Genomic DNA, 57,671 nt, shown 5'->3' with positions numbered 1-57,671 from the left:
CTGCTCAAACATTAACCGATAAAGAATACCAAATCATGCGTAATGCGTCGATTGCGGTACTGCGTGAAATCGGTGTCGAAACCGGCGGCTCAAATGTACAATTTTCGGTCGATCCTAAAACAGGGCGACTTATTGTTATCGAAATGAACCCACGTGTATCACGCTCATCTGCACTAGCATCGAAAGCAACTGGCTTTCCTATTGCCAAAATCGCCGCTAAATTAGCGGTTGGTTATACGCTTGATGAACTTTCCAATGATATTACTGGCGGTAAAACACCTGCGTCATTTGAGCCGTCTATCGATTATGTTGTGACAAAAATACCTCGCTTTAACTTCGAAAAATTTGCCGGATGTAATGACCGTTTAACGACCCAAATGAAATCAGTGGGCGAAGTGATGGCCATTGGTCGAACTTTTCAAGAATCATTACAAAAGGCACTACGAGGGCTTGAAGTCGGTGCGTGTGGTTTTGATCCGAAAATTGAAAATTATGATGATGAAAAAAATCTCAGCAAAATACGGTATGAACTGCAAGAAGCAGGAGCTGAACGCATTTGGTATATCGCAGATGCTTTTCGAGCAGGCTTTAGTTTAGATGAAATCTTCACACTAACAAATATCGATCGCTGGTTTTTAGTGCAGATTGAAGAACTTATTAGCCTTGAAAACCAACTAAAATCACAATCATTAGCTAGCCTTAATTCAGAATCATTATGGCAACTTAAGCGTAAAGGTTTTTCAGATTTACGTATCGCTAAACTGCTAAATGTCAAAGAGCAAGACGTTCGTGATCGACGAAACCAATACGATATTCATCCGGTTTATAAACGCGTTGATACTTGTGCCGCTGAGTTTGCAACCGACACCGCTTATCTTTACTCAACTTATGAGCAAGAGTGTGAAGCTAAGCCACAATTTAATCGTCCTAAAATCATGATATTAGGTGGTGGACCGAATCGAATTGGGCAAGGAATTGAGTTTGATTACTGTTGCGTGCATGCAGCGCTGGCGCTACGTGAAGATGGTTATGAAACCATTATGGTGAATTGCAATCCCGAAACGGTATCAACCGATTATGATACTTCAGATCGACTCTATTTTGAGCCTGTCACGCTTGAAGATGTATTAGAAATTGCTTATGTAGAAAAACCAAATGGGGTTATTGTGCAGTATGGTGGACAGACACCTTTAAAATTGGCTCGTGCGCTTGAAGCGGCTGGCATACCGATTATTGGTACCTCACCTGATTCGATCGATAAAGCGGAAGACCGAAAACGCTTTCAAGCTATTGTTGAAAAATTAAAATTAAAACAGCCCGTTAATGCTACTGTTACCGATATTGAAGATGCGGTGATTAAGGCCGAACAGATTGGTTATCCCTTAGTGGTTCGACCATCTTATGTTTTAGGTGGACGAGCAATGGAAATTGTTTATAACGAACAAGATCTACGGCGTTATTTTAAAACCGCAGTCAGTGAATCGAATAATGCACCGGTATTACTTGATCACTTTTTAGATGATGCCATTGAAGTTGATATTGATGTGATTGCCGACGGTGAACAAATTGTAATTGGTGGCATTATGGAACATATTGAACAAGCCGGCATTCACTCGGGAGATTCTGCTTGTTCATTACCAACGTATACTCTCAGTCCAGAAATTTTAGATAAATTACGCAAGCAAGCCAAACAATTAGCACAGGAACTTAATGTTAAAGGTTTGATGAACGGTCAATTTGCGATTAAAAATAATGATGTGTATCTGATCGAAATCAATCCTCGAGCCGCACGTACGGTACCATTTGTGTCAAAAGCTACCGGTTTGCCCTTAGCAAAAATTGCAGCTAGAGTAATGACAGGACAATCACTTGCTAAACAAAATATCACCAAGGAAGTCATTCCTCCTTACTTTTCGGTTAAAGAGGTGGTATTACCGTTTAATAAATTTAGCGGCGTTGACCCCATTTTAGGGCCTGAAATGCGATCCACAGGTGAAGTAATGGGAATTGGAAAAACCTTTGCCGAAGCCTTTGCTAAAGCACAGTTGGGTAGTTTATCGAATATGAAAAAATCGGGGAAAGCGCTCTTATCAGTTCGTGATCAAGATAAAACTCGCCTACTCCAAGTGGCTAAGCGACTTGTTGCACATGGCTTTACAATTGATGCCACTACCGGCACAGCTAAAATATTGCAACAAGCCGGTATTGCTTGTCAAATCGTTAAAAAAGAGAACGAAGGTCGACCCAATATTCATGACCATATTAAAAATGGTGAATATAGTTATATTCTTAATACCACTTCGGGACGCGCAGCCATTGAAGCATCAAAAATCCTGCGTCGAAGTGCAATACAATATAAAGTACACTACGATACAACGATGAATGCAGCCTATGCCACCACCGCTGCACTCGATTGCGATCCGGCAAAAACCGTTATACCATTACAAGCACTGTACCAATAAGTTTTGGGCAAAATCAGCCTGTAAAATGATAGGGGGAGTAATATGCGATTACTGCGTTATGGTTTGAAAGGAAATGAGAAACCAGCCATCTTAGATGACCAAGATCAACTGCGCGATCTAAGTGCAGTAATTGCCGATATTGATGCACAAACATTAGCCGATAATGTGCTAACAAAAATTAGCCAAATGGATATTGATACGCTACCAATAGTTAATCGTCCTGAGCGTATTGCCCCTTGTGTTGGTAAAGTCGGTAAATTTATCTGTATTGGTTTGAACTATATCGATCATGCAAAAGAAACTGGCGCGCCAATTCCTAACGAACCAGTTATTTTCAATAAATGGACCAGTGCCATTAGTGGTGCTAATGATAATATTGTATTACCCCGAGGCTCAACCCATACCGATTGGGAAGTAGAGCTAGGAATCATCATAGGCAAAGAAGGTAAATATATTCAAGAGCAAGATGCATTAACTTATGTTGCTGGTTATTGCGTGGTTAATGATGTTTCTGAACGTGATTATCAAAAAAATCGTGGTGGAACTTGGGACAAAGGTAAAGGTTGCGATAGTTTTGGCCCTATTGGACCTTGGCTAGTCACAGCCGACGAAATTAAAGATCCACAAAATCTTGAATTATGGTTAGAAGTCGATGGCAAACGCTATCAACACAGTCATACCAGTAATATGATTTTTGATGTTAAACAGATCATAAGTTATGTCAGCCAATTTATGAGTTTACAAGCGGGTGATATTATCGCAACAGGTACACCCGCTGGCGTTGGTCTTGGTATTAAACCTAAACCAATCTTTTTGAAAGCAGGACAAAAGGTTCGTTTAGGCATTGCCCAATTAGGTATTCAAGAGCATTTAGTTGTCAGTGAATAATTGTGTTTATTGCAATAACGAGCTTAATACCCAATAAAAAACATTAAAGCTTTGATGCTTTTAATGCTTCCCTAACTTGCATTAAAACTTCACCCAATAAGTTTTGACCTCGCCATTTAGTCATATTAAAGCGCATCTCATCATCCATACTTAAACCTATTCCCCAAATTTTATCGTATGGACTTGCCTCTGCTAATACTTTACCTTTGGTCGATAATAAATAGGTTTTGAGCTCAGCATTTTGCGAAAACTTAGCTAAATTCCCTTTAAAAACTATCTCTTTTTTATGAATATTCCAAATATTATCATCAAAATTAGTTACCTTTTTACCCAGATTTTTCTGCATTTTGGCAGAAGACGTCGCTAAAATAGCATTAGCACAATCCAAATCTTGAAATAACATTGCCTTAGCATACATCATCCATTGTTCGGTACTGGTAAACTCAATATCATCAATAACAAAACGACAAGGATACCATTGTGACAAGTAATGATCTGGGCTAAAAAAGAAAATCATTTTCTTTTTTCCAACTGGTTTCATGTATTAACATCACCTTTTAAAGATAAGTTTATCGTCAAATTAACCAATAAAACCACACCATAATAATGCATTTTATTGGCTAATTATTGATGATCGATAATTAAGTTAACAATTAACTTTTTATACTATTTATTAGCCGCAGCCATGGCTAAGATATCAGCCTCTGTCAATTTATGGGTAGGATTAGCAAACGCATAGCAAGTTGGTTTTTTGTCAATAAATACTTCAGTAGTAAATTGTAGATCGTTAATATCTTCAAAAATCCAAGTAGAAATATAATAGTGTTGTGTATCTTTCATATGATAATAAAGGTGAGTACCACATACTTGACAAAATGCTCTTTCTGCCCATTGAGATGAATTATAAACACTAATGTTTTCTTGCCCTTCAACCGCTATTTGTCCATCATACATTAATGTCATAAATGGCCCCGCACCCCATTTACGACAAGTATTACAATGACAAGCACTAAATTGGGTATTTTTAAAAGGTACCGTTAATTTAACCTTTCCACATAAACATGATCCATGATATTGATTAGACATAATTCATCCTATTATTTAATTAATTGTGTAAATATTCTAACAATAAAAACAGGAAATAAATTAAAAATACAACTTATGTTGTGAATAAATTTCAGATTACAGGTGTATTTATGTAAAGAGATAGCCTATATTTACTTAATAATGTTTAAATATAGGACAGTTAAACCAAAAAGGTATTGCTTTATTATTTTATTACTATATTATAGCTCACCTCTTTGACGCGGGGTGGAGCAGCTTGGTAGCTCGTCGGGCTCATAACCCGAAGGTCGTTGGTTCAAATCCAGCCCCCGCAACCAATTTTCTGTCTAATCTATCTTTTCTAAGCCGATTTTGGCACTGCTAATAACGTTGATACCGCTTCACTGATTCTTCTAGCGATATAACTATTGTTCATAGTATATAAATGAATACCGTCAACATTTTGTGAAACTAAATCCACAATCTGATCGATAGCATAAGCAATACCAGCATCACGGAATGCATCAGGATGATGTTCATATTTTTCCATCATCTGTTTGAACTTCTTCGGTAGATTCACACCACACATTGAAACCATACGTTCAATTTGATTTTTATTCGTTACCGGCATAATGCCTGCTTCAATTGGTACGTTAATCCCCATATCACGCGCTTTATCTAAAAACGCATAGAAATAATCATTATCAAAAAAGAGCTGTGAGATTAACTGATCGGTACCTGCATTCACCTTTTCTTTTAAATGAATCAGATCTTGTTTAAGGGTAGCTGCTTCAAGATGTCCCTCTGGATAGCATGCGCCAATAATATTAAAATCCCCATTTTCTTTAATGAACGATACTAATTCGCTGGCAAAACGAAAATCATTTTTGGGTTGTACATTCGGACTAATATCACCACGTAACGCTAAGACATTATCAATACCTGCACATTTTAGCTCATGTAAAATTTTACTCATCTCAGCTTTATCAAAATTAATACCCGGTAAATGGGCAACACTCTCAATACCATAAGTGTGTTTAACTGAATGTGCAATATCAATGGTGGTTTGACCATTTAAACTACCGCCTGCTCCATATGTAACACTGATAAAATCAGGCTTAAAATAGCCAAGTTCACGTAATGTGCTATAGATAGTCTCTAATGGTGATGTTTTTTTGGGTGGAAAAACTTCAAAAGAGAACACCGTTTTTTTATTAAAAAGTAAATTTGTTTTCATCTGTTTCATCCATTCGTGTGACAACGATTGTCCTTACTGACATTTCCGCCACCAAAAAAGGTGGCGGAATCTGAGGTATAACCAAGAGACCTTACTTGGCAAACAGAGTATTAATTAAGTGTTTTTCTAACTTCTAAGGTTGCTTGTACTAAATGCTCTAAGCTTTCAACCACTTCTTTTTCGCCTCGAGTTTTTAAGCCACAATCTGGATTGATCCAAAGTTTTTGCTTGTCAATTTTTGCTAGTAATTTCTCAATGGTTGCTTTAATTTCAGCAACAGGCGGAACACGTGGTGAATGGATATCATATACACCAGGCCCAACTTCTGTTTTAAAGTTATTAGCTTTAAGCACATCAATTAATTGTAGATTTGAGCGTGAAGCTTCAAACGAAATCACATCGGCATCCATTGCGTCGATATCTTTAATAATATCTGCAAATTCGCTATAACACATATGGGTATGAATTTGTGTATCAGCTTGTACTTTGCTGTGTACTAATCTAAATGATGGAATTGCCCAATCAAGGTATTCACTGTTCCAATCCGCTTTACGTAATGGTAATTTTTCTTTAAGTGCGGCCTCATCAATTTGAATGATTTTAATACCAGCAGCTTCAAGATCTAATACTTCATCACCTATGGCTAACGCAATTTGGAATACTGATTCTTTTTGTGAAATATCTTCACGTGGGAATGACCAGTTAAGAATTGTCACAGGTCCTGTCAACATACCTTTAACAGGTTTATCAGTAAGGCTTTGCGCATATTTTGAATATTCAACCGTAATCGGTTTAGAACGTGAAATATCACCCCATACAATTGGTGGCTTAACACAACGAGTACCATAAGATTGAACCCATGCTTTTTCGGTAAAGACAAAGCCATTTAAGCTTTCACCAAAATACTCCACCATGTCATTACGTTCAAATTCACCGTGAACTAATACATCAATACCAATTTTTTCTTGAAGCTTGATACATTCTGCAATTTTTTGCTTATTAAACTCAGTATATTCATTCAAACAAATTTCACCTTTTTTGAATTTTGCACGATTTACGCGCACATCTGGTGTTTGTGGGAAAGAACCAATAGTCGTGGTTGGCAATAGTGGTAAATTAAAGGCTTTCTTCTGTGTTGCCTCACGTACTGAAAATTCCGGTAAACGGGTAAAATCAGACGCTTTTAACGCAGCCACTTTTTCACGTACAGAATGATTTGCCCCTTCACGTTCACGGGTAAATAATGTTTGATTTGCTTTATAAGCTGCATTATTTTCAGGATTAGCTTCTTTAAATAATTGTCCCAACTCTGCAAGTTCTTGCAGTTTTTCTTGAGCAAAAGCAAAGTAAGCACGTTGTTGAATGGTTAGTTTGGTTTCATTCTGCAACGTATAAGGTACATGTAATAATGAGCATGAAGTATTAATAACGATGTTAGCCGCTTTTTGTTTAATCTTACCAAGTAAAGCTAACGTTTTTTGATAATTATTTTTCCAGATGTTTTTACCATTAACAACACCTGCAAATAACACTTTATTCGCTGGAAAACCATTAGCTTCAAGTAATGCTAATGATTGTTTTCCTTCAACAAAATCAAGACCAATACCATCGAATGGCAGAGCAACTAACTCTTTATAACAATCACGTACATCACCAAAATAGGTTTGTAGAACCACTTTAGTTGCACCTTTGACAGATAAGATTGCTTGATAAAGCTCAGTAAATAAAGCGATATCATTTTGATTAAGATCAGTGACTAAAATTGGCTCATCAATTTGAATCCACTCTGCACCTAATGCCGTAAATTTTTGAATAATATCTTGATAAGCTTTAATAATATCAGCTTTAAAGTCAGTGATTTTTTTATTACCTAAATATTGAGCCAATTTAAAAAAGGTTAATGGACCAACTAAAACAGGTTTAGTTTGAATACCGAGTGCTTTTGCTTCTTGATACTCATCAAATGGTTTGTTGCCAGCTAATTTAATTTGCACTGAATCTTCAATTTCAGGCACTAAATAATGATAATTGGTATTGAACCATTTTTTCATTGCTAAAGCTCGCACATCGCCTTTGTCACCTTGATAGCCACGCGCCATCGCAAAATAGCGATCAAGCTCAGGCAAACCTAAATCTTGATAACGCTTTGGAATCACATTAAGTAAACAAGCGGTATCTAAAACCGCATCATAAAATGAAAAGTCATTAGATGAGATATAAGCAATTTTTTGTGCACTTTGTTGTTTTAAGTGCTCTGCACGAAGCGCTTTTGCTTCGTTTAATAATTCAGCTTGGGTTTTATTGCCTTTAAAATAAGCTTCAGTTGCAAACTTAAGTTCACGAAGTTTACCAACACGAGGATAACCAATAACAGCAGTATTCATTTTTGTTTCCTTTTCATCTTAATCACATTTCTTTAGTGGTTAAAAAGATAACAAAAAAAATTGTTATTGAATAATTCTACTTTTTTATTGGTTAATATAGTTTTTAGCTATAACAAATATAATTATCAGCAAAAAAAATCCCGCTATTAGCACAATAGCGGGATTGGTTTTTATTTTATCGAATTACTTACGCCATTCACCACGAATTGGTCTTGAAAAATGAGCAAGTACAGCAATCATACAAATTTCAATTGATACGCCCCAATAGATGTGACCTAAAATTTCACTCCAAAGTTCATAACCATTTAAATTCCATAACCAACCCACTGTTCCTTCTGGATCATAAGCAGGATGACGAAAACCGAGTAATGGAATTAAAAATCCATGCATGGCAACGGTAATAATAATGCCGTAAAACGCACCATACCATAAACGAATATTATTCCAAAAATAAGCGATAAAAACATACACAAAGGCAAAAGCAAAACTAAATAACCAATGGTAAAGTGTCACCGCTCCTGATACTGTCGCCGTTTGATAGACATAATCAAGAGAGTGAGAGTTAATACCTAACCAGCCAAGCCATGCATCAATATGTGCTGCTGGTGGTGAAATTTCGCCAGGAACGCGAGGCGGCATATTGACTTCAGAGCCCCATTTTACTAATGCACTAATAAACCCACCAATAAGTGTGGTCCAAATAATAATTTGCCGATTTGTTTTATTTCCAAACATTTAGATTAATTCCTAATATTATTGTTAATATGTTTTTAAATTATATTACACATTAATCCACGAAAAAATAAAATTTAGTTAGTTGGCAAAAATTCTTTAACAAAAGAGAGGAACCTTATAAACCTGCATAAAATTAACCCACTAAAATTTAACGCAACCATTTGATAATTAATAAAATATAAATCAATCTTACAATAAGAGTTATAAGCATTTAAAAAGTATATTAAAGGGATTATATTAGTTATTAATAAAAATTATTCGAATATAAAAATATGCATTGTGAGCTAAATCGAGTATTTATATACTATAGATAACTGGCTTAATGAAATGAAAGGTTATTTTTATTTGATAATGATTCTCATTATCAATATAATAAAAACATACACTTTACTGTAGAGATCTTAGTTATGTTAAAAACATCGACAATAAGCCTTGAAGAAATCAATAATACAGTCCAAATTCCGGATCCTCAGTCTGGTTTTTTTCGAAAACTCTGGGCTTTTTCAGGACCTGGCGCATTAGTTGCTGTCGGTTATATGGATCCGGGTAACTGGATCACCTCTATACAAGGTGGCGCCCTTTATAGTTATCTGTTACTGTCAGTCATATTAATATCGAGTTTAATTGCTATGCTTTTGCAAGCGATGTGCGTCAAAATAGGCATAGTCACTGGTATGGATCTTGCTCAAGCAACAAAATCGATGGTAGGCAAAAAATTTTCTTTTTGTTTATGGATATCAACTGAATTGGCAATTATCGCTACAGAAATAGCAGAAGTGATTGGTAGCGCTGTCGCATTAAACCTTTTATTTGATATCCCGCTATTAATCGGTGTGTTATTAACAGTCTTCGATGTTTTCATTTTATTAATATTAATGAGATTTGGTTTTAGAAAAATAGAAGCTATCGTATTTTGCTTAATTGCAACGATATTTATTATTTTTTCTTACGAAGTTTTACGAGCCTCTCCTCAATTTAGTGACATAATTAATGGGTTTATTCCTAAAATAGATATTTTTACTCAATCAATTAAAGGTCATGACTCAGCATTAGTGATTGCACTAGGTATTGTTGGCGCAACGGTCATGCCTCATAATTTATATCTACATTCATCGATTGTCCAAACTCGAAAATATAATAGAACAAAAACATCTAGCCTAAAAAATGCTATCAAATATGCAACTATTGACTCTAATATACAATTATCTTTTTCATTTATTATCAATTGTCTGTTATTAATTCTTGGCGCTTCGCTTTTTTATGGTAATGATCCTGACAATCTTGGTCGCTTTACTCAGCTTTATGACGCTTTAAAAAATCCGCAAATGGTTGGACCTGTCGCCAGTTCAATAATGGCAACATTATTTGCTGTTGCTTTACTTGCATCGGGTCAAAACGCCACAATAACCGGCACACTTACTGGACAGATAGTAATGGAAGGTTTTATTAATCTATCTATTCCTCTTTGGGCTCGTAGAATGATAAGCCGAGGATTAGCAGTCGCCCCTGTTATTTTATGCATCTATATATGGGGTGAAAAAGAGAGCATTGTTGAAAATTTATTAATCTATACTCAAGTATTTCTCAGTATCGCCTTACCTATATCAATGGTTCCTTTATTGTTGGTCACTTCCAACAAAAAAATCATGGGCGAATTTGTTAATTGCAAATTAACTATCATATTAGGATGGTTAGCGGCTATTGCACTGGTTCTACTCAACCTACAGTTAATTTATGAAGTTATTAGTTCACTATTCTAAATAGATCACTTTAAAGCCATAAATAGACAACTATTCATGGCTTTTTATCTATTTTATCCCACTAATTAATGATCATTTACTTTTTACCAAAAAGCATTATCAATAACATAAACAGCCCAAAAGCAATTAAAATAAAGCTTAGCATGCATTGTTGACTAACTAATTAATTACACATCTTTATTTCACCAAAAAACTGTATTTATTTACAGTGTTTTTACTGTTATACTGCCTACATTATAACTAGTCTTATGTATTCATTATTATGATAACGCAATTAACTATTAATAATTTTGCTATTGTTGATCAGCTACTGGTTGACTTTACCTTAGGTATGACAGCAATAACGGGTGAAACAGGTGCCGGTAAATCTATTGCTATTGATGCATTAGGGTTGTGTTTAGGTAATCGTTCTGATGCTTCATCCATTCGCTATGGTGCAGAACGTGTTGATATTTCTGCTTGTTTTGTACTTGATGATACACCAGCCGCTTTTAATTGGCTTACTGAAAATCAACTTGATGAAGGTAATGAATGTATATTACGAAGAGTAATTAACCAAGATGGCCGTTCTAAAGCATTTATAAACGGGCGAACGGTTCCTATTTCACAATTAAAAGATTTAGGGCAAATGTTAATTCAAATTCATGGACAACATGAACATCAACGTTTGCTACGTAGTGACTATCAGCAACTTCTATTAAATCATTATATGAATGAGCCAATATTACTTGCACAAATGCAACAAGCTCACAAACAATGGAAAGTCGCTCGACAAGCTTATCAACAATATGAAACATCACGCCAAGAACGTGATGCTCATATGCAACTGTTACAATATCAACTTAAAGAGTTAAATGAGTTTTCGCCAATTGAAGGTGAATACCAACAAATAGACGAAGAATACAAACGATTATCTAATAGCGAACAACTGATTAATCTAAGTCAACAATCAGTTATGCTATTAGACGAAGCCGATGATTACAATGTGAGCAATTTGCTCAGTAGTGTCAAAAATAGCGTTCAGCAGTTAACTGAACTCGATCCAACGCTAAATAATATTTATACCATGTTAGAAGAGGCTTCCATTCAGATTAAAGAAGCAAGCTATGAGCTGCGTCATTACAGTGAAAATCTAGATCTTGATCCAGCTCGGGTTATGCAACTTGAACAACGCCTATCAAAACAAATAGCGTTGGCTCGTAAACATCATGTAGCGCCTGAAGCACTACCAGAATTACACCAACAGTTATTGGCCGAATTTAAACAAATTAACCAGCAAGATGAACAAAGTGAACAACTAAAAGCGGATATTAAAAAATATCATCAAATCGCCATTGAACTTGCAGAAAAGCTACATCAAAAACGATTAACTGTAAGTAAAACCCTAGCTAAAAAAGTAACAGCATTGATGCATGAGTTATCTATGCCAAATGGACAATTAAGCATTGAAATTGCTTATGATGAAAATCGTTTAACTGAAGATGGTGCGGACTTAGTCACTTTTTTAGTGACGACAAATGCAGGACAACAAGCACAACCTTTAGCTAAGGTAGCATCAGGCGGAGAGTTATCACGTATCGCACTTGCTATTCAGGTTTTAACTGCACAAAAAATGGAAACACCTGCGCTAATATTTGATGAAATTGACGTTGGGATTAGTGGACCGACTGCGGCTAAAGTGGGTCAATTATTAAGGCAACTTGGCGAGTCAACACAAGTGATAACTGTCACACATTTACCACAAGTCGCCGGGCAGGCTAATCAACACTATTTTGTTAGTAAGCAAACAAAGGGAAAACAGACTTCAACCGACATGCAAAAATTAGATAATAATGGCCGTTTAAATGAACTCGCTCGATTATTAGGCGGTGATAAAATCACTGATGCAACGTTAGCCAATGCGAAAGAGTTACTTATTATCTAACTGAATTGTGGTAATATAGCGATTTAGACTGAATTATGGGGAAAGCTTGAGCATGAATCTATCTGGTAAACATATTTTATTAGGGATTACAGGCGGTATTGCAGCTTATAAATGCCCTGATCTTGTTCGCCATTTAAAAAAAGCGGGAGCTGAAGTTCGAGTCATTCTTACTGAATCAGCAAGTCATTTTGTCACACCAATGACACTACAAGCAGTTAGTGCAAATCCTGTTTCAAGCGATCTGTTTGATCCTTCGGCTGAGCTTTCAATGAGCCATATCGAACTGGCAAAATGGGCAGATATTGTATTAATCGCACCGGCGACAGCCAATATCATTGCCAAAATCGCCAATGGCATTGCTGACGATTTATTATCAACAGTGTGTTTAGCCACGCCTGCTCAAATTGCTATAGCACCAGCAATGAACCAACAAATGTATAAAGCGATAGCCACACAGCATAATTTATCGGTATTGCATGATAGAAACACCTTAATTCTTGGTCCTGATGAAGGATTCCAAGCCTGTGGTGATATCGGCCCAGGTCGAATGCTTGAACCACAAGTGATTGTCGAAAACCTCAATAACTACTTCACCCAATCATCATTATTAAATGGGATATCAATTACTATTACTGCTGGACCAACGGTTGAAGAAATCGATCCTGTCCGTTATATCAGCAACTACAGTTCAGGAAAAATGGGCTTTGCTATTGCTAAAGCTGCAGCAGAAATGGGCGCAAATGTTACACTTATTAGCGGTCCAGTTAATTTAGATACGCCAAAACATGTCACACGAATCGATGTTAAAAGTGCAAATGAAATGTATAATCAAGCATTAATTGCGGCCAAAAAATCGTCTATTTTTATTGCTTGTGCAGCAGTTGCTGATTTTCGTGCGGCAACAATTGCCACTCAAAAAATAAAAAAAACGGACGATAATGAACTTGTGATTAAATTAGCCAAAAATCCAGACATTGTTGCGAGTGTTGCAGCATTAGAAAATTCAAGGCCTTTTGTTGTTGGTTTTGCCGCAGAAACCAATAATGTTGAAAAATATGCCTTAAAAAAATTAACCACCAAAAATTTAGATTTAATCTGTGCTAATGATGTTTCAGATAAAAAAATTGGCTTTAATTCCGATCAAAATGCATTAACCCTTTATTGGCAAAATGGTGAACAAAGGTTACCATTAAGTAGTAAACAACAATTAGCAAAACAATTACTTGAAGCTGTGATAACACGATACAAAGCGAGTGATAATGAAAAGAAAAATTGATATTAAAATATTAGATAAACGTTTAGGTAATGAGTTTCCACTCCCCACTTATGCAACCGAAGGATCAGCTGGTATTGATTTACGAGCCATGTTTGATAAAACAACCGAAATTAAACCCGGTGAAACAATCTTAACGCCTACCGGTTTATCCATGCATATTGCCGATCCAAACCTAGCGGCATTGGTCTTACCTCGTTCAGGTTTAGGATCTAAAAATGGGATTGTACTCGGTAATTTAGTCGGTTTAATTGATTCTGATTATCAAGGACAGCTTTTTGTTCCAGTATGGAACCGCAGCCAAACCCCTTTTATAATTGAAGCCGGTGATCGAATTGCACAATTGATTATCGTACCTGTGGTACAAGCCGAATTTAACATTGTTGATGAATTTACACTCTCAGCACGAGGGGAAGGTGGATTTGGGCATTCGGGTAAAAAATGATTGTGACCAGCAAAAATAAGAACCGTAAAGAAGATATCTTGCAAGCATTGGCAACAATGCTTGAGTCCAATGAAGGGACTCAACGCATTACCACGGCGAAATTAGCCGCCACTGTTGGTGTTTCTGAAGCAGCGCTTTACCGACATTTTCCAAGCAAAACCAAAATGTTTGAAAGCTTGATTGTTTATATTGAAGATATACTGCTTTCACGCATCAATACCATTATGCAAGATGAGCCTAAAACATTCACCCGCTTGCAACTTATTTTAGCACTAATATTAGGTTTTTCAGAAAAAAACCCTGGATTAACTAGGATTATGACTGGGCATGCGCTAATGTTTGAACAAGAACAATTACAAGAGCGAATCAGTCAATTATTTGAACGAATAGAAACTCAAATAAAGCAAGTTTTGCGTGAACGAAAAATTCGCGAAGGGGTTGCTTTTACCACTGATGAACGTATTTTATCTAGTCAATTATTAGCATTTTGTGAAGGGATGATGTCACGTTATTCTCGTTCAGGCTTTAAATATCTTCCTACCACCAATTTCGATACACGTTGGGCGTTACTAGCAAAACAGTTAGTTTAGATGCTATATATAACTTTTTAAACTAACTTTTTATCGCTCTAAAATAGGATTATGTGATGGATTTTGAAAAAATTTTAACTCAAACTACCGAATTTATTGATAAATATGATGGCATTGTGCTTAGCTATATAGCACATTTTTGTTTTGCCATTATTATTTTTATAATTGGTCGAACAATATCTAAGTTTATCAGTCGTCAATTAAAACGCATTTTAAGTAGCCGCCATGTTGATCCAACAGTGGTGAAATTTGTCAGCGCATTATCTTATTATGCCGTTATGGTCGTGACACTGGTTGCGGTTTTAGGACAGTTAGGTGTACAAACAGCCTCAATTGTCGCGGTCATTGGTGCCGCAGGTTTAGCTGTTGGTTTGGCACTGCAAGGTTCACTGTCTAACTTTGCCGCTGGCGTAATATTAATAATATTTCGTCCGTTTAAAGTGGGTGAAACAGTTGTTATCAACAGTCAAAAAGGCGTTATTGACTCTATACAGATTTTTTCAACAACGATTGTTACACCAACTAACGAACTTGTTGTTATTCCTAATAGTCAGGTAGTTAGTGCCAATATAATCAACTTTACCCGTTTACCTGAAAGACGTTTAGATTTGGTTATCAATGTGGGTTATGATTCAAATATTCAAAATGTTTACCAAGTGCTAAGACAGGCGGTAAACCAAACCAACAATATTTTGACAAATAAAGATTCAATTATTCGTTTAGATCTGTTAGATGCATCATCAATGAACTTTAATGTTTTGGTTTGGACATTAAACGAAAATTACCCGTCAGTAAGAGCCGAATTACTGGAAAATATTAAAAATCTACTAACTGAAAATGGTATTAATATTCCATATCCAACTATGGATGTGAATGTTAATTCTAACCACTAAATTTTGGTTTTGATCTGCCGTCGACCATTGTCGACGGAAATCTCTTCTTGCAATCAAATTTCTTGATCCATATTCAAAGCTGGTTTATCACAATCAGGGCAGCCGACCACTTTTGCTGGCACTCCAGCAACAGTTGTATGGGCCGGCACTGGCTCTAATACGACTGAACCGGCACCAATTTTTGCCCCTTTACCAATTTCGATATTACCTAAAATCGTTGAATGGGCACCAATCATGACGCCTTCTCGAATTTTTGGATGACGATCCCCATTCTCTTTACCTGTACCACCAAGTGTTACCGATTGTAAAATCGATACATCATTGTCAATGACAACAGTTTCACCAATCACAATACCTGTCGCATGATCGAACATCACACCACAGCCAATTTTTGCAGCAGGATGAATATCAACGCCAAACACAATAGCAATCTGACTTTGTAAAAATGTGGCGAGTGATTGACGATTTTGTTGCCAAAGCCAATGTCCAATACGATAAGCTTGTAGCGATAAAAAGCCTTTATAATAAAGTAAAGGAGTTGAATAATAATTGGTGGCAGGATCACGCACATAAACCGCAATAATATCAGTAATAGCGGATTGAATCAGATGCGGATCAGCCTTATAAGCCTGCCGTGCAATTTCACGAATTTCAATTGCTGGCATGACTTGTGTAGCAAGTTTATTGGCTAAAATATAGCTCAATGCATTACCTAAATTTTCGTGATTAAGCAAAGTGGCATGGAAATAACTGGCTAGCATCGGTTCACTTTCTACTAATTTAGATGCTTCTTGCCTGATTGTTTGCCATAGCATATCAGGCGTAACTACTGTTTTGGTAATGTTCACAACAACAACCTATAGACATTAATCATAGTGATTATCTATTGTTTCGCAAACTCATCATGGAAGCAAGCTTTGTATTCATTGATCATAAACTAAATAGCAAAATGGAAACTTCCGTTTCCATTTTATAGAGTAGATAGCAATGATTATTGTGCTTGAAGTCTATTTTTTCGATCACTGGTTAGGGTAAATGTAGCAACAATTAAAATAAATAGCACAATACTAGCAAGCACATAAAACGTTGTTGAATAGCCAGTATTATCAAATAATTTACCTACCACCCATGACAATGCAATCACACCAATATTAGATGAAATATTAAAGCCAACTAAATAGAGGGTTGATGATAATCTAGCATCAAAATTAGCTACTACATATTTAAATACCGCCAAAATAAACAGCGGCGTTTCAATGGCATGAAATAGTTTTATTAATGATATCAGATAAACATTATGTAGAGATGCAGATAAAGCAATTCGGCAAATCATAACTAATGCAGCAATTAATAGTGACTTTTTAGCACCCACTTTATTAATAAAATAGGGTGCTAAGATCATACAAGCCGCCTCTAAAAAAACTTGAAAAGAGTTTAAATAGCCGTAAACGCGGTAACCATCTTCATTTTTTTCAAAAAAACTGGTGTAAAAATTTGGAAACAGTTGTTGATCATAAATAGTATAAAAACTATTTGTACCAATAATAAAAAATACAAATAGCCAAAATTTTTTCATACCAAATAATGAGAAAATTTCACTTAATGTTGGTATGTTTGAGGTTTTTTCAATAATCCTATCCTTGTTCGCATCCACAGGATAACGTTTTGGCTTAAAGGTTAAATTAATAATAAAAAAGATAACAGCAACAGCAGAGGCCATCCAAAAATTAATATGAGGATCGATACCAAATAAAATACCGGCAACAAACGTGGCAGCAGCATAACCAAACGATCCCCAAAAACGAGCTGGACCAAACTCAAAACCGAATAAGCGACTAATGCGCTCAATAAACGAATCAATCAAAGCACATCCAGAAATAAATCCGGCACTCAACACTGGTGCACCAATACAGACACCGATGATAAAATCACTTTTTAATAACGGCTCATAAACATAAATTAAAAACGGACCAATTAATATCATCACGATACTTTGAAAGGTAATAACAGCTTTGCCGATTTGCAATTTATCTTGAATGATGCCGTAAAATATCATAAAAAACATGGCAGCAGCCGAGTTTGCCGCATAAACCGTTCCAAGCTGCTCACCCGATAAGCCAATTTTACTTTTTAACCATATTGCATAAAAAGACCACCAAAGAGACCAAGCTGCATAAAAGGTAATAAGATAACCAGATGAAAACCAATAATTTCTATTTGCTATTATATTCATATTTATTACTCTTATATTGTGAAGTTTAACGTTAACATGTTAATGTTAACATTATTGTCACAATTGACAGAAAATAGATACAACCGGTTATCATAAATGATAACTTCCTCACACTTTTTATCATTTTTATTTGTGGTATCATCATTTGAAGTAATTATTAGAAAAAGATTTTTTTAATGCTAAACAAAAGGATTTAATTATGGCTTCACTTAAGGATGTTGCAAAGTTGGCGTCGGTTTCGTTGATGACGGTATCTCGCGCAATTAATAATCCTGAAAAATTAAATAAACAGACTTATAATCGGGTTCAAAAAGCTATTGAGCAACTTGACTATGTGCCAGACTTGTCAGCACGTAAAATTCGTGGCGATAGCTCTGGCCCTCGTGCAATAGGTGTTTTAGCATTAGAAACAGCAATGACCCCTTTTTCTGTAGAATTATTACAAGCGATCGAAAAAACAGCACAACAACGCGGTTGGAATACTTTTATTGTTAATCTGTTTGATGATAAACAGGCCAATCATGCCATTAATACTCTGCTATCTTATCGACCTAATGGCATTATTTATACCACTATGGGACTAAGAAAAATTGAACTTCCGACAAAGTTACTTGGGAAAAACGTGGTATTAGCCAATTGCATCTGTGATAGTGAAGATCTAGCGTGTTATATTCCGGATGATTACACTGGTCAATACTACGCCATGCAACAAGTGATTAAAAAAGGCTATAAAAAACCATTATGTATATATTTGTCAAAAACCAGCTTAGCCGGTAAAACTCGCCGTAAAGGTGCCGAGCAAGCATGGTTAGACGCAGGTCGTAATTTAAATGACATTATCAGTTACCACACCACAACGGTAGAAAATAATCTTACCCAAGAATATATGATGACAGTTGATATATTAAAACAGCACTGTAACAAAAAACCAGACTTTGATGTGTTAATTTGTGGCAATGACCGTATTGCTTTTGTTGCTTATCAATTTTTGTTAAGTCAAGGTTTTCATATTCCAACAGATATCGCAATAGTAGGGTATGATAATATGGTCGGCACAGGGGAACTTTTTTATCCACCGCTAACCACCGTCCAATTACCTCATTATCAGATAGGCGAACAAGCTGCATTACACATCATAAACAACCAAACTAACAAAAACGTAACATACGTACCTGCACCATTTTTGCAACGAGATTCATTATAAGCAAAAACTGTTATCCCACTACATTAAAGTAGTGGGATGATTAGCAATTATTCATAAATTGATTTTAACTGCCAACTATCTAATTTTATGATTTTTGCTTGGCCATTTTCAGCAAATAAGTTAACGATTCGTTTAGCCGGTAATTTTGGATAAATACGACTTGATAGACTATATAAATCACCATTAACAAAAACCTCAACAGATGAAGCATCAACATAAATATGCAAATTTAACTTTTTAGTTTTAGGTAACCGAACACTGCGATATCCCTTTAATGCTAACCCTGAAAGACTACGATCAAGTACAATACGATTCGATTGCAGATCCACATACAATAGTGTGGCTTGCTTACCATCTGGCGTTGCCGCTAGCTGTAAACCAAAACGTTCAGCATTACTTTGGGTTAAATCAATATCGACATTAATCTCACAACTAATTGATTCAATATTGGTATTTTTCAATTCATTATTAAGTGTTATTTCACTCAAACTTTTAGGTTTTTCTCGTAATGCTTCAAGTTCTTTAATTGGACGATTACGGACGTTATTATTGCGATCTAAAACCAATTCACGCGGAAGCGTAAAGGCGCCCATCCATTTATCTTGTTTACTTGGCATCATTGATTCCCACATATCCATCCAAGCAAAAATTATGCGTCGACCATCTTTTGCAACGAACGATTGTGGTGCATAAAAATCATGACCAAAGTCCATTTCTTGAAATGGTTTAACTATCGAAAACTTTTTCCCTGGTTGCCAATCACCGACAATATAGCCTGATTGGAATCGGTTACGGTATTGATAACCTTTTGCTTTCATACCTTGCGGTGAAAACATCAAGATCCATTTATCACCAAGCGGGAAAAAATCAGGGCATTCAAGCATATAGACATTAGGATCGATATTGCTCACGACTACATGATCAAATTGCCACTTTTTAAAATCTTGAGAACGATACAGTAAAATTTGTCCAACATCATTGTTATCCCTTTGCCCTACCACCATCCACCATTGACCTGCTTGTTGCCAAACTTTGGGATCACGAAAATGCATAATGCCATCTTCTGGGGTTAAGATAGTGCCATGTTTTTCAAAATGAATACCATCTTTACTTGTAGCAAGACATTGGGTTTGACAAATGTGATCATCATTCCCTTGACCTTGTAACCAAATATGACCGGTATAAACTAAACAAAGCTCACCATTTTTATCTATCGCCGATCCAGAAAAACAACCACTCTTGTCAAACTCGTCACCCGGTGCTAGAGCAATAGGTAATCTTTTCCAAGTCACTAAATCATCACTCACTACATGCCCCCAATGCATCGGTCCCCAGTTTTCATCAAAAGGATGATGCTGATAAAAAGCATGGTACTGACCATTAAAATAGATAAGACCATTAGGATCGTTCATCCATCCAGACTGTGGCGCCAGATGAAAACGTGGATAATACTGTTTATTCATTACCTTTTCTAACTGTTTAACAGCTTGATTTGCTTTATCGATTGCAGTAGACATAAACTCCCCTTTATACATTCCGCATTAAATATAATTTTCATCAAAATGATGACTTTAATTTAGCCACCTTTCTTATCAAGCTATATTACCCTAACTTAATTGTTAACGTTAACTTTTGATCAATTAACAGGCAAAATATGTGATAATAATCACACATTTTTAACGTTAACAATGAATTTTTTTGTAAATGCTTTAGTCTATTGTTAATGACTAATTATAAAACTTCGTTTAAGCTGACTTAACGGTTTAATTAAACCAGCCATAAAGTCACAACACTTAAACCTATTAACTTTAAATTGAGTAATAAAATGAATAAAACTAAAGTCTGGTCGCTTGGCGATGCTGTTATCGATCTTTTACCTTTTGGTGATATGAATTACAAAGCCTGTGCAGGTGGTGCACCTGCAAATGTCGCTATTGGTGTAGCAAAATTGGGGCTTCCTTCCGCATTTATAGGTCGTGTTGGCAATGATCCTTTTGGTCACTTTATGGAAAAAACATTTAATCAATACCACGTTGATTGCCAAAGTTTAGAAAAAGATGATAATCACAGAACCAGTACGGTGGTAGTTGATCTCGGTAATAATGGTGAAAGGAGTTTTACTTTTTTAGTGTCGCCGTCTGCCGATCAGTTTTTATCTCAGCAGGCGATTCCTGATTTTAACCAAGATATTTTGCATTTTTGCTCGCTAGCTTTAGTTGGGCAGACTTGCCGTCAAACATTAAAAACAGCGATTGAAAGGTTGAATGGTAAAAAGGGTTTAATCAGCTTTGATGTCAATTTACGCGAACAAATGTGGCATGATAAAAACGAAATGCGCACAATTATTACACAATTTTGTCATGATGCCGACATACTAAAACTTTCTGATGAAGAGCTATTTTGGCTAACCGAATCTAACGATTGGAGTGCCGCTTTAAATAAGTTACAACAACATTATGATGCAACACTCAAATTAGTTACAAAAGGTAAAGATGGCAGTGTAGTTTTATGGCATGGTAAAACATTTTCGTTCGATTCATATCATGTTAACAGCATTGATACAACCGGTGCCGGCGATGCTTTCGTTGCAGGATTATTAAGTAGTATTGCAACGTCCGGTATGCCAGACGATAAACTTATGTTAGAAAGCATGATGACTATTGCCAGTGCTTGCGGCGCGTTAGCGACAACTCAAAAAGGGGCGTTAACTGCACTTCCTGATAGCGCTTTTTTACAATCGTTTATTAGTGATAACCCTGCATTAACAGCAAAACAAATGGCGTAGTATCATGAGAGAAAAAGAGAAAATGCTAGCAGGTTTGCTCTATAACCCAGAGATCGATTTACTGGCTAACGAAAGGCTTTATGCGCAAGATCTTTGTTTTCAAATAAACCAATTATCGCCATTAGCCAAACAGCAACGACAACAGTTATTCCAAATCCTATTAGGCAAAACTGGGCAACAGTTTACGATCATGCCTGGTTTTCAATGTGATTATGGCTACAATATTGAAATTGGCGAAAATTTTTTTGCTAATTTCAATTGCATTATGTTAGATGCAGCTAAAATTACTTTTGGCGATAATGTACTGGTTGCACCCAATTGTGGATTTTATACCTCAGGACACCCATTAGATTGCCAAACTCGTAATAGCGGACTTGAATTTGCAAAGCCAATTACAATCGGCAATAACGTTTGGATCGGCGGCAATGTGATTGTATTACCGAATGTGACCATTGGCGATAACACCGTTATTGCAGCTGGCAGTATAGTTGATCGTGATATACCAAGCAATGTCATTGCGATGGGCACGCCTTGCCGCGTTTATAAAACACAGCTATAACATTTAAGTTATAGCTTACTACACTGTTCTCGAGCCCACTTATCAATTACTAACACATCCTCGATGGTTTGAGGTTCAGGTAAATTGAGTTTATCTAAGGTTGCCGCAACTTGATTTGCAATATCCATAAAACCGATTTTGCGTTGTAAAAAAGCCTCGACAGCTATTTCATTGGCGGCATTTAAAGCCGTCGTTGCCGCTTGCCCTTGATTAAAAGCATCTATCGCCAATTTTAGGCAAGGATAGCGATTAAAATCGGGGGCATTAAACGTCAATGCCGAAACTTTTGTAAAATCTAAGGGTGGTACAGTTGACAAAATACGCTGTGGATATGACATAGCATAGGCAATGGGTGTACACATATCCGGTACACCTAGTTCAGCGATGACACTACCATCTTGATAACGTACCATAGAGTGAATAATCGATTGAGGATGAATAATAATTTCCATTTCATCGAAACTAGCATTAAATAGCCATCTAGCTTCAATATACTCTAAGCCTTTATTCATCATCGTTGCTGAATCAACTGAAATCTTCTTTCCCATTGACCAATTAGGATGCGCAACCGCCTGCTCGGGTGTAACTGAAATGAGCGAATTTAAAGGTAAATCTCGAAATGGACCGCCTGAACCTGTTAGTACTATTTTAGTTATGCCATAATCGGCTAAATGAGCAAAACCTAATTGCTCTTGAACGGCACAAGGTAAACTCTGAAAAATAGCATTATGCTCACTATCGACCGGTAGTAACTCGGCGCCATATTGTTTCACCGCTTGCATAAATAAATGCCCACAAGTGACTAATGACTCTTTATTAGCGAGTAATATTCGCTTACCTTTTTTAATAGCAGCAAGAGTCGGTTTTAATCCAGCCGCGCCGACAATAGCCGCCATAACGTAATCGACTTCGGGTAATTGAGCTAAGTCACAGATAGCTTGCTCACCACTCGATACCTCAATATCTAAATTCAGATCACGCAAATTAGCCTTAAGCGCTATGGCAGCTTGCTCATCAGCCATAGCCACGTATTTTGGTTTAAATTCTTGGCACTGTTCGGTCATTTTGCTGACATTTTTACCACCGACTAAGGCATAAGCTTTAAATTGTGACCAATTTTGCCGAATAACGGCCAATGTACTACAGCCAATTGAACCTGTTGAACCTAAAATTGTAATATTTTTCATCATCAATAAATTAAACCGATATTATTATCGTTAAAAAAAGAAAGGTACTGAGCGCTTGGCGCTTTATCCGTAATTACTTGATAAAACTGATTAAGTTTAGCAATAAAAGCCGGCTTAACTTGATTAAACTTGGTATGATCAGCAATTAAAATATTCTGACAAGACTTATTCAACGCTTGATGCTTCATACTTAGTTCATCAAAATCATAACAAGTTACACCTTGTATAAGATCTATGCCAGCAGCCGAAATAAAAGCTTTATTAGGACATACAAAATCTAATTGATTATGTGGACTAATACTCGTAAAAATGGCATTGTTAAGCTGATAATGCCCACCGCATAAAATAATTTTGCAATTGGGTTTATGTTGTAAGGCTAAAAAGGCATTGAGCGAATAACAAATTGCAGTGAAGGATATATCCTCATGAATTGCATCGATAATAAAAGGGATTGTGGTACCACAATCAAAAAAAATAGTATCGTTTTCGTTAACTAACAGACTAACAAGCTTACCTATGTAACGTTTTTCTTCTACCTGTTTATCTTGCTGATCGCTAACAAAGTATTGGGTAATTTGATTTTGGGACTGATTAACGATATAACCGCCTAATACTGCTAAAGGTGAAGGTTGATTGTTAATATCACGCCGAATTGTCATTTCGGATACAGCTAACATTTGAGCCGCTTCTTTTAAATGAATTTTATCGGTCGATTTTAGGTACTCAATAAGTGCGTTAACTCTTTTTTGAGGTTGTGTTTCCATTGCCATTCCATTAAATAGCAATAAGCTACTTTGCAGTAGCTTATGAAAGGATCAATTAATAGTTGCTTGATGAGGTAGAATTGCCTGAAACAATTGCAATGCCTGCACTAGCACCTAACCGTGTAGCACCAGCTTGAACCATTTTTTCAGCAGTTTGCCGATCACGAATACCACCTGATGCTTTAACACCCATTTTATCACCAACGGTGTCTCGCATCAATTTGACATCTTCAGCCGTTGCGCCTGATGTACTAAATCCTGTAGAGGTTTTAACAAAAGCAACGCCAATTTCCTTGCAAATTGTACAAACTTTTACGATTTCTTCTTTAGTTAACAAACAAGTTTCTAAAATCACTTTCAATGGCACTGAATTACATGCTTTGAAGACCGCATCGATATCTTTTTTAACGGCATCCCAATCATTGCTTTTTAGCCAACCAACATTGATAACCATATCAATTTCTTGCGCACCTGCTTTAACCGCCATTTCAGTTTCAAATGCTTTTGCAGAAGTTAACATCGCACCAAGAGGAAAACCAACAACCGAGCAAACTTTGACGTCACTACCTTTTAATAAGCTAGCTGCTAAAGGTACATAACCAGAATTCACACACACGGAATAAAAATGGTACTGCTTTGCTTCATCACATAGTTTACGTATTTGATCTTCTGTGGCATTCATTGCAAGTAGAGTATGATCAATATACTTTGCATAATCCATAAGCTTTCCTTTAATTATTGTTAATGATGTCTAGTAAATATTGTTAGTCATTTATAAATGTTAGTAAATGTTATAAAAATAACAAATATAGCCCTATAATGTTATTTTCATCACATTATATACTTAAATTATGATAATTAGAAACAAAACTAATCACACAATATAGACAATTTAAACCAATAATTACTAAATAAAAACTCAGTTACAATTAACCGTTTTTAAGTTTTGTAACATCAATATCAACCAGTCGTGTTTACATTCACTCATCCATTTGATCGAAGCACAACAATAAATCATGCTTAAAACTCATTTATATTTGGGATTAGTACTTTTACCATTATTAGCGCCCAAATTAACTTTTTTCCGAATTTACGGTTAATTAGGCATAATGCTGAACTACTTATAGTGGATTGGAATCATTAACCTGCTTTTGCGATGCTGCGGTGAATATGAATTATCACTGCATCCAACAAATAAAATAATAAAACAGTAACTATCCATTTTTATGAAAAATTAATTGAAAAAACCGATCTTAAGAAGCAAATTATTTACATAAAAAAAGCCTAGTTGTTATAACTAGGCTTTTAAGCTAAAAAATTAAAATTCCATTAACTCTTTTTCTTTATCGGCAAGTACCGAATCTAATTTTTTAATTGCCGCATCGGTAGCTTTTTGAATTAAATCTTGTGATTTACGTTCATCATCTTCTGAAATTTCTTTATCTTTTAACAGTGCTTTAATTTGATCATTGGCATCACGACGAATATTACGAATAGACACGCGACCTTGTTCAGCTTCGTTACGAACAATTTTCGTTAAGTCACGACGACGTTCTTCAGTTAATGGTGGCAAAGGTACTCGAATTACTGTACCTGCCGATGCAGGATTGAGCCCTAAATCGGAAGTTAAAATAGCCTTTTCAATCATTGGTGTTAATGATTTATCAAATACTGTAATAGCAAGGGTTCTTGCATCTTCAGCCACCACGTTTGCTAATTGACGTAGTGGTGTTGGGCTGCCGTAATATTCAACCATAATACCATCTAATAAGCTTGGTGATGCACGGCCTGTTCTCACTTTAGAAATATGAGTTTGAAACGCATCAATACTTTTTTCCATGCGCGATTGCGCTTCTTTTTGAATCTCGTTTAGCATAATAAAAACCTTATTTAAAATAACAAAGACTAACAGCTAACTGTTGCCTGATTATTAATTAATGTTCCTTCTGGTTCACCTAAAATGACACGACGTAATGCACCAGGTTTATTCATATTAAACACACAAATAGGTAAATTGTGATCACGCGCTAATGTAAATGCGGCAAGATCCATAACTTTTAGTTCATCATCTAACACTTTTTCATAATTTAATGTTTTATAAAGTGTTGCATTTGGATCTTTAACAGGATCAGCAGAATATACACCATCAACTTTAGTCGCTTTTAGAACCACATCCGCTTCAATTTCGATACCACGTAAACAAGCAGCAGAATCGGTTGTAAAAAACGGATTACCTGTACCTGCTGAAAGGATAACCACCTTACCATGACGAAGTAAGCTAATTGCTTCAGTCCAACGATAATCATCACACACACCATTTAAAGGTATAGCAGACATTAAACGCGCATTAACTTCTATTCGATGCAGAGCATCGCGCATTGCAAGACCATTCATTACCGTTGCTAGCATCCCCATGTGATCGCCAACTACTCGATTCATACCTGCTTTAGCAAGACCTGCACCACGAAATAGGTTACCGCCCCCAATAACAACAGCCACTTGAACATTCATTTCAATTAGTTCTTTTATTTCTTGTGCCATACGGTCAAGAACGGTGGGATCAATACCAAAACCTTCATCGCCTTGTAGTGCTTCACCACTGAGTTTTAGAAGAATACGTTTATAGAAAGGGGTTACCATATGAAGTCTCACTATTTCGTTGTTTAATTACCTGACAAACTAGGTTAGCTAGCTGGTAATAATTTTAAAATATTTTGTAGATAAACAAAACCGCCTTTACGGCGGTTTTTATAAAACAATTAAGATTGTTTCGACATCGCAGCAACTTCGGCTGCAAAATCAACTTCGACTTTTTCGATACCTTCACCCACTTCAAAGCGGATAAATGTCGCAACTGTCGCTTTTTTCTCAGCAAGTAGATCACCTACAGTTTTACTTGGATCCATTACAAATGGTTGACCAGTAAGTGATACTTCACCAGTGAATTTACGCATACGGCCTTCAACCATTTTTTCAGCGATTTCACGTGGTTTACCTGATTGCATTGCAATATCGATTTGAATATTACGTTCATGTTCAACCACATCAGCCGGAACATCGCTTGGGTTAACATATTCAGGTTTACTTGCAGCAATGTGCATAGCGATATGTTTAACTAATTCTTCATCACAGCCACTGTTTGCTGCAACTAAAACACCGATACGAGCACCATGTTGGTAGCTGCCTACTACATCACCAGCGATTGCTTGAACACGACGAATACCAATGTTTTCACCGATTTTAGCAACTAAAGCTGTACGCTCTTCTTCAAATTTAGCTTGTAAAGCAGCAAGATCAGTAATGTGATCATTTAATGCAGCTGTCGCTACTTTTTCGCTAAATGCGATAAAACCAGCATCTTTTGCAACAAAGTCTGTTTCACAGTTGATTTCTAAAATAATACCTGATTTTTTATCAGCAGAAATTTTAGAAATAATCACACCTTCAGCAGCAACACGACCAGCTTTTTTAGCGGCTTTTGCTTGACCTGATTTACGCATATTGTCGATAGCAAGATCAATATCACCATTCGCTTCAACTAATGCTTTTTTACATTCCATCATGCCTGCGCCTGTTCTTTCACGCAGTTCTTTTACCATAGAAGCGGTAACTTCAGCCATTTTTTAATCCTCTATTTAACCATTGTGATGATTTTCATTAGAATGGGTCGACACTCATTATCGACCCTGAAAATATTTGAGTTTATTACTCAGCTGCTGGCGCTTCTTCAACAAAGCTTTCTTCAGATACTGGAGATTGGTTTTGTTCACGACCAGAACGAACTGCATCAGCAACCGCATTTGCATATAATTGAATAGCACGAATTGCGTCATCATTACCTGGAACAATATAATCAATACCATCTGGATCTGAGTTTGTATCAACAACAGCAATGACTGGAATACCTAAATTGTTAGCTTCTTTGATTGCGATATGTTCATGGTCTGCACCAATAACAAAAATCACATCGGGTAAGCCACCCATATTTTTAATTCCACCCAAGCTATTTTCTAATTTAGCCATTTCGCGAGCACGCATTAGTGCTTCTTTTTTGGTTAATTTGTCAAATGTACCATCACTAGCTTGTGTTTCTAAATCTTTTAAGCGTTTGATTGATTGACGTACTGTTTTCCAGTTAGTCAACATACCACCTAACCAACGGTGATTTACATAGTATTGCCCACAGCTTTCAGCTGCTTGTTTAATCGCTTCGCTAGCTGCACGCTTTGTACCAACAAATAAAATTTTACCTTTACGAGCGGCAATCTTGTTTAATTCAGCTAACGCTTCGTTGAATAAAGGAACTGTTTTTTCAAGATTGATGATGTGAACTTTATTACGAGCACCAAAAATAAATGGTTTCATTTTTGGGTTCCAATAACGAGTTTGGTGTCCAAAATGTACACCCGCTTGTAACATATCGCGCATTGATACTGTAGTCATGATTTCCTCATTTTGACGTTGGGGTTATGCCTCCACATATCCGCTTTATCCGACCTTATTACTTAAAGTAAAAGGCACCCCGGCAAAGAGTAATGATATGTGTGTGTTATAACGTTAATTAAATTTTAAAATTTTTGCTTTATCTCACAACGATTTTTAAAAAAATGAATGTGAAGAGTTGCGCGCGTTTTATACCATATTTAGATAAGGTTTGCTAGCGTTATTTCTATAAAAATAGCAACAATAGTGTTATGCATTAAAAAGAAAGTTACCTCAAAAAATAAAAATTTGAATAAATTTCGTGAATTTACTAAGTATTTTTCAATTAAAAAATAAAAACGCTAGCTTTATTAATACGATGTTTTTACATATTAAAAATTAGCTTTACTGTCATCTTGTTAGCTTATGCCGTTAGTCTTAATTCACTTTTTAATTATGCTTCTATCCTAATCGTATTAAAGATATAAAATATCAACCTATAAAAGGATGTGATAACGAGTAAAAAGAGATATTGCTAAGAGTAAGTTATATTAAAAAGCTTTTTTATTCTTCATGCGTTAAAGATAAATTACGGTTATTTGCAGATTGTAGTCATTGAAAATTAAGTTAAAAAAATGACTTTTATCCCTACTTTAGCCATTCATGAAAAAGTTAATTTTTATGCTAAATCGGCTAAAATTACTTTAGAAAAACGAGAGCGTATCGTAGTAGATGAACTAGATGTAGCTTTACTAGTCACTGATCTTAAAAATTTTAATGTGTTACATCAGGAAGATTTTATCCCGTTTTACATTGTAACGCTTTTCTATTTCAAAGCCTTGTTGGAAAGATAATTTTATAATACCAGACAGTTATCTTTTTAAAAGCGATGAGTAATAAACAAGTTATGCTTGTAAATTAAGTAAGATAGAATGCGTGACTAACAAAGTAAAAAGCGTTGTAAGAACGTTATTTTAGGGCAGTGAATAAGTTTACAGATTGTTTTTATGTTATAAAAAACCATTCAATAAGTTTTTACTTATCAAATGGTTTAATAAAATTTAGTTAAATACTTAGTTAAATATTTGATTGAATTTCAAACAAATCCAATCCCATACAGATCCAAAGAATCCTGTTTCTTCAACATCTTGTAATGCAACTAATGGCTGTTCATTGATAATTTTGCCATCTAATAAAAACTGCATTTTACCTACACTGGTGCCTTTAGTAATAGGTGCGTAAATATAATCATCAATAATATATTGTACTTGTACATCAGCCGAACGTCCTTTTGGCACAGTAACATAAGCACCTTCAATTGCACCCAACTGAATTTTATTCTGATCGCCATACCAAATAGATTCTGTTGTTAATGGCGTACCCGCTTTGACTGGATTAGCTGTTTCGAAAAAACGAAATCCCCAAACTAATAATTTTTTACTCTCTTCTTCACGTCCTTTAAAAGTGCGTCCACCTAATACAGCAGAAATTAAACGCGTATTACCATCAACAGCTGAGGCAACTAAATTATAACCAGCAGCATTGGTATGCCCAGTTTTAATACCATCAACATTTAAAGTGGTATCCCAAAGTAAACCATTTCGGTTTAATTGTGGTTTAGATAGGGTATAAGTGAACTCTTTTTCTTTATAAATAGCGTACTCTGAAGGTAAATCATGGATTAATGCTTTTCCTAAAAACGCCATATCTTTTGCTGTTGTATATTGTCCGGGTGCATCTAAACCATGTACAGTTTCAAAATGCGTATGCTCTAAACCTATTTTTTTCGCATATTCATTCATTAAATTAACAAAAGCACCTTGGCTACCTGCAATATGTTCAGCCATTGCGATACAGGCATCGTTGCCAGATTGGATAATTATTCCTTTATTAAGGTCGGATACCGAAACCGTTTTACCCACTTCTAAAAACATCAATGATGAGCCTTTTAAAATAGGATTTCCTGTTGCCCAAGCATCTTTACTTACAACGACCATATCATCATTTTTGATACGCCCTGATTGTAATGCTTGTCCAACTACATAACTGGTCATCATTTTCGTTAAACTTGCTGGATCGCGTTGTTGTTCAGCATTATATTGCGCCAAAATCTCACCTGATTTAGCATCAATTAAAATATAAGATTCAGCATCTAATTGGGGAATAGCAGGAATAGGAAAAGCCATTTCAGCTGATGCCGAAGAACAAATTGCAAGCGCTAACAAAGCAAAAGATAATTTAAATTTCTTTTTCATTTAATTCAATTCCGTTAAATATTTTTAGATAACATGTATCGATGAGTGTGAATAGACATCATAATGCCAAAACTTGCCATTAATACGACTAAGGAAGAGCCACCATAACTTATTAGCGGTAATGGTACACCAACTACCGGTAAGATTCCACTAACCATACCAATATTAATAAATACATAAACAAAAAACACTAAAATTAAACCACCTGAGAGTATACGGCCAAATGTGGTTTGAGCTTGTGCGGCAATAACTAATCCACGGATAATTAAGCATAAAAATAACACTAATAGTATTATTGTGCCGATAAAACCAAACTCTTCAGCGATAACGGAAAAAATAAAGTCAGTATGCCTTTCTGGTAAAAATTCTAACTGAGATTGTGTGCCTTCAAGCCAGCCTTTACCCCAGATCCCGCCGGAGCCAATAGCGGTTTTAGATTGAATAATATGATAACCCGCACCACTAGGATCGAGTTCAGGATTAAATAACATTAACACTCGAAGTCGCTGATAATCATGCATAAGAAAAAACCACATTACTGGCAGAAATACCGCAATTAAAATAATAGCGATAAAAATAAATCGCCAATTGATGCCAGCTAAAAATATGATAAAAATACCTGACATAACAATTAAAATTGCAGTACCTAAATCTGGCTGCATAGCAACAAGTAAAGTAGGAACGGCAATAATAATTAAAGTTTGAAAGGTATTTTTTAATGGTGGTGGACAACCATCACGGTGAATAAATTTAGCTACCATTAATGGGACAGCTATCTTAGCAATTTCAGAGGGTTGAAAGCGTAAAATGCCTAAATCTAACCATCGCTGTGCGCCTTTACTTACATAACCAAAAATATCGACCAATAACAACATAAATATACAAAACAAATATAAATATGGCGCCCATTTTTCAAAGGTTCTAGGCGAAAATTGCGCAATGACAATCATCACAACATAACCAAGTAAAATTTGAATGACTCGTTTTTGCATCATATCAAAATCTTGACCAGTAGCGCTCCAAAGAATATAAAGGCTATAGCCAAGTAATAATGTAATGAATAAAAAAAATAGTGGATCGATATGGATTTTTTGCCAAAAAGTTTTTTTGATATTATTCATAATTAATCTTCATGCCCTGCATGTGATGCAGTTTCATCTAATTCCGTTGAATTATCACCTAATAGGTAATAATCCAATATTTTTCGTGCGACGGCGCCGCCATTTGAGCTACCACCACCGCCATTTTCAAGCACAATGGCTAACGCAATAGTTGGTTTATCAAAAGGAGCATAAGCAACAAATAACGCATGATCACGTAAGTGTTCAGGAATTTTATGGGCATTATAAACTTCGTCTTCTTTTAAACCATAAACTTGTGCTGTACCCGATTTACCGGCTGCTTGGTATTTTGCATCGGCATAGATTTTTCGTGCAGTTCCTCGTGCACCAAACATTACCCGATGCATGCCTTCTTTAGCTAATGCCCAGTAATTGGGATTAACATCAACTAAACTATTATTTTCAATATAATTTTGTTGATTAACCGCAGGTGGATTCGAATTAGTATTTAAAATATCGCTCTTTTTATACAATAAAAAATGTGGCGTATAAGTTTTACCATTATTAATCAAAATAGTAAGCGCTTTAGCTAACTGTATAGGTGTTGCTGTCCAATAACCTTGACCAATCCCTACCGGAATGGTGTCACCTTGTAACCAAGCTTTTTTATAACGTTGCATTTTCCATTCACGGCTAGGCATAACGGCTTTATTTTCTTCATTTGGTGAAATATCAATACCGGTTCTTTCACCATAACCAAATTTAGTCATCCATTGATGTAAACGATCGATACCCATATCATAAGCAACTTGATAAAAGTAGGTATCAACTGATTCTTCAATTGCTCTTAATACATCAACGCGCCCATGTCCCCATTTTAACCAGTCTCGATATCGTCTATCGGTACCAGGTAATTGCCACCAACCCGGATCATTAATGGTTGATTTGGGTGTAACAACACCTTCACTTAAAGCGGCAATGGCGATATAGGGTTTTACTGTTGAAGCAGGCGGATAAGAACCAAGTAATGCTCGATTATAAAGAGGTTTATTAGGATCATTGAGTAATTCGCTATATTTAGCATTCGATATTCCACCAACAAACGGATTAGAATCGTAACTCGGACTTGAAACCAATGCTAAAATTTCGCCATTATTAGGATCAATAGCAACCACTGCTGCTTTACGGCCAGCAAGTAACTGCTCGATATAAAGTTGTAATTTAAGATTGATAGACAGGTAAATATCTTCACCAGCTTGTGGTGGATGCTGATTAAGTTGACGAACAATGCGCCCTCGGCTATTAACTTCAACTTTTTCATATCCTGGCGTACCATGTAATACATCTTCGTAGTATTTTTCGATACCCATTTTACCGATATTAAAAGTTGCCACATAATCACTGGTTTTATTTTCATCATCTAAACGTTGTTTATCAGCAGTATTAATTTTTGAAATATAGCCAATAATATGCGTTAATGATGCGCCATATGGATAATAGCGATGCTGTATACCCACAATTGAAACATAAGGGAAACGATGCTGATCAACAACAAAACGTGCAATTTGCTTTTGAGTTAAATTGTCCTTAAGTGGCACGGGACGATGAGCTTTATAATTACGACGTTCTTTTTGAAAATTTTCAATATCTTCATCGGTCAAATTAACAATATTTTTTAATTCATTAAATTGCTCATTAAGATTTTTAATTTTATCAGGAATAATATTGAGTTGATAAGTTATATTGTTAATGGCTAAGGGCGTGCCATTACGATCATAAATCATTCCACGGCTAGGTGGAATAGGGATAATTTCGATACGATTATTATTCGATTTAGTACTGTAATAACTAAAATTAGAAATCTGCAAATCAGCTAAATTACCGAGTAAAACCGATATTAATAATAAGATAATAACAAAAGCAAATAACACTCGCCGCAAAAACAGATTCGTTTCTGCCGAGTGATCTCGAATATTGCTTCTCTTTTTTTTACTTGAGATAGGGATAATATGACTCCTCTAAATACTTCTTTCGCCAGATTGATGCTTATGTTGTTCTTCCCAATTTTCATAAGCATTGACGATTCTTGCAACCACAGGATGACGAACAACATCTTCACTATTAAAAAAATTGAAGCTAATTTCGTCAACTTGGCTTAATACTTCAATTGCATGACGTAATCCAGATTTTTGATGGCGAGGTAAATCAATTTGCGTAATATCACCAGTAATGACCGCTTTAGAATTAAAACCAATACGGGTTAAAAACATTTTCATCTGTTCAATAGTCGTATTTTGGCTTTCATCTAAAATAATAAATGCATCATTAAGAGTACGTCCACGCATATAAGCTAGCGGAGCAACTTCAATAACACTTTTTTCAATGAGTTTTTCAACCTTTTCAAAACCTAACATTTCAAATAAAGCATCATAAAGAGGACGTAAGTAAGGATCCACTTTTTGACTTAAATCGCCGGGTAAGAAGCCCAGTTTTTCACCAGCTTCAACCGCAGGGCGAGTTAATACAATTCGACGAATTTGTTGTTTTTCCAAAGCATCAACCGCTGCGGCTACCGCTAAATAGGTTTTACCCGTTCCTGCCGGACCAATACCAAACGAGATATCATAATCTAACACATGCGCAATATATTGCGCTTGATTTGCTGTTCTGGGTTTAATTACGCCACGCTTAGTTTTTATCATAACAAGCTTACCTGCTTGATAATCAACATAAGCAGGTAAGTGTTCACTTGCTTTTTCAAGAGCCCCAGATTCTTTGATAGCTAAATGAATCTGTTCTGGTTCAATATCAACTATTTTATTTTTTAATTTAGTTTGCTTATAAAGTACTTTTAAAATATCGTTGGCCGCGTTAACACAAATAGGATCACCGGTAATTGAAAATAGATTACCACGATGATTAATTTCAATACCAAGTCGACGCTCTAATTGTTTTATATTGTCATTATAAGGACCACAAAGACTATTTAACCGCTGATTATCAGCCGGCTCAAGTAAAGTTTCACAAGTCAAAATATTCAATGATAAGTCCTCTAATAATTAAGATTAACTGCCAATGCGTTATTGATATAAATTTAATATTTTAACGCATTAAAAAGTGCACAACATAGTGATAACACTTCACGATATTCACTTATAGTTATGGATGATAAATACCCACGCCTAAATCATTTTCTTTACGCGTTCGTGAAATTACTGACATTGGCGATTGATTGACTCGTAAATCCATTTCATCTTCAGTACGAACCACTCTTCCTCGTAAGGAATTAGGATAAATATCGGTTATTTCTACATCAACAAATTTTCCAATCATATCTGGTAAACCTTCAAAATTAACAATACGATTATTTTCAGTACGTCCTGTTAATTCCATTAAGTTTTTCTTGGAAGGTCCTTCAACCAAAATACGTTGCACGGTATTTAACATGCGGCGACTAAATTGCATCGCTTGTTGATTAATGCGCTCTTGCAATATATATAAACGCTGTTTTTTCTCGTCTTCAGAAACATTATCTTCCATTTCAGCAGCTGGTGTACCTGGTCGTGCTGAATAGACAAAGCTATAACTTAAATCAAAATTCACATCAGCAATTAATTTCATGGTTTGTTCAAAATCTTCTTGGGTTTCACCAGGGAATCCAACAATAAAATCCGAACTAATTTGAATGTCAGGACGAACTTTGCGTAATTTGCGAATAATTGATTTATATTCAATAGCGGTATGTGTGCGTTTCATCAGATTTAACACACGATCTGAACCACTTTGTACCGGCAAATGCAAAAAGTTAACTAATTCCGGCGTATCACGATAAACATCGATAATATCATCGGTAAATTCAATTGGATGGCTGGTAGTAAAACGAATACGATCAATACCATCAATAGCCGCAACTAATCGCAATAATTCAGCAAAAGAACAGATATCACCATCAAATGTTGGACCGCGGTAAGCATTTACATTTTGACCAAGTAAATTGACTTCACGAACGCCTTGTTCGGCTAACTGAGCTATTTCATAAATAACATCATCACACGGCCTACTGACTTCTTCACCTCGAGTATAAGGTACCACACAGTAAGTACAATATTTATTACATCCTTCCATAATCGATACAAAAGCTGTTGGCCCTTCACTACGCGGTTCAGGCAAACGGTCAAATTTTTCAATTTCTGGAAAGCTAACATCAACAACATGATTGCCTTTACCACTACGAACTTGCTCAATCATTTCAGGCAAACGGTGAAAAGTTTGTGGTCCAAAAATAATATCAACAAATGGTGCGCGTTTACGAATATGTGCACCTTCTTGTGAAGCAACACAACCACCTACCCCAATAATAATATTCGGATTATGTTGTTTTAAGTTTTTCCAACGACCTAATTGATGGAATACTTTTTCTTGGGCTTTTTCACGAATAGAGCAAGTATTGAGTAATAAAATATCTGCTTCTTCTGCATTTTCTGTTAAAGTTAAACCATGGGTGGATTCAAGGAGATCTGCCATTTTAGTTGAATCATATTCATTCATTTGGCAGCCCCAAGTTTTGATATGTAGTTTTTTGCTCATCAATAACTCAGCTATATTTAATTGTTAAAATGAAAACGGGTTTAAATCCGCGATTTTAGCGTGCCATATTGTAATCCTTTGTAATTGTAGGGTCTATAATAAAAATGAAAAATAACAAAACAAAGTAGCGTATTGGATTTTTTTATTGAAAATAGCAATATTTTAGAAAAAATTTAACAGTAAAAAATAGGTTATTTTGCTAACTAAAAACATTACCAATCAATTTATTGTCTAACGCTTAGTCAAAATTTATCGTAGATATAATTTTGCTATAACTGATTTATTAATAACGTAATTTTTAATTTATCTAGTAGTGTAAAATAAGTAGGCAAACTGAAAAATGCATGATATCGCCAATTTGATTACTTCCTATTTTCATCAAAAATATAAATTTCATTTTTTAAAAGTTTTAACAAACAATGCCAACAAAGCCAAATTGATTAAACCTTGAGTTAAATATAATCCTAACCTGAATAAAAAATATCAAGGCCGCGGCTATAACATAATCAATAGATAACTTATCAAATAAAAAAGCCAATTAAAGATGAGAATCATTCTTTTTAATATCAATATATTTTATGCTATTATTCACGATCAATTTATTTAGAAAATAATGTGTTTAGATATGTCAAAAACATTTAGTCCAACAAAACGCCTACTCATTAAAGGTATTATTGCGACATGTTTATTATCTGTCACAAAAGTAGGTTTTGCAGCAAACTTAGCTCAGGTCATAGCCGTTAGAGTTTGGCCTTCATCGACCTATACTCGAATAACATTAGAATCGAATGTAAATTTAAAATTCAAACACACTTTATTGACCAATCCAGAAAGGCTTGCCATTGATATTGAGAATATTAATTTAGATGCTACTTTAAAAAAGATTTCATCTAAAGTATTACCTCGAGATCCTTATATCAAATCAATAAGTGTTGCCCAACTTGATTCAAAAAAAGTTCGAATCATGATCAATTTGAAGCAAGGTATTCAACCAAATACCTTTAGCTTATCGCCTGTAGCTGAATTTAAACATCGTTTAGTCATCGATCTTTATCCATCTAAGCCTTCATCAGCAACAGATGATGATCCTTTGCTTGCATTATTAGAAGAGTATAAAAAAGGCGATCTTAATAAAAAACAAGCTGAGATCAAAACAGCAACAAATAAAAACAAAAACGCACCTATTATTGTTGTTCTCGATCCTGGACATGGAGGCGAAGATCCTGGCGCTATTGGAAATAATAAGACGCGTGAAAAAGATGTCGTTTTACAAATTGCCCGTCGAGCTTACAGTTCTTTGAAAAAAGAACCTAATATAAAAGTCTACATGACACGTAATGAGGATGTCTTTATACCATTGAAAGTTAGAGTAGCTAAAGCTCGATCATTACACGCTGATATATTTATTTCTATTCATGCCGATGCCTTTGCTAGCTCATCAGTAAAAGGATCGTCAGTATTTGCTTTATCTACACGCGGCGCAAGTAGCTCAGCAGCTAGCTATTTAGCACAAACTCAAAATGAGGCCGACCAAATAGGCGGCGTCAGTCGTAGTGGTGATAAATATTTAGATAATACCATTTTAGATTTAGTTCAAAAAACCACACTGAGCAATGGTGTATTACTCGGCAATGCCATTTTAAATAGAATGAAAAGTGTCAATAAATTACATAAACCGTCACTTGAAAAAGCGGGATTTGCTGTATTAAAAGCACCAGATATTCCTTCGGTTTTAGTCGAAACTGCTTTTATTAGTAATGCTTCAGAAGAGCAAAAATTAAAAACAGCTTCGTTTCAAAATCAAGTATCTAAAGCGATCGTAGATGGCATCAAAGATTACGTCAAAAAACGTAAAAACTAGCAATCATAAAAGTGACTAAACATTACACTATTGAATTATCACCAAACGTCTTTCGGCATCTAATTGGGGAATAGTCAATTTAATATTTTGTTTAAGCATAAAACCATCGGGAATAGTATCGATCTCACTGCCTTTAAGCGCATAAAAAGCACCATGTTCATTAGGTAAATGTTTACACCAATTAAGCATATCTTGCAGGGAAGCAAAAGCACGACTAATCACACCATCAAACTTTTTATCGCAATATTGTTCAATTCGACTTTGTACTGGATTTATATTAGTTAACTTTAATTCAAATTGTACTTGTTTTAAAAAACGAATTCGTTTACCTAAACTATCAACGAGATCAAATTGTTTTTCAGGGTTGATAATTGCTAATGGGATGCCAGGTAAACCTGGCCCCGTTCCGACATCAATAAACGTTTTACCTTCTAAATAAGGCGATACAACAAGACTATCCATAATATGCTTAACTAACATTTCGTTAGGATCTCGCACAGCAGTTAAATTGTAAGCTTTATTCCACTTATGTAGCATTTCAACATAATCAATTAATAGATCAATTTGTTGATCTGAGATCAAAAGATCAGTTTGATCAATTAGATTAATGAGTTTCTTTTTTAACATAATTTTTCTTTTTTAAGTAAACCAATAACATTGAAATAGCAGCAGGCGTAATACCCGAAATACGTGAAGCTTGCCCAATAGAAACAGGTTTATGTTGTTTCAATTTAGCCACTACTTCATTAGATAACCCTGATATTTCTGCATAATCAATATGCGCAGGGATCAATGTTTGTTCATTACGTTTTTGACGCTCTATTTCTTCAATTTGCAGTTTGATATAACCATCATACTTGACTTGAATTTCAACTTGTTCAGCTGCTTGCGGATCGCTTAACCCTGGCGCAAACAGTGATAGTTTCTTTAACGTTTGATAATTCATTTCAGGACGTTTTAGTAGCTCTTCACCGTTGGCTTCTTTGGTTAAATTAGCACTTAGGACCGCATTCACTTCATCAATGGTTTCGATATGAGGATGAACCCAAATATCACGCAGACGTGCCCTTTCTTGTTCCACTGCTTCAAATTTTTCATTAAATTTTTGCCAACGGTAATCATCAACCATCCCTAATTTACGTCCGATTTCAGTTAAGCGAATATCTGCATTATCTTCACGTAACATCAAGCGATATTCAGCACGAGAAGTAAACATGCGGTAAGGTTCATTTGTGCCTAATGTACAAAGATCATCTACCAAGACGCCTAAATAGGCTTGATCACGTGTTGGATACCATTGATCTTGATCATATACAAATCTTGCTGCATTTAACCCAGCTAGCATCCCTTGAGCCGCAGCTTCTTCATAACCAGTTGTGCCGTTGATTTGACCGGCTAAAAATAACCCTTTGATCACTTTGCTTTCTAACGTCGGTTTAAGATCTCTTGGATCAAAATAATCATATTCGATCGCATAACCGGGCCTCACAATATTCGCATTTTCAAGCCCTTTCATACTACGTACGAATGCAAGTTGAGTATCAAAAGGTAGACTTGTTGAGATCCCATTTGGATAGATTTCATTACTATCTAATCCTTCAGGTTCCAAATAGATCTGATGGGAATTACGATCAGCAAAGCGCATGATCTTATCCTCAATTGAAGGGCAGTATCTTGGACCTACACCTTCAATAACACCTGTGTACATAGGGCTGCGATCTAAACTGTTGCGAATGATCTCGTGTGTGGTTTCGTTAGTGCTTGTTATATAACACGGGATCTGCCTTGGATGTTCACTAGCATGACCCAAAAATGAGAATACTGGAACGGGATCATCGCCATATTGTGTTCCAAGTTTTGAAAAATCAATAGTTCTCGCATCGATACGAGGTGGTGTACCTGTTTTTAAGCGACCCATTCTAAATGGATATTGATGTAGTGATTTTGATAAACCAATTGATGCTGGATCGCCTGTTCGACCACCGCTGTAATTATCTAAACCTATGTGGATCTTTCCATCTAAGAAGGTACCTGCTGTTAATACTACGGCTTTTGCTCTAAAAGATACACCCATTTGAGTTTTTACACCTGTGATCTGATCGTTTTCGATGATCACATCTTCAACTGATTGTTGAAATAGCATTAAATTAGGTTGGTTTTCAAGTGTTGTTCGGATCACTTTTCGATAAAGCGATCGATCTGCCTGAGCGCGAGTAGCTCGCACAGCAGGACCTTTACTACTATTTAAGATCCTAAACTGGATCCCTGCTAGATCAATAGCGTGTGCCATGAGTCCGCCCATTGCATCGATCTCTTTTACTAGATGCCCTTTACCAATACCACCAATTGCAGGGTTGCAAGACATTTGACCTAACGTATTGATATTATGGGTTAATAGTAGTGTTTTTCTGCCCATTCTAGCTGATGCCATTGCTGCTTCTGTTCCTGCATGGCCGCCACCAACAATAATGACATCAAAAAGATCTGGATAAAACATAAAAGCCTCGTTGTTTTTATTTATATATTGATGATCGTCGTTTTTGATCAGGTGATTAGGGTTTATTTAGCGTTAGGAATTGTACTCATCTTTTTGATTACGTCAAATGATCTATTTTGATCGCTATTTAAATTAAATAAGATCTTTTATTTGATCTTTTTATTTTTATTGTTATTAGTTTAGATGACTTCTGTTGATAACTTATTTTTGTGATTATTATTTAGGATCTTAGTTGTGATCTAATTCTGTTAATTGATCGGATCTTTTTGGATTTAGACTTGTTTATAACTTTTGTATTTATCCACAATTGTTTTTGTCTTTAAGGTTATTAATCCGATTATAACAGCTTATTAGCCGTATTTATCACAAAGTTATCCACAAAAAATAAATTTGTTTGCTTAAATTTTGATAGATTAGCGGTGATGTTTTAAACACTGTTGTTTGATCTGTATTGCTCTATTTAGCTTATTAAGTAAGATGGTTATTATGCTTGATTTGTTTTATACAAAAGTGATTGATTTTTGTGGTAGCAAATTTATACTTATCATGAAATTATTTTTATTGTGAGGTTATTTTATTACTCTTTCACAGTTACCTTTACCTTTTTCTTTATCTAATAGTGAAACTTTTGATAGTTTTTATGTGGGCGATAATCAATTATTGTTCGATTCGTTACAAGCTTTGTTTGATAAGCCAGGTTTCAATGTCTTTTATATGTGGTCGGCAAGTGCTTCTGGTCGGACTCATTTGTTGCATGCTTCAAATCAAAATAAGTTAGCCAGTTATATTCCTTTAAAGCAGTATTACCATCTTGTTCCCGAAATTTTACAAGGCTTGGATAATTATGATTTAGTGTGTTTAGATGATATTGATGCTATAGCTGGTCATAGAGATTGGGAAGAGGCTATTTTCGATTTATTTAATCGTTTAACTGAGAAAAATGTAAGTAAGTTATTAATTACAGCTAATGCACCTCCTAAACAGATTTGTTTTACTTTACCTGATTTGGTTTCTCGATTATCTTGGGGACAAGTTTATCAATTAAAAGAATTAAGTGATGATGATAAGCTCAAAGCTTTACAATTAAGAGCTAAATTAAGTGGTTTTGAATTATCAACCGAAGTTGGATTGTTTTTATTAAAACGTGTTAATCGTGATATGCGTACACTGTTTTCTTTATTAGAAAAGTTTGAAGTTGCAACGCTTGCTCAACAACGTAAGTTAACTATTCCTTTTATTAAATATATTTTGGATTTGTAGTATGAGTAAAAAGCCTGAAGCTATCGTTTTTTTTGATTTAGACGGAACACTATTTAATAGTCAAATTGAAGTTTTACCCAGTTCTTATCAAGCTATAAATAAGCTTAAACAAAATAATATTATTCCCATGTTAGCGACGGGACGAACGCCTTGTGAAGTTGTTGATTTGATGCATAAAACACAAATCGATTCAATTGTTGGAATGAATGGTCAAGTGGTACTTTATCAAGGTGAAACGGTCTTTACGAATAATATTGATAAAGATGTGATAGCTAGAATTTATCAATTTTCCAAACAACAAATGGATATACCTCTCTCTTTTTATAATTATGAGATTATGCGTGTTTCGCAAGATAGTCAACCTGCTAAGGTATTTTATCATTATTTAAAACAACCCGTTCCTCCCGTTGATGATCAGATCTATTTAAATCAACCTATTCAAATGTTATTGCTGTTATGTGAATCAGGCGAAGAACATTATCGAGATCTATTTCCTGAATTGACCTTTATTCGTAATACACCCTATTGCGTTGATGTTTTTAATCACGGTGGTTCTAAAGGAAATGGCATAACTCAGTTATTACAGCGAAAAGGATTTACTGATGTACCAACTTATGCATTTGGTGATGGAATGAATGATTTTGAGATGTTCTTAACTGTTGATCATCCAATAGCCATGGCTAATGCTGTTGATGGGCTAAAAGCACATGCTGAATTTATTACTGATGATAATAACAATGATGGAATCGCTAAAGCTTTGCATAAACTTGGTTTGATTTAGTTCTAATAAAAAAATCATCTAATTTAATTAATCAGATGATTAAAATTAATGATAATTTAAAATCGATATTATTATCAAAGCAGTTATTGTAATTATAATTAGGAAAATCTTTTACTCGTGCTCTTATTTTTGGTGTTGTATCTTGTTTAATCTATCTAATTGCTGAATTATTTAAGTGTGAATTGATTTGTCTAGTTTTACGCGGTAAGTAAACAAGAGATTTAATGATGCTATTTCACCTATAGGGTTAGCAAAAGTATGACTTGTTTGGTTAATGATTAAAGTAACAAAAATTCAGTCAATAGCATTGAATTTAGCCAATACATACCTAAAACTATAACCAGTAAAGATGCTTTTTTAGCTAAGCTCGACGAGGTTAAACGCCTAATGGGAAAGATGATGAAGAGTCAGAGCTTGGTTTAAGGTGTTTTGCTGTATCTATTTATGATCGTTTAAGTAACATTCTTGCGCGTTAAGTTTATTAACGTCTATTTTTAGGTGTAATACGGCTGAAGATGGAGCTAATTAATTAGCGAAATTAGTCAATCAATAGCTAATCAGCATTAATTAGTTACAATAAGCTAACAAAATCTGATGATTAATTATTTAAATTATTGATATATCACCCCTAAGCATACTGCCTGGCTTGCTCCTGTCACTTCAGGAATGTTGGATGGAATATGATTGATTCGACAATAAGCAAGCCATGCAAATGCAATTGCTTCCATATCATCACTGTTTATTCCTTTGTCATTTGTGGTTAATACTGTCCAGTTAGGTAATAATGTTGATAATCTTTGCATAATCAACGGGTTTTTAGCACCACCACCACAAACCAATAATTCGCAAGGTAAATTGTTACTGATGGGTAATTTTTCAATTTCATGTTCAATAGATATTGCGGTTAATTCCACTAAGGTTGCTTGAACATCTTGTGCCTTTAAATTCATACCTGCCAGTTTTTTATGTAACCACGGTAAGTTAAATAATTCGCGTCCAGTGCTTTTAGGTGCAGGTAATTTGAAATATGCTTCATCAAGTAACTTATGTAATAAGTTTTGTTGAATGTGGCCTGTTTTTGCCCACATCGCATCTTTATCATAGCTTTGATTAAGATTTTCATTTATCCAACCATCAAGTAACACATTACCCGGCCCCGTGTCGTATCCAATAACTGTTTGATTAGGAATTAAGACTGAAATATTACTAATGCCGCCAATATTTAATATGACTCGATTGATGTGTGGATCTTGTAGTACTGCTTTATGAAAAGCAGGTACTAGTGGAGCACCTTGCCCACCATAAGCCATGTCTTTACGGCGAAAATCGGCAATGGTGATAATGCCAGTTTTAGCTGCAATAATATTGGCATCACCAATTTGCATGGTAAAAGGATTATTACCTGTTGGTTGATGGTAAATCGTTTGCCCATGGCAGCCAATTGCTTTAATTTGGTTTTTATTGATATGATTGTTTTGTAAAAATTGATTGATACTATTAGCAAATAATAGTCCAAGTTGATGATCAAGCTGACCTAAATCTTGTAATGTTGTCTGTTTTGTGTCGCATAGTGTTAGTAATTGTTGTTTAATTGAATTTGGCATCGGATAACAATCACTGATAATGGATGTGACTTTTCCTGCTGTGATATCAACTAGCGCGATATCAATTCCATCCATACTTGTTCCCGACATTACGCCAATATATAAATTTTGCATAACACTATCCTTGCCTAATAATTTGTCCTGTTTTGACATCTCTAATTTCAGAGGGTTGTGAGCGTTGCCCTGTTTCACCTTGTAAGATAGGCAATGTGTCACCAAATTGTTTAGTCACTTCAATAACGGTTCGGCAAGGTTCATGACCAGAACGATTGGCACTGGTTGAGACTAATGGTTTTCCAAATAGATCGCAAAGTTGGCAAACTAATGGATGATTTGTTACTCTTACCGCAATTGAATTATATTGCCCCGTTAAAAAATAAGGTGTGGTTTTATTTTTGGGCATAAGCCAAGTAATAGGACCAGGCCAACTGGCTATTGCTTTTTGTTGTTGCTCTATTGTTAGCGCTGTTTCATCTATATAAGGGATAAGTTGTTTAAAATGGCTGGCAATTAAAATCAATCCTTTATCAATTGATCGTTGCTTTAGTTGTAATAGTGTCATTACTGCCGATTGGCAATCAGGATCGCAACCTAATCCAAAAACAGCTTCGGTTGGATAGGCTATGACATCCCCTTTTTTTAATCGAGCACTTGCTTGCGATAAAGTTAATAAATTGGTCATTAATATCAGCTATTCATTAAAACACAGTTGAATTTATATTAAACTGCAAGATTTAGATTTGCAAATGTGCCAATTCTGTTTTGATATGTGGTTATTTAAGAATAATGAATTCTTTTAATTATATTAAAAGATTATTCCCAATTTATTTGTGGATAATACTTAGCTGTTAATTCAACTACTTGTTGCATAGTGATGACTTCAAGCCTTACATCGATGAATTGACTAATGCCACGAGCAATAATATCGTTGTCAAGTACATAACAATGCGTGGTTTTTTGTAAAATATCATTCAATAAGGCATTATTTTGACAAGCAATCATAACGCCATTTTGCCAAAAAAGTACGGCATCTTGCGTAGATATGAGTGTTGTATCAATATTTGCTAAGTGATGAGTTGAAATTGTATGTAACATTTTTCCACTTTTTACTAAAATATCTATTTTACTTTGAATTTTTAAGAAAAAAGCAAGTTAACCTTGCTTGGTACATCTTTAATGGTTATTAGTATATAATAAGGATCATTTATTGAGCAAAGAATTCGTTATGAAACCGATTATTTTAGCTAACGAGCAAGAAACAATTTTATTTGGTAAACAGCTTGCTGAGCAATGTTTAAATTATTTATCTAATCACAATAGTGCAATAGTTATCTACTTAATTGGCGATCTTGGTGCGGGTAAAACAACGTTCAGTCGAGGATTTTTACAACAACTTGGTCATAAGGGTAATGTTAAAAGTCCTACTTATACTTTAGTTGAACCTTATCATTTTAACGATTTTTCAGTTTATCATTTTGATTTATATCGATTAGCTGATCCTGAAGAATTAGAATTTATGGGCATACGCGAATATTTCTCTTCTCGATCAATTTGTTTAATTGAGTGGCCAAAGCAAGCACAAGGCATATTACCCATTGCCGATATTGAAATCCATTTGTCTTATTTAGCACTTGAACGCAGTGTTTGTTTACAAGCAAATACCAAAACAGGTCAGTCAATTATTAATTTACTACATTAACAATTAGCGAAAATACTGATGAAAAAATTAATGACTTTTTTTATGCTTTTGCTACTTTGCAGCTCAGCTTATGCCGCTAAAGTGGTTATAGCTGTTGATGCTGGGCATGGCGGTAAAGATTCTGGTGCCATAGGTAAACATAATCTTTATGAAAAAACAGTGACATTTTCTATTGCTAAAAAGCTTACCAATTTATTAAATAATGATCCTAATTTTAAAGGGGTCTTAACACGCAGTAGTGATAATTTCATTTCGGTATCGCAGCGTTCAGATATCGCGCGTAAAAACAAAGCTAATTTACTTGTGTCAATTCATGCTGATGCAGCGCCAAATCGAAGTGCTTCTGGCGCTTCAGTTTGGGTGTTGTCAACTAAACGTGCGGATACTGAACTGGGGCGTTGGCTAGAACAAGATGAAAAACAGTCTCAACTATTAGGAGGTGCTGGTGATGCGCTTAGTGATGATCATAATCGTCATTTGAGTCAGGCGGTATTAGATCTACAATTTTCCTATTCTCAGCGTGTAGGGTATGAATTAGCAACACAAGTTATTAAAGAGATGAGTGGGCCAATCAAACTGCATAAACGTAAACCTGAACATGCTAGTTTAGGTGTATTACGGTCTCCGGATATCCCTTCTATTTTGGTTGAGGTTGGTTTTATATCAAATGAAACTGAAGAAAGTTTACTTGCTAGTAATACTCATCAAGATAAGATTGCAAGAGCAATTTATCAAGGTATAAAAAACTATGTAAAACAAAATCCTAAATTTGGAGAACGGCACTAATGGCAATACATATTCTATCACCACAATTGGCCAATCAAATTGCTGCTGGTGAGGTGGTAGAAAGGCCGGCATCTGTTATTAAAGAATTAGTCGAAAATAGCCTTGATGCAGGTAGTACGCAAATTGATATTGATCTCGAACAAGGTGGTTGTAAGTTAATCCGTGTTCGTGATAATGGTTTTGGTATTACTAAAGAGGAATTAGCATTAGCTTTAGCCCGTCATGCCACCAGTAAAATTAGTACACTAGATGATTTAGATTCAATTATTAGCCTTGGATTTCGTGGTGAGGCGCTAGCCAGTATCAGTTCAGTATCTCGATTGACGTTAACTTCCCGTACCGCCGAGCAATCCGAAGCTTGGCAAGTCTATGCCGAAGGTCGCGATATGAAACCGGTTATTAAACCTGCAGCCCATCCCGTAGGATCAACGGTTGAAGTCTTGGATTTATTTTATAATACACCCGCGCGTCGTCGTTTTTTGAAAACCGACAAAACCGAATTTATGCATATTGAAGAGTTTGTTCGTAGAATTGCTTTAGCGCGTCCTGATGTCTCTTTTAATTTGCAACATAATGGTAAACTGGTTAAACAATATCGATCATCCACACTTGAAAAAAGGGTTGAATTAGTTTGTGGTCGAGAGTTTATGCAAAAAGCAGTTAAACTCGATTGGCAGCATGATGATTTACTTATTCAAGGATGGGTCGCTAGTAACAACGTCAGTGATCTGCAATATTTTTACGTTAATGGTCGTGTTATTAAAGATAAATTACTTAATCATGCTTTGCGTCAAGCTTATATTAGTCAAACTAATGAGCAACAGAGTTATGTGGTCTTTTTACAACTTGATCCAAAACAGGTTGATGTCAATGTACATCCTGCTAAACATGAAGTTCGTTTTCATGAAGCACGTTTAGTTCATGATTTTGTTTATCAAGCTATTATGATGGCATTGGAATCCCATTTGTCTATTACGACTCAAGCGCCAGTCATTACTCCTAATCGTCAAGCTGCGGGTGTTAATATTTTTAATCAATTGGCTCAACCTAAAAATTATCAAGCTAGCAGTCAACCAACAAAAAAATCAGGTAATTTTGCTAGAGAAAATACACTATATGGTCAGCTTGTTGATGTTTCTAAATCGGTTGAAACTAAACCTGAGCCAGTAAGATTATCCCATCAAGATGATCAAATGACTGAGGGGCAAAAAGCGGTAATTGATGCGTTGTTTCCACAGCGAAGTACATCTTTACACTCCTTACAACAGCAGCTTGATAGTTCGTCATTAGTACAATTTGGTCGTGTGTTAACGGTTATTCAACCAGATATAGCATTGCTTGAAAAGTTTGAAGATAATCAGCAAAAATTTATGTTGATGAAATTACCTGTAGCTCAACAAAAATTGTCAGCAATTAAATTATTATCTCAAGATTCTGAAAAATTATTGATTCCATTGACTATTTTAATCAATCATAAAGAACAACAAGCATTAACCAATTATCAACCTCAACTTAATTTTTTAGGATTTGATTTTTATATCGACAAAGCAAAATTACATTTACAAAGCGTACCTAAAATGCTTAGAACGATGAATTGGCAGCAAATATTACCTGCTTTATTGGCATTGATTTCATCGTCAGAGAAAAATGCATTAGATCCGACCAAAATTGCAGATTGGCTGGCTAGTCAATGTGATAATACTCAAGCAGTAAGTTGGAGTGTGACCAAAGTGATCCAATTACTTGCACAGCTAGAGCAAATTGATAGCAATTTATTGCAACTAGGAACATTTTTACATCCTATTGATCTTCAATCTTTTATAAAATCCATGTAATTATGAATAAAGCAAAAGTTATTTCATTAATGGGGCCAACGGCTTCAGGTAAAACCGCATTTGCGATGGCGCTTTATGAACGTTATCCAATTGATATTATAAGTGTCGATTCAGCGCTGATTTATCGTGATATGGATATCGGTACAGCCAAACCAACAAAACAAGAGCAATTAAACTACCCACATAAATTAATTGATATATGTGATCCCGCAGAAAGTTATTCTGCCGCCAATTTTAGGCATGATGCCCTCGTTGAAATTGAAAAAACGTTAAAAAAAGGGCGAATTCCACTGTTAGTTGGTGGAACAATGTTGTACTTTAAAGCGTTGCTTGAAGGGTTATCCCCTTTACCTGTGGCTAACAATGAAATTCGGCAACAAATAGAAGAAAAGGCCAATAAATTTGGTTGGCAATCGATTCATGAAGAATTAAAAAAAGTTGATCCTGTTTCAGCTCAAAGAATTCATCCAAACGATCCACAGCGTCTTAATCGTGCTTTAGAAGTGTATTTAATTTCGGGTAAAAGTTTAACCGAACTTACCCAAGAAAGTGGTGAAGCATTACCTTACGATGTGATGCAGTTTGCCATTATGCCTTCAGATCGCGCCGAGTTACATCAGCGTATTGAACAACGTTTTTTACAGATGCTTGATCAAGGATTTGAAAATGAAGTGAAAGCGCTAAAATTACGACCTGACTTGCATTTAAATTTACCTTCGATGCGCTGTGTTGGCTATCGGCAAATGTGGGAGTATTTAGATGGTCAAAGTAGTTATGATGAAATGGTGTTCAAAGGTATTTGTGCAACACGTCAATTAGCAAAAAGGCAAATTACTTGGCTACGTGGTTGGAAACAACCTATTACATGGTTAAATCTTGATAATATGGATAAGGTTTTCGATCAGCTGTTTTAGGTTTGAAAATATTTTTTACTGCCTATTACTTAACTTTTTATGACTGAATTGCTTTTCCAAAATGTAAAAAAGTTTTAGGTTAATATAATATTTTAGTATATTTTTTTGTTTGATTAGTGTAAATTTATTAAAATTTTAGTTATTTGTGCATAAATTATTATTGACCGGTTCAAGAGCTGAGTTTTTTATGTTATTTTGGTAAATAGACATAAGTACTTTATGTTTTAGTTAAATTAAAAATTTTTAAAAAGTACGATTATATTATCTTCATATTATTATTTTCATCTTAAAGGATAAACTCATGTCAAAAGGGCAGTCATTACAAGATCCTTATTTAAATTTGCTTCGTCGCGAGCATATTCCTGTATCCATTTATTTAGTTAACGGTATTAAATTACAAGGGCAAATTGAGTCATTTGATCAGTTTGTTATTTTATTAAAAAATACTGTAAGCCAAATGGTATATAAACATGCCATCTCAACAGTTGTACCATCAAGATCTATCTCTGGATTGGTGACTCAACCTGAAGAGGAAAGCGAAAGCTGATTAATTCAGTGGAGAATCTGATTGTTTGAGCGATATAAAGGCGGGGAATCTGCCTTATTAGTCCATGTATTCTTCCCTCAAGAAAGCGATATCGAGGATCTAAAAGAGTTTGAAGTGCTTGTTTCTTCTGCTCAAATTGAGATTCTCGATATTGTGACAACCTCAAGAAAAGCGCCACAAGCTAAATATTTTATTGGTGAAGGGAAAGCGCTTGAAATTGCCGAAAAAGTTAAAGCGCTTGACGCATCTGTCATCTTAGTTAATCACACCTTAACTCCTACCCAAGAACGAAACCTAGAAAAATTATGTGAATGCCGTGTCGTTGATCGAACTGGGCTTATTTTAGATATTTTTGCTCAGCGCGCTAGAACTCATGAAGGTAAGTTACAAGTAGAATTAGCGCAGTTGCAGTATTTATCAACGCGTTTAGTTCGAGGCTGGACACACTTAGAACGACAAAAAGGTGGGATTGGTTTAAGGGGACCGGGCGAAACTCAGTTAGAAACCGATAGGCGTTTAATTCGTCATCGTATTCAATTAATATTATCTAGGCTTGCTAAAGTTGAAAAGCAGCGTAATCAAAATCGACAATCAAGAAATAAAGCTGATCTAGCTACCGTCTCGTTGGTTGGTTATACTAATGCTGGTAAATCAACACTATTTAATTCATTAACGCATGCCGATGTTTATGCTGCCGATCAATTGTTCGCAACGCTTGATCCGACTTTAAGACGCATTAATGTTGAAGATGTTGGTGAAGTCGTATTAGCCGATACAGTCGGATTTATTCGTCATTTACCTCATGACCTTATTGCTGCTTTTAAAGCAACATTACTCGAAACCCAAGAGGCTGCACTTTTATTACATGTGATTGATGCATCCGATCCAAACCTATTAGATAATATACATGCCGTCGAAGAGGTTCTATTAGAAATAGATGCCCACGATATTCCGACATTGATGGTAATGAATAAAATAGATTTAATTGAAGGTAAACAGCCTGGTATTGATCGTGACGAAAACGGTATGCCTATTCGTGTTTGGATTTCTGCTCAAAATGGTTTAGGATTAGATCTCTTATTTACTGCATTAAAAGAAAGACTTGCTAGACAGATCCAAATTTGTCAATTAAGCTTACCTGTTCATTTAGTAAGGCTAAGAAGTCGTTTTTATCAGCTAAATGCAGTAGAACATGAAATTATAAATGAAGATGGTAGCTTTCATCTTGATGTGAGAATGCCGTCAATTGAATGGAATCGCCTCTGTAAACAAGAGCCAGATCTGTTATACTTAATCAATACGCAAAATAACAACTAATTGTTAAATGGAGCATATAAAATATGGCGTGGAATCAGCCCGGAAATAACGGACAAGATAACGATCCATGGGGAAGTAATAATAAAAAACCTTCTAATTCATCCGGTGGTTTTTTAGATAAAATTAAAGACCTATTAAAAAAAGGTAATTCAAGCAATAATAATGGTGGTTCATCAAAAATAAAATTATCGATGAATAGCTCAAAAATTGTTATTGCTGTCATTGTTGTGCTTATTCTGATTTGGGGAATAAGTGGTTTTTATACTATCAACCAAAGTCAACGCGGTGTGATTACCCGTTTTGGACAGGTTCAACCAGAAATTATTCAACCTGGTTTGAATTGGAAACCTACCTTAATCGACAAAGTTTATGTCGTTGATACCCAAGGTACACGAAATTTTAATGTACAAGGGTTCATTGTTACAACAGGTGAAAATTTAGTTTTTGTTGAAATGAATGTTCAATATCGTATCAGCAATCCATTGAAGTATTTATTTAATGTGACCAATGTTGAGGATAGTCTTCGTCAAGCTGCTGATAGTGCTTTAAGAACAGCGGTTGGAAGTTCTAATATTGATGCGATTATTTCCGATGGCCGAGCTGCGCTTGAAAGCAGTACTAAAGATGAATTAGTTAATGTAATTACCCATTACGATATGGGGATTAACATTGTTGATTTGAACTTCCAAGTTGCTCGACCACCAGATGAAGTGCAAGATGCTTACGATGATGCTATTCGTGCTCAAGGTGATAGTGAACGTGAAATTAAACAAGCTGAAGCAGATAAAGTTCAGTTAGTGCAACAAGCAGAAGGTAAATCTGCAAGAATTTTAGCTGATGCTGATGCGTATAAAGTTCGGGTAGAACTTGAAGCGGCCGGTGATGTTGCACGTTTTGAAAAAATATTACCTCAATATAAGGCTGCCCCTCAAATCACTAAAGAGCGTTTATATATTGAAACAATGGAAAAAATATTAAGTAAAACTAATAAAGTGGTTGTGAATGATAAAAGTGGTAATTTAATGGTGTTACCTTTAGAGCAATTATTAAAAAATAATGGCGAAAAAACATCTACTCCAACTACGTTGCCAAATCAAAACAGTGATTACAATTTTAATATGCCAAGCTCTTCTGATGCGATAAAAAGTGCACCTCAACCAACCAAAGAGTCGCAAAATGGTGCTACAACCCGTAATAATAGTTCTACCAGCAATACGACGCGGACTATGGGACGATAAGGAGAAAAATGAATATGCGTAAATTATTGATTCCTATAGTTTTGATTTTAATTGGTGTGTTTTTTTCAAGTGCTTATGTTATTGAGGAAGGCACCCGTGGTGTTGTTTTAAGATTTAATAAAATAATTGGATTATCTCAACCTGGTTTACATTTTAAAATTCCAGGTATTGATAGTGTTAAAGTTATTGATGCTAAAATACAAACCACCAATAGTTCTAATAACAGTAAAGAACAACGTTTTTTCAATGTTCAAAAGAAAGAGTTGATAGTTGATTATTTTGTTCAATGGAAAATTGTTGACTTCAATCGTTATTATGAAACAGTTGCCGGCGGCAATAATGTTGAAGACTTACTACTTGCTCGTCTTAATGGTCGTTTAAGAGCGGAAATTGGTAAACTGAGTAATAAGGACATTATTAATGACTCGAATGCGGATACTAAATCGCGTAATTCTTTAATGATTCGAGTAAAAGATGCTTTAAATGGTACACATCAAGATTCTGTTGATAACGCACCAATAGATAAATTAGTTGCAGATACAGAAAAAGATCCCGAAAGTAGTAAAACGAGTCTACGCGCTTTTGGTGTTGAAGTCGTTGATGTACGTATTAAACAGATTAATTTCCCTGCTGAAGTTTCAGGTTCTATCTATGCAAGAATGCGAGCAGAACGAGAAGTCATTGCCCGCGATAAACGTTTTGAAGGCGTAAGAAAAGCGGAAGAAACAAGAGCAGCAGCGACACTTGAGGCAACAAAAATATTATCTGAAGCTGAACGACAATCACGAATTATTCGTGGTGAAGGTGATGCTAATGCAGCTAAACTTTATGCTGATGCCTTTGGTAAAGATATGGAGTTTTTTAGCTTCATTCGAAGTTTAAAAGCTTATGAACAAAGTTTTATTGGTAATGACGTTATGGTTATTAGCCCAGATAGTGAATTTTTCCAATACATGAAACTAAAATCGAATAAATAACAGAATGAGTAATAGTCTATGAGTAATAATGTTGTTGTGCTAGGTACGCAATGGGGTGATGAAGGCAAAGGTAAAGTTGTTGATTTACTCACAGAAAAAGCAAAATATGTTGTTCGTTATCAAGGTGGGCATAATGCTGGCCATACGTTAGTGATCAATGGCGAAAAAACAGTATTACATCTTATCCCATCAGGTATTCTTCGTCATGATGTTATAAGTATCATTGCGAATGGTGTAGTGCTTTGCCCTGATGCGCTAATGAAAGAGATGAAAGCGTTAGAAGAAAAAGGTATTCCAGTTAAAGACAGATTACTGATATCTGAATCTTGCCCTTTAATTCTACCTTACCATATTGCATTAGACCAAGCTCGTGAAAAAGCACGTGGTAGTAAAGCGATAGGCACCACAGGTCGAGGTATCGGCCCTGCATATGAAGATAAAGTCGCTCGTCGTGGACTTCGAGTTGGTGATTTGCGTGATCGTCAAGCATTTGCTGAAAAATTGAAAGAAGTTATGGAATACCACAACTTTCAATTAGTCAATTACTATAAAGTTGAAGCGGTTGATTATCAAAAAGTCCTTGATGACACATTAGCGATTGCAGATATTTTAGTCGCTATGATTGCAGATATTCCGACGTTATTAGAAGACGCTCGGAAGAAAGGCGAAAGAATAATGTTTGAAGGTGCACAAGGTACTTTACTTGATATTGATCATGGTACTTATCCTTTTGTTACCTCTTCAAATACTACTGCTGGCGGTGTAGCGACAGGATCAGGTTTTGGTCCTCGTTATGTTGGCTATGTGCTAGGTATTGTTAAGGCTTACTCTACTCGTGTTGGTGCAGGACCATTTCCAACAGAACTCTTTGATGATGTAGGTGAATATCTGTGTAAACAAGGTAATGAATTTGGTGCAACAACGGGTCGTCGTCGTCGTACTGGTTGGCTTGATGCGGTTGCTGTTCGTAAAGCCGTACAACTAAATTCAGTTTCTGGTTTCTGTTTAACTAAACTTGATGTGTTAGACGGTCTTAAAGAGGTTAAAATCTGTGTTGGTTATCAATTACCTAATGGTGATGTGATTAACAATGCACCGGCTGCTGCTGAAGATTGGAGTTTAGTCAAACCTGTATATGAGTCTATGCCAGGATGGAGCGAATCAACTTTTGGTATTAAAAGTTATGATGCGTTACCACAAGCAGCAAAAAATTATATTAAACGAATAGAAGAGTTAACTGAAACCCCAATTGATATTATTTCAACAGGTCCAGATCGTAGTGAAACCATGATTCTACGTGATCCTTATCAAGCATAATAGTAATTAGAAAATCGGGATATTGTTCCCGATTTTTTATTTTTAGGATATTAAAATTAAAAATAGTTAACTGAGTATGAGGACATTATGACTACAATAGGAACGCCGTTATCACCCACTTCAACAAAAGTTATGCTTTGTGGTGCAGGTGAATTAGCGAAAGAAGTCGTGATAGAGCTACAAAGGTTTGGTTGTGAAGTTATTGCTGTTGATCGCTACGCTAATGCGCCAGCAATGCAAGTTGCACATCGTTATCATGTAATCAATATGTTAGATGGTCAAGCTTTAAGGAAAGTTATCGAAGCTGAAAAACCTGATTATATCGTTCCAGAAATAGAAGCAATTGCAACTGACACTTTAGTCGAATTAGAGCAGCAAGGCTTTACGGTTATTCCTACAGCAAAAGCAACACAACTGACGATGAATCGAGAAGGTATTCGTCGGCTAGCCGCTGAAGAGCTAAAACTACCAACTTCACCTTACCGATTTGCTATAAATGAACATGAATTTAAAAAAGCGGTTGAAGAGATAGGCTTTCCTTGTTTTGTTAAACCCGTTATGAGTTCTTCAGGAAAAGGACAATCACTGATACGTAATCATCAGGACATTGAATTAGCATGGACATATGCACAAGCAGGAGGGCGAGCTGGTGGGGGTAAGGTTATTATCGAAGGTTTGGTGGATTTTGATTATGAAATTACTTTATTAACTGTTCGACATATTCATGGTGTTTCATTTTGTCAACCAATTGGTCATCGACAAGAAAAAGGTGATTATCGAGAATCTTGGCAACCTCAAGCGATGTCTGATAATGCACTAAAGTTAGCAAAGGAAATTGCAACCAAAGTAACTGATGCATTAGGCGGACGCGGTTTATTTGGTGTAGAATTATTTATTAAAGGTGATCAGGTTTGGTTTAGTGAAGTTTCACCACGTCCACATGATACCGGTATGGTGACGTTAATATCACAAAATCTTTCTGAATTTGCGCTGCATGCTCGAGCAATACTTGGTTTACCTATTCCTGTTATTGAACAATATGGCCCGAGTGCATCTGCTGTTTTATTAGTAGAGGGAGATTCTAAACAAGTTAAATTTGCTAATTTAGATAAAGCATTAAGTCAGCCACAAACGGATTTACGTTTATTCGGTAAGCCAGAAGTAAAAGCAACGCGCAGAATGGGTGTTGCGCTTGCTAGAGCACTAACGGTTGAGGAAGCGATTAGTAAAGCGAAGAATGCAGTAAAACAAATCACGATAAGCTTATAAAGTTGCGTTTAGCTTAAAAAGCAATCACTCGATAAGAAAAATTTGAAATTTATAAAATTGGGGGTTGACGTAGGCAAATGAAGTGAGTAACATACGCAACCCTTGAGACAGCAAACTGAAACAACAAAATGTTTAGTTAAATTAAAAGCTGTCAGCTCTTTAAAAAGAAGAAACAGACAATCTGTGTGGGCACTTGCGAGACGAAAAGATTAAAGTCTACGGACTCAAAAAATTAAGTCTTGATAAGTGACACTGAAGATTCATTTGAATATGTCAGAGACAGTTATTGAGCATCAAACTTTAAATTGAAGAGTTTGATCATGGCTCAGATTGAACGCTGGCGGCAGGCTTAACACATGCAAGTCGAACGGTAACATGAGTGCTTGCACTTGATGACGAGTGGCGGACGGGTGAGTAAAGTATGGGGATCTGCCGAATGGAGGGGGACAACAGTTGGAAACGACTGCTAATACCGCATAATGTTGAGAGACCAAAGCATGGGACCTTCGGGCCATGCGCCATTTGATGAACCCATATGGGATTAGCTAGTTGGTGGGGTAAGGGCTCACCAAGGCGACGATCTCTAGCTGGTCTGAGAGGATGACCAGCCACACTGGAACTGAGACACGGTCCAGACTCCTACGGGAGGCAGCAGTGGGGAATATTGCACAATGGGGGGAACCCTGATGCAGCCATGCCGCGTGTATGAAGAAGGCCTTCGGGTTGTAAAGTACTTTCGGTAGTGAGGAAGGTGGTGTATCTAATAGGTGCATCAATTGACGTTAATTACAGAAGAAGCACCGGCTAACTCCGTGCCAGCAGCCGCGGTAATACGGAGGGTGCGAGCGTTAATCGGAATGACTGGGCGTAAAGGGCATGTAGGCGGATAATTAAGTTAGGTGTGAAAGCCCTGGGCTCAACCTAGGAATTGCACTTAAAACTGGTTATCTGGAGTATTGTAGAGGAAGGTAGAATTCCACGTGTAGCGGTGAAATGCGTAGAGATGTGGAGGAATACCGGTGGCGAAGGCGGCCTTCTGGACAGATACTGACGCTGAGATGCGAAAGCGTGGGGAGC

Annotated in this window: 49 protein-coding genes, 1 tRNA gene, 1 rRNA gene and 1 pseudogene (1 of these 52 running past the window's edge); 27 read left to right on the top strand and 25 right to left on the bottom strand. The window is 35.7% G+C overall.

Annotation, left to right across the window (positions count from 1 at the left end; translation table 11 throughout):
- Together carB and A9G09_RS04805 are read left to right on the top strand one after the other, a co-directional pair.
- Window positions 1-2,462, top strand: the 3' portion of a protein-coding gene (carB, locus tag A9G09_RS04810) for a carbamoyl-phosphate synthase large subunit (protein WP_065633768.1). The gene continues 754 nt to the left of window position 1, outside the view; 2,462 of the gene's 3,216 nt are visible here — the last part of the coding sequence; its start codon lies off the left edge, out of view; its stop codon occupies window positions 2,460-2,462.
- A 42-nt stretch (window positions 2,463-2,504) separates the two neighbouring features.
- Complete coding sequence (locus A9G09_RS04805; RefSeq protein WP_065633767.1) at window positions 2,505-3,350, top strand: fumarylacetoacetate hydrolase family protein; 846 nt, start codon at window positions 2,505-2,507, stop codon at window positions 3,348-3,350.
- 43 nt (window positions 3,351-3,393) lie between these two features.
- On the opposite strand, the gene A9G09_RS04800 is transcribed toward A9G09_RS04805, so the two are convergent.
- Together A9G09_RS04800 and A9G09_RS04795 are read right to left on the bottom strand one after the other, a co-directional pair.
- Window positions 3,394-3,891: an NADAR family protein gene (locus A9G09_RS04800; protein ID WP_065633766.1), complete on the bottom strand. Its 498-nt coding sequence runs from the start codon at window positions 3,889-3,891 to the stop codon at window positions 3,394-3,396.
- A gap of 125 nt (window positions 3,892-4,016) precedes the next feature.
- Window positions 4,017-4,436, bottom strand: coding sequence for a GFA family protein (locus tag A9G09_RS04795; protein WP_065633765.1), 420 nt, complete (start codon window positions 4,434-4,436; stop codon window positions 4,017-4,019).
- 219 nt (window positions 4,437-4,655) lie between these two features.
- On the opposite strand from A9G09_RS04795, the gene A9G09_RS04790 reads away from it, so the two are divergent.
- Window positions 4,656-4,732, top strand: a tRNA-Met gene (locus tag A9G09_RS04790).
- A 23-nt stretch (window positions 4,733-4,755) separates the two neighbouring features.
- On the opposite strand, the gene metF is transcribed toward A9G09_RS04790, so the two are convergent.
- The 3 genes from metF to A9G09_RS04775 all read right to left on the bottom strand — a co-directional run bounded on the left by metF (window position 4,756) and on the right by A9G09_RS04775 (window position 8,750).
- Window positions 4,756-5,631 (bottom strand): methylenetetrahydrofolate reductase [NAD(P)H], encoded by an 876-nt coding sequence (gene metF, locus A9G09_RS04785; RefSeq protein ID WP_065633764.1) that lies wholly within the window; start codon window positions 5,629-5,631, stop codon window positions 4,756-4,758.
- A gap of 110 nt (window positions 5,632-5,741) precedes the next feature.
- A complete protein-coding gene (metE, locus tag A9G09_RS04780) occupies window positions 5,742-8,015 on the bottom strand; it encodes a 5-methyltetrahydropteroyltriglutamate--homocysteine S-methyltransferase (RefSeq protein ID WP_065633763.1) in 2,274 nt (757 codons plus the stop codon).
- Between the two features lie 183 nt (window positions 8,016-8,198).
- Complete coding sequence (locus A9G09_RS04775) at window positions 8,199-8,750, bottom strand: DUF1440 domain-containing protein (protein ID WP_065633762.1); 552 nt, start codon at window positions 8,748-8,750, stop codon at window positions 8,199-8,201.
- A gap of 407 nt (window positions 8,751-9,157) precedes the next feature.
- On the opposite strand from A9G09_RS04775, the gene A9G09_RS04770 reads away from it, so the two are divergent.
- The 6 genes from A9G09_RS04770 (at window position 9,158) to A9G09_RS04745 (ending at window position 15,635) form a co-directional block, all read left to right on the top strand.
- Entirely contained in the window at window positions 9,158-10,510 is a 1,353-nt protein-coding gene (locus A9G09_RS04770; RefSeq protein WP_065633761.1) for an Nramp family divalent metal transporter, read from the top strand.
- 262 nt (window positions 10,511-10,772) lie between these two features.
- The gene (gene recN, locus A9G09_RS04765; RefSeq protein WP_065633760.1) at window positions 10,773-12,434 is read left to right on the top strand and encodes a DNA repair protein RecN; all 1,662 of its coding nucleotides are present in this window, start codon (window positions 10,773-10,775) and stop codon (window positions 12,432-12,434) included.
- 52 nt (window positions 12,435-12,486) lie between these two features.
- Window positions 12,487-13,710, top strand: coding sequence for a bifunctional phosphopantothenoylcysteine decarboxylase/phosphopantothenate--cysteine ligase CoaBC (coaBC, locus tag A9G09_RS04760; RefSeq protein ID WP_065633759.1), 1,224 nt, complete (start codon window positions 12,487-12,489; stop codon window positions 13,708-13,710).
- Entirely contained in the window at window positions 13,694-14,152 is a 459-nt protein-coding gene (gene dut / locus A9G09_RS04755; protein ID WP_065633758.1) for a dUTP diphosphatase, read from the top strand. Before coaBC ends, dut begins: the two co-directional genes overlap by 17 nt.
- Window positions 14,152-14,742 carry a nucleoid occlusion factor SlmA gene (gene slmA / locus A9G09_RS04750; RefSeq protein WP_176700947.1) on the top strand — a complete coding sequence of 197 codons (591 nt, stop codon included), beginning with the start codon at window positions 14,152-14,154 and terminating at the stop codon, window positions 14,740-14,742. Before dut ends, slmA begins: the two co-directional genes overlap by 1 nt.
- A 56-nt stretch (window positions 14,743-14,798) precedes the next feature.
- Complete coding sequence (locus A9G09_RS04745) at window positions 14,799-15,635, top strand: mechanosensitive ion channel domain-containing protein (protein WP_065633756.1); 837 nt, start codon at window positions 14,799-14,801, stop codon at window positions 15,633-15,635.
- A gap of 53 nt (window positions 15,636-15,688) precedes the next feature.
- On the opposite strand, the gene cysE is transcribed toward A9G09_RS04745, so the two are convergent.
- Together cysE and A9G09_RS04735 are read right to left on the bottom strand one after the other, a co-directional pair.
- Window positions 15,689-16,450 carry a serine O-acetyltransferase gene (gene cysE / locus A9G09_RS04740; RefSeq protein WP_065633811.1) on the bottom strand — a complete coding sequence of 254 codons (762 nt, stop codon included), beginning with the start codon at window positions 16,448-16,450 and terminating at the stop codon, window positions 15,689-15,691.
- A 176-nt stretch (window positions 16,451-16,626) separates the two neighbouring features.
- The gene (locus tag A9G09_RS04735; RefSeq protein WP_065633755.1) at window positions 16,627-17,868 is read right to left on the bottom strand and encodes an oligosaccharide MFS transporter; all 1,242 of its coding nucleotides are present in this window, start codon (window positions 17,866-17,868) and stop codon (window positions 16,627-16,629) included.
- Window positions 17,869-18,067: 199 nt separating this feature from the next.
- On the opposite strand from A9G09_RS04735, the gene A9G09_RS04730 reads away from it, so the two are divergent.
- Window positions 18,068-19,072, top strand: coding sequence for a LacI family DNA-binding transcriptional regulator (locus A9G09_RS04730; protein ID WP_065633754.1), 1,005 nt, complete (start codon window positions 18,068-18,070; stop codon window positions 19,070-19,072).
- A 47-nt stretch (window positions 19,073-19,119) separates the two neighbouring features.
- On the opposite strand, the gene A9G09_RS04725 is transcribed toward A9G09_RS04730, so the two are convergent.
- A complete protein-coding gene (locus tag A9G09_RS04725; protein ID WP_065633753.1) occupies window positions 19,120-20,589 on the bottom strand; it encodes a glycoside hydrolase family 32 protein in 1,470 nt (489 codons plus the stop codon).
- A 308-nt stretch (window positions 20,590-20,897) separates the two neighbouring features.
- Here A9G09_RS04725 and A9G09_RS04720 point away from each other — a divergent pair, with 308 nt between their 5' ends.
- On the top strand, window positions 20,898-21,857 hold the full coding sequence (locus A9G09_RS04720) for an aminoimidazole riboside kinase (RefSeq protein WP_065633752.1): 960 nt from the start codon (window positions 20,898-20,900) through the stop codon (window positions 21,855-21,857).
- Window positions 21,858-21,861: 4 nt separating this feature from the next.
- Window positions 21,862-22,416: a sugar O-acetyltransferase gene (locus A9G09_RS04715; RefSeq protein ID WP_065633751.1), complete on the top strand. Its 555-nt coding sequence runs from the start codon at window positions 21,862-21,864 to the stop codon at window positions 22,414-22,416.
- 8 nt (window positions 22,417-22,424) lie between these two features.
- Here A9G09_RS04715 and ispC read toward each other — a convergent pair whose 3' ends face one another.
- From ispC to rpsB, 7 genes are all read right to left on the bottom strand, one after another.
- Window positions 22,425-23,603 (bottom strand): 1-deoxy-D-xylulose-5-phosphate reductoisomerase, encoded by a 1,179-nt coding sequence (gene ispC, locus A9G09_RS04710; protein WP_065633810.1) that lies wholly within the window; start codon window positions 23,601-23,603, stop codon window positions 22,425-22,427.
- Between the two features lie 2 nt (window positions 23,604-23,605).
- The gene (gene deoR / locus A9G09_RS04705; protein WP_065633750.1) at window positions 23,606-24,367 is read right to left on the bottom strand and encodes a DNA-binding transcriptional repressor DeoR; all 762 of its coding nucleotides are present in this window, start codon (window positions 24,365-24,367) and stop codon (window positions 23,606-23,608) included.
- Between the two features lie 55 nt (window positions 24,368-24,422).
- The gene (gene deoC / locus A9G09_RS04700; protein ID WP_065633749.1) at window positions 24,423-25,088 is read right to left on the bottom strand and encodes a deoxyribose-phosphate aldolase; all 666 of its coding nucleotides are present in this window, start codon (window positions 25,086-25,088) and stop codon (window positions 24,423-24,425) included.
- 597 nt (window positions 25,089-25,685) lie between these two features.
- The gene (gene frr / locus A9G09_RS04695; RefSeq protein WP_065633748.1) at window positions 25,686-26,243 is read right to left on the bottom strand and encodes a ribosome recycling factor; all 558 of its coding nucleotides are present in this window, start codon (window positions 26,241-26,243) and stop codon (window positions 25,686-25,688) included.
- A gap of 29 nt (window positions 26,244-26,272) precedes the next feature.
- On the bottom strand, window positions 26,273-27,007 hold the full coding sequence (pyrH, locus tag A9G09_RS04690) for a UMP kinase (protein WP_065633747.1): 735 nt from the start codon (window positions 27,005-27,007) through the stop codon (window positions 26,273-26,275).
- 119 nt (window positions 27,008-27,126) lie between these two features.
- Window positions 27,127-27,987 carry a translation elongation factor Ts gene (tsf, locus tag A9G09_RS04685; RefSeq protein WP_065633746.1) on the bottom strand — a complete coding sequence of 287 codons (861 nt, stop codon included), beginning with the start codon at window positions 27,985-27,987 and terminating at the stop codon, window positions 27,127-27,129.
- Between the two features lie 85 nt (window positions 27,988-28,072).
- Window positions 28,073-28,810, bottom strand: a complete 738-nt coding sequence (rpsB, locus tag A9G09_RS04680) for a 30S ribosomal protein S2 (RefSeq protein ID WP_065633745.1) — start codon at window positions 28,808-28,810, stop codon at window positions 28,073-28,075.
- 614 nt (window positions 28,811-29,424) lie between these two features.
- On the opposite strand from rpsB, the gene A9G09_RS04675 reads away from it, so the two are divergent.
- On the top strand, window positions 29,425-29,643 hold the full coding sequence (locus A9G09_RS04675; protein ID WP_065633744.1) for a hypothetical protein: 219 nt from the start codon (window positions 29,425-29,427) through the stop codon (window positions 29,641-29,643).
- Between the two features lie 219 nt (window positions 29,644-29,862).
- Here the strand turns inward: A9G09_RS04675 and A9G09_RS04670 are convergent, their stop codons facing one another.
- From A9G09_RS04670 to miaB, 5 genes are all read right to left on the bottom strand, one after another.
- On the bottom strand, window positions 29,863-31,044 hold the full coding sequence (locus tag A9G09_RS04670) for a serine hydrolase (RefSeq protein WP_065633743.1): 1,182 nt from the start codon (window positions 31,042-31,044) through the stop codon (window positions 29,863-29,865).
- A 14-nt stretch (window positions 31,045-31,058) separates the two neighbouring features.
- On the bottom strand, window positions 31,059-32,165 hold the full coding sequence (gene mrdB / locus A9G09_RS04665; RefSeq protein WP_065633742.1) for a peptidoglycan glycosyltransferase MrdB: 1,107 nt from the start codon (window positions 32,163-32,165) through the stop codon (window positions 31,059-31,061).
- 2 nt (window positions 32,166-32,167) lie between these two features.
- Window positions 32,168-34,045: a penicillin-binding protein 2 gene (mrdA, locus tag A9G09_RS04660; RefSeq protein ID WP_218056835.1), complete on the bottom strand. Its 1,878-nt coding sequence runs from the start codon at window positions 34,043-34,045 to the stop codon at window positions 32,168-32,170.
- A gap of 78 nt (window positions 34,046-34,123) precedes the next feature.
- Window positions 34,124-35,146: a PhoH family protein gene (locus tag A9G09_RS04655; protein ID WP_065633740.1), complete on the bottom strand. Its 1,023-nt coding sequence runs from the start codon at window positions 35,144-35,146 to the stop codon at window positions 34,124-34,126.
- 118 nt (window positions 35,147-35,264) lie between these two features.
- The gene (miaB, locus tag A9G09_RS04650; RefSeq protein ID WP_065633739.1) at window positions 35,265-36,692 is read right to left on the bottom strand and encodes a tRNA (N6-isopentenyl adenosine(37)-C2)-methylthiotransferase MiaB; all 1,428 of its coding nucleotides are present in this window, start codon (window positions 36,690-36,692) and stop codon (window positions 35,265-35,267) included.
- Window positions 36,693-37,317: 625 nt separating this feature from the next.
- Between miaB and A9G09_RS04645 the strand changes: the two genes are divergently transcribed.
- Window positions 37,318-38,553, top strand: coding sequence for an N-acetylmuramoyl-L-alanine amidase (locus A9G09_RS04645; RefSeq protein ID WP_065633738.1), 1,236 nt, complete (start codon window positions 37,318-37,320; stop codon window positions 38,551-38,553).
- Window positions 38,554-38,580: 27 nt separating this feature from the next.
- On the opposite strand, the gene rsmG is transcribed toward A9G09_RS04645, so the two are convergent.
- The gene (gene rsmG, locus A9G09_RS04640; protein WP_065633737.1) at window positions 38,581-39,180 is read right to left on the bottom strand and encodes a 16S rRNA (guanine(527)-N(7))-methyltransferase RsmG; all 600 of its coding nucleotides are present in this window, start codon (window positions 39,178-39,180) and stop codon (window positions 38,581-38,583) included.
- Window positions 39,158-41,050: a tRNA uridine-5-carboxymethylaminomethyl(34) synthesis enzyme MnmG gene (gene mnmG / locus A9G09_RS04635; protein WP_065633736.1), complete on the bottom strand. Its 1,893-nt coding sequence runs from the start codon at window positions 41,048-41,050 to the stop codon at window positions 39,158-39,160. The genes rsmG and mnmG overlap by 23 nt, the downstream gene beginning before the upstream one ends.
- 576 nt (window positions 41,051-41,626) lie before the next feature.
- Here mnmG and hda point away from each other — a divergent pair.
- Together hda and A9G09_RS04625 are read left to right on the top strand one after the other, a co-directional pair.
- Complete coding sequence (gene hda, locus A9G09_RS04630) at window positions 41,627-42,310, top strand: DnaA inactivator Hda (protein ID WP_065633735.1); 684 nt, start codon at window positions 41,627-41,629, stop codon at window positions 42,308-42,310.
- A 1-nt stretch (window position 42,311) separates the two neighbouring features.
- Complete coding sequence (locus tag A9G09_RS04625) at window positions 42,312-43,091, top strand: Cof-type HAD-IIB family hydrolase (RefSeq protein ID WP_065633734.1); 780 nt, start codon at window positions 42,312-42,314, stop codon at window positions 43,089-43,091.
- 611 nt (window positions 43,092-43,702) lie between these two features.
- Here A9G09_RS04625 and A9G09_RS04620 read toward each other — a convergent pair.
- The 3 genes from A9G09_RS04620 to tusB form a co-directional block, all read right to left on the bottom strand.
- Window positions 43,703-44,809: an anhydro-N-acetylmuramic acid kinase gene (locus A9G09_RS04620; RefSeq protein WP_065633733.1), complete on the bottom strand. Its 1,107-nt coding sequence runs from the start codon at window positions 44,807-44,809 to the stop codon at window positions 43,703-43,705.
- A gap of 4 nt (window positions 44,810-44,813) precedes the next feature.
- Window positions 44,814-45,377: a Sua5/YciO/YrdC/YwlC family protein gene (locus A9G09_RS04615; protein ID WP_065633732.1), complete on the bottom strand. Its 564-nt coding sequence runs from the start codon at window positions 45,375-45,377 to the stop codon at window positions 44,814-44,816.
- A 131-nt stretch (window positions 45,378-45,508) separates the two neighbouring features.
- Window positions 45,509-45,790, bottom strand: coding sequence for a sulfurtransferase complex subunit TusB (gene tusB, locus A9G09_RS04610; protein WP_065633731.1), 282 nt, complete (start codon window positions 45,788-45,790; stop codon window positions 45,509-45,511).
- A gap of 130 nt (window positions 45,791-45,920) precedes the next feature.
- Between tusB and tsaE the strand changes: the two genes are divergently transcribed.
- The 11 genes and pseudogenes from tsaE to A9G09_RS04555 form a co-directional block, all read left to right on the top strand.
- Window positions 45,921-46,394, top strand: coding sequence for a tRNA (adenosine(37)-N6)-threonylcarbamoyltransferase complex ATPase subunit type 1 TsaE (gene tsaE / locus A9G09_RS04605; protein ID WP_065633730.1), 474 nt, complete (start codon window positions 45,921-45,923; stop codon window positions 46,392-46,394).
- 60 nt (window positions 46,395-46,454) lie between these two features.
- Window positions 46,455-47,144, top strand: a pseudogene (locus A9G09_RS04600) (N-acetylmuramoyl-L-alanine amidase); the annotation flags it as partial.
- A 35-nt stretch (window positions 47,145-47,179) separates the two neighbouring features.
- Window positions 47,180-49,015 (top strand): DNA mismatch repair endonuclease MutL, encoded by a 1,836-nt coding sequence (gene mutL / locus A9G09_RS04595; RefSeq protein ID WP_065633728.1) that lies wholly within the window; start codon window positions 47,180-47,182, stop codon window positions 49,013-49,015.
- Window positions 49,016-49,017: 2 nt separating this feature from the next.
- Window positions 49,018-49,929, top strand: coding sequence for a tRNA (adenosine(37)-N6)-dimethylallyltransferase MiaA (miaA, locus tag A9G09_RS04590; protein ID WP_065633727.1), 912 nt, complete (start codon window positions 49,018-49,020; stop codon window positions 49,927-49,929).
- Window positions 49,930-50,230: 301 nt separating this feature from the next.
- Window positions 50,231-50,476: an RNA chaperone Hfq gene (gene hfq, locus A9G09_RS04585; RefSeq protein ID WP_065633726.1), complete on the top strand. Its 246-nt coding sequence runs from the start codon at window positions 50,231-50,233 to the stop codon at window positions 50,474-50,476.
- A 21-nt stretch (window positions 50,477-50,497) separates the two neighbouring features.
- Window positions 50,498-51,793: a ribosome rescue GTPase HflX gene (gene hflX, locus A9G09_RS04580; RefSeq protein ID WP_065633725.1), complete on the top strand. Its 1,296-nt coding sequence runs from the start codon at window positions 50,498-50,500 to the stop codon at window positions 51,791-51,793.
- Between the two features lie 23 nt (window positions 51,794-51,816).
- A complete protein-coding gene (gene hflK / locus A9G09_RS04575) occupies window positions 51,817-53,031 on the top strand; it encodes an FtsH protease activity modulator HflK (protein ID WP_065633724.1) in 1,215 nt (404 codons plus the stop codon).
- A gap of 14 nt (window positions 53,032-53,045) precedes the next feature.
- Window positions 53,046-54,008, top strand: a complete 963-nt coding sequence (hflC, locus tag A9G09_RS04570) for a protease modulator HflC (protein ID WP_065633809.1) — start codon at window positions 53,046-53,048, stop codon at window positions 54,006-54,008.
- 18 nt (window positions 54,009-54,026) lie between these two features.
- Complete coding sequence (locus A9G09_RS04565; protein ID WP_065633723.1) at window positions 54,027-55,325, top strand: adenylosuccinate synthase; 1,299 nt, start codon at window positions 54,027-54,029, stop codon at window positions 55,323-55,325.
- 87 nt (window positions 55,326-55,412) lie between these two features.
- Window positions 55,413-56,594 (top strand): formate-dependent phosphoribosylglycinamide formyltransferase, encoded by a 1,182-nt coding sequence (purT, locus tag A9G09_RS04560; RefSeq protein WP_065633722.1) that lies wholly within the window; start codon window positions 55,413-55,415, stop codon window positions 56,592-56,594.
- 302 nt (window positions 56,595-56,896) lie between these two features.
- Window positions 56,897-57,671 (top strand): 16S ribosomal RNA (locus tag A9G09_RS04555); the annotation flags it as partial.

It is taken from the genome of Gilliamella sp. wkB292 (assembly GCF_001690235.1).
In the GTDB taxonomy this organism is placed as follows: domain Bacteria; phylum Pseudomonadota; class Gammaproteobacteria; order Enterobacterales; family Orbaceae; genus Gilliamella; species Gilliamella apicola_F.
The sequence above is the reverse complement of the archived record's forward strand: the minus strand, read 5'-3'. Positions and strand labels throughout refer to the sequence as shown.

Coding starts and splice junctions, on each gene's coding strand:
- A9G09_RS04805 (WP_065633767.1), top strand. CDS start 2,505: ATGCGATTACTGCGTTATGGTTTGAAAGGAAATGAGAAACCAGCCATC.
- A9G09_RS04800 (WP_065633766.1), bottom strand. CDS start 3,891: ATGAAACCAGTTGGAAAAAAGAAAATGATTTTCTTTTTTAGCCCAGAT.
- A9G09_RS04795 (WP_065633765.1), bottom strand. CDS start 4,436: ATGTCTAATCAATATCATGGATCATGTTTATGTGGAAAGGTTAAATTA.
- metF (WP_065633764.1), bottom strand. CDS start 5,631: ATGAAAACAAATTTACTTTTTAATAAAAAAACGGTGTTCTCTTTTGAA.
- metE (WP_065633763.1), bottom strand. CDS start 8,015: ATGAATACTGCTGTTATTGGTTATCCTCGTGTTGGTAAACTTCGTGAA.
- A9G09_RS04775 (WP_065633762.1), bottom strand. CDS start 8,750: ATGTTTGGAAATAAAACAAATCGGCAAATTATTATTTGGACCACACTT.
- A9G09_RS04770 (WP_065633761.1), top strand. CDS start 9,158: ATGTTAAAAACATCGACAATAAGCCTTGAAGAAATCAATAATACAGTC.
- recN (WP_065633760.1), top strand. CDS start 10,773: ATGATAACGCAATTAACTATTAATAATTTTGCTATTGTTGATCAGCTA.
- coaBC (WP_065633759.1), top strand. CDS start 12,487: ATGAATCTATCTGGTAAACATATTTTATTAGGGATTACAGGCGGTATT.
- dut (WP_065633758.1), top strand. CDS start 13,694: ATGAAAAGAAAAATTGATATTAAAATATTAGATAAACGTTTAGGTAAT.
- A9G09_RS04745 (WP_065633756.1), top strand. CDS start 14,799: ATGGATTTTGAAAAAATTTTAACTCAAACTACCGAATTTATTGATAAA.
- cysE (WP_065633811.1), bottom strand. CDS start 16,450: ATGCTATGGCAAACAATCAGGCAAGAAGCATCTAAATTAGTAGAAAGT.
- A9G09_RS04735 (WP_065633755.1), bottom strand. CDS start 17,868: ATGAATATAATAGCAAATAGAAATTATTGGTTTTCATCTGGTTATCTT.
- A9G09_RS04730 (WP_065633754.1), top strand. CDS start 18,068: ATGGCTTCACTTAAGGATGTTGCAAAGTTGGCGTCGGTTTCGTTGATG.
- A9G09_RS04725 (WP_065633753.1), bottom strand. CDS start 20,589: ATGTCTACTGCAATCGATAAAGCAAATCAAGCTGTTAAACAGTTAGAA.
- A9G09_RS04720 (WP_065633752.1), top strand. CDS start 20,898: ATGAATAAAACTAAAGTCTGGTCGCTTGGCGATGCTGTTATCGATCTT.
- A9G09_RS04715 (WP_065633751.1), top strand. CDS start 21,862: ATGAGAGAAAAAGAGAAAATGCTAGCAGGTTTGCTCTATAACCCAGAG.
- ispC (WP_065633810.1), bottom strand. CDS start 23,603: ATGAAAAATATTACAATTTTAGGTTCAACAGGTTCAATTGGCTGTAGT.
- deoR (WP_065633750.1), bottom strand. CDS start 24,367: ATGGAAACACAACCTCAAAAAAGAGTTAACGCACTTATTGAGTACCTA.
- deoC (WP_065633749.1), bottom strand. CDS start 25,088: ATGGATTATGCAAAGTATATTGATCATACTCTACTTGCAATGAATGCC.
- frr (WP_065633748.1), bottom strand. CDS start 26,243: ATGCTAAACGAGATTCAAAAAGAAGCGCAATCGCGCATGGAAAAAAGT.
- pyrH (WP_065633747.1), bottom strand. CDS start 27,007: ATGGTAACCCCTTTCTATAAACGTATTCTTCTAAAACTCAGTGGTGAA.
- tsf (WP_065633746.1), bottom strand. CDS start 27,987: ATGGCTGAAGTTACCGCTTCTATGGTAAAAGAACTGCGTGAAAGAACA.
- rpsB (WP_065633745.1), bottom strand. CDS start 28,810: ATGACTACAGTATCAATGCGCGATATGTTACAAGCGGGTGTACATTTT.
- A9G09_RS04675 (WP_065633744.1), top strand. CDS start 29,425: ATGACTTTTATCCCTACTTTAGCCATTCATGAAAAAGTTAATTTTTAT.
- A9G09_RS04670 (WP_065633743.1), bottom strand. CDS start 31,044: ATGAAAAAGAAATTTAAATTATCTTTTGCTTTGTTAGCGCTTGCAATT.
- mrdB (WP_065633742.1), bottom strand. CDS start 32,165: ATGAATAATATCAAAAAAACTTTTTGGCAAAAAATCCATATCGATCCA.
- miaB (WP_065633739.1), bottom strand. CDS start 36,692: ATGAGCAAAAAACTACATATCAAAACTTGGGGCTGCCAAATGAATGAA.
- A9G09_RS04645 (WP_065633738.1), top strand. CDS start 37,318: ATGTCAAAAACATTTAGTCCAACAAAACGCCTACTCATTAAAGGTATT.
- rsmG (WP_065633737.1), bottom strand. CDS start 39,180: ATGTTAAAAAAGAAACTCATTAATCTAATTGATCAAACTGATCTTTTG.
- mnmG (WP_065633736.1), bottom strand. CDS start 41,050: ATGTTTTATCCAGATCTTTTTGATGTCATTATTGTTGGTGGCGGCCAT.
- A9G09_RS04625 (WP_065633734.1), top strand. CDS start 42,312: ATGAGTAAAAAGCCTGAAGCTATCGTTTTTTTTGATTTAGACGGAACA.
- A9G09_RS04620 (WP_065633733.1), bottom strand. CDS start 44,809: ATGCAAAATTTATATATTGGCGTAATGTCGGGAACAAGTATGGATGGA.
- A9G09_RS04615 (WP_065633732.1), bottom strand. CDS start 45,377: ATGACCAATTTATTAACTTTATCGCAAGCAAGTGCTCGATTAAAAAAA.
- tusB (WP_065633731.1), bottom strand. CDS start 45,790: ATGTTACATACAATTTCAACTCATCACTTAGCAAATATTGATACAACA.
- tsaE (WP_065633730.1), top strand. CDS start 45,921: ATGAAACCGATTATTTTAGCTAACGAGCAAGAAACAATTTTATTTGGT.
- mutL (WP_065633728.1), top strand. CDS start 47,180: ATGGCAATACATATTCTATCACCACAATTGGCCAATCAAATTGCTGCT.
- miaA (WP_065633727.1), top strand. CDS start 49,018: ATGAATAAAGCAAAAGTTATTTCATTAATGGGGCCAACGGCTTCAGGT.
- hfq (WP_065633726.1), top strand. CDS start 50,231: ATGTCAAAAGGGCAGTCATTACAAGATCCTTATTTAAATTTGCTTCGT.
- hflK (WP_065633724.1), top strand. CDS start 51,817: ATGGCGTGGAATCAGCCCGGAAATAACGGACAAGATAACGATCCATGG.
- hflC (WP_065633809.1), top strand. CDS start 53,046: ATGCGTAAATTATTGATTCCTATAGTTTTGATTTTAATTGGTGTGTTT.
- A9G09_RS04565 (WP_065633723.1), top strand. CDS start 54,027: ATGAGTAATAATGTTGTTGTGCTAGGTACGCAATGGGGTGATGAAGGC.
- purT (WP_065633722.1), top strand. CDS start 55,413: ATGACTACAATAGGAACGCCGTTATCACCCACTTCAACAAAAGTTATG.